At 47.7% G+C, this 57,671-nt stretch carries 49 protein-coding genes (2 of these 49 running past the window's edge); 10 read left to right on the forward strand and 39 right to left on the reverse strand.

What is annotated here, in order from left to right; genetic code table 11:
* The 3 genes from MHH48_RS18365 to MHH48_RS18375 form a co-directional block, all read right to left on the reverse strand.
* Positions 1–8,297 carry the 5' portion of a non-ribosomal peptide synthetase gene (locus MHH48_RS18365; protein ID WP_076321408.1) on the reverse strand. It extends 3,874 nt beyond the left edge of the window, so the window shows 8,297 of its 12,171 coding nt (coding positions 1–8,297); it begins with the start codon at positions 8,295–8,297; its stop codon lies beyond the left edge, outside the window.
* Between the two features lie 28 nt (positions 8,298–8,325).
* Positions 8,326–8,709: an aspartate 1-decarboxylase gene (gene panD, locus MHH48_RS18370; protein ID WP_076321409.1), complete on the reverse strand. Its 384-nt coding sequence runs from the start codon at positions 8,707–8,709 to the stop codon at positions 8,326–8,328.
* Positions 8,710–9,478: 769 nt separating this feature from the next.
* Complete coding sequence (locus MHH48_RS18375; protein WP_076321410.1) at positions 9,479–10,003, reverse strand: CueP family metal-binding protein; 525 nt, start codon at positions 10,001–10,003, stop codon at positions 9,479–9,481.
* A gap of 261 nt (positions 10,004–10,264) precedes the next feature.
* Between MHH48_RS18375 and MHH48_RS18380 the strand changes: the two genes are divergently transcribed.
* The 3 genes from MHH48_RS18380 to MHH48_RS18390 all read left to right on the forward strand — a co-directional run bounded on the left by MHH48_RS18380 (position 10,265) and on the right by MHH48_RS18390 (position 12,979).
* Entirely contained in the window at positions 10,265–10,753 is a 489-nt protein-coding gene (locus tag MHH48_RS18380; protein WP_076321411.1) for a YfbM family protein, read from the forward strand.
* A 434-nt stretch (positions 10,754–11,187) separates the two neighbouring features.
* Positions 11,188–12,144 (forward strand): ABC transporter ATP-binding protein, encoded by a 957-nt coding sequence (locus MHH48_RS18385; protein ID WP_179090590.1) that lies wholly within the window; start codon positions 11,188–11,190, stop codon positions 12,142–12,144.
* Between the two features lies 1 nt (position 12,145).
* Positions 12,146–12,979, forward strand: a complete 834-nt coding sequence (locus MHH48_RS18390; protein WP_076321413.1) for an ABC transporter permease — start codon at positions 12,146–12,148, stop codon at positions 12,977–12,979.
* Between the two features lie 170 nt (positions 12,980–13,149).
* On the opposite strand, the gene MHH48_RS18395 is transcribed toward MHH48_RS18390, so the two are convergent.
* From MHH48_RS18395 to MHH48_RS18420, 6 genes are all read right to left on the reverse strand, one after another.
* A complete protein-coding gene (locus MHH48_RS18395; protein WP_076321414.1) occupies positions 13,150–14,076 on the reverse strand; it encodes a DUF2268 domain-containing protein in 927 nt (308 codons plus the stop codon).
* A 365-nt stretch (positions 14,077–14,441) separates the two neighbouring features.
* Positions 14,442–14,816: a cupredoxin domain-containing protein gene (locus tag MHH48_RS18400; RefSeq protein ID WP_076321415.1), complete on the reverse strand. Its 375-nt coding sequence runs from the start codon at positions 14,814–14,816 to the stop codon at positions 14,442–14,444.
* Between the two features lie 58 nt (positions 14,817–14,874).
* Entirely contained in the window at positions 14,875–15,069 is a 195-nt protein-coding gene (tatA, locus tag MHH48_RS18405) for a twin-arginine translocase TatA/TatE family subunit (protein ID WP_076321416.1), read from the reverse strand.
* A gap of 74 nt (positions 15,070–15,143) precedes the next feature.
* Positions 15,144–16,823 carry a GMC family oxidoreductase gene (locus tag MHH48_RS18410; RefSeq protein WP_076322140.1) on the reverse strand — a complete coding sequence of 560 codons (1,680 nt, stop codon included), beginning with the start codon at positions 16,821–16,823 and terminating at the stop codon, positions 15,144–15,146.
* 67 nt (positions 16,824–16,890) lie between these two features.
* The gene (locus MHH48_RS18415; RefSeq protein WP_256720428.1) at positions 16,891–17,598 is read right to left on the reverse strand and encodes a gluconate 2-dehydrogenase subunit 3 family protein; all 708 of its coding nucleotides are present in this window, start codon (positions 17,596–17,598) and stop codon (positions 16,891–16,893) included.
* Between the two features lie 161 nt (positions 17,599–17,759).
* Positions 17,760–18,185 (reverse strand): DoxX family protein, encoded by a 426-nt coding sequence (locus MHH48_RS18420; protein WP_076321417.1) that lies wholly within the window; start codon positions 18,183–18,185, stop codon positions 17,760–17,762.
* A gap of 404 nt (positions 18,186–18,589) precedes the next feature.
* Here MHH48_RS18420 and MHH48_RS18425 point away from each other — a divergent pair, with 404 nt between their 5' ends.
* Positions 18,590–19,582, forward strand: a complete 993-nt coding sequence (locus tag MHH48_RS18425) for a lysylphosphatidylglycerol synthase domain-containing protein (protein WP_076321418.1) — start codon at positions 18,590–18,592, stop codon at positions 19,580–19,582.
* Positions 19,583–19,804: 222 nt separating this feature from the next.
* Here MHH48_RS18425 and rsgA read toward each other — a convergent pair whose 3' ends face one another.
* The 8 genes from rsgA to MHH48_RS18465 all read right to left on the reverse strand — a co-directional run bounded on the left by rsgA (position 19,805) and on the right by MHH48_RS18465 (position 29,891).
* Positions 19,805–20,884 carry a ribosome small subunit-dependent GTPase A gene (gene rsgA / locus MHH48_RS18430; RefSeq protein WP_083659575.1) on the reverse strand — a complete coding sequence of 360 codons (1,080 nt, stop codon included), beginning with the start codon at positions 20,882–20,884 and terminating at the stop codon, positions 19,805–19,807.
* A 14-nt stretch (positions 20,885–20,898) separates the two neighbouring features.
* Complete coding sequence (locus tag MHH48_RS18435; RefSeq protein WP_076321419.1) at positions 20,899–21,930, reverse strand: aminoglycoside phosphotransferase family protein; 1,032 nt, start codon at positions 21,928–21,930, stop codon at positions 20,899–20,901.
* Between the two features lie 443 nt (positions 21,931–22,373).
* Positions 22,374–23,450, reverse strand: a complete 1,077-nt coding sequence (locus tag MHH48_RS18440) for a Gfo/Idh/MocA family oxidoreductase (RefSeq protein WP_076321420.1) — start codon at positions 23,448–23,450, stop codon at positions 22,374–22,376.
* Positions 23,451–23,468: 18 nt separating this feature from the next.
* Positions 23,469–24,452 (reverse strand): Gfo/Idh/MocA family oxidoreductase, encoded by a 984-nt coding sequence (locus MHH48_RS18445; protein WP_076321421.1) that lies wholly within the window; start codon positions 24,450–24,452, stop codon positions 23,469–23,471.
* A gap of 81 nt (positions 24,453–24,533) precedes the next feature.
* Entirely contained in the window at positions 24,534–26,192 is a 1,659-nt protein-coding gene (locus tag MHH48_RS18450; RefSeq protein WP_076321422.1) for an extracellular solute-binding protein, read from the reverse strand.
* A gap of 90 nt (positions 26,193–26,282) precedes the next feature.
* The gene (locus tag MHH48_RS18455) at positions 26,283–27,197 is read right to left on the reverse strand and encodes a carbohydrate ABC transporter permease (RefSeq protein WP_076321423.1); all 915 of its coding nucleotides are present in this window, start codon (positions 27,195–27,197) and stop codon (positions 26,283–26,285) included.
* A 32-nt stretch (positions 27,198–27,229) separates the two neighbouring features.
* Positions 27,230–28,180: an ABC transporter permease subunit gene (locus tag MHH48_RS18460; protein WP_076321424.1), complete on the reverse strand. Its 951-nt coding sequence runs from the start codon at positions 28,178–28,180 to the stop codon at positions 27,230–27,232.
* 550 nt (positions 28,181–28,730) lie between these two features.
* Entirely contained in the window at positions 28,731–29,891 is a 1,161-nt protein-coding gene (locus tag MHH48_RS18465; protein ID WP_076321425.1) for a GntR family transcriptional regulator, read from the reverse strand.
* Between the two features lie 381 nt (positions 29,892–30,272).
* On the opposite strand from MHH48_RS18465, the gene MHH48_RS18470 reads away from it, so the two are divergent.
* Positions 30,273–30,770, forward strand: a complete 498-nt coding sequence (locus MHH48_RS18470; RefSeq protein ID WP_076321426.1) for a DUF1579 family protein — start codon at positions 30,273–30,275, stop codon at positions 30,768–30,770.
* Between the two features lie 237 nt (positions 30,771–31,007).
* Here MHH48_RS18470 and MHH48_RS18475 read toward each other — a convergent pair whose 3' ends face one another.
* Positions 31,008–31,379, reverse strand: coding sequence for a helix-turn-helix domain-containing protein (locus MHH48_RS18475; RefSeq protein WP_076321427.1), 372 nt, complete (start codon positions 31,377–31,379; stop codon positions 31,008–31,010).
* A gap of 245 nt (positions 31,380–31,624) precedes the next feature.
* Here MHH48_RS18475 and MHH48_RS18480 point away from each other — a divergent pair, with 245 nt between their 5' ends.
* The gene (locus tag MHH48_RS18480; RefSeq protein ID WP_076322143.1) at positions 31,625–32,200 is read left to right on the forward strand and encodes an NAD(P)H oxidoreductase; all 576 of its coding nucleotides are present in this window, start codon (positions 31,625–31,627) and stop codon (positions 32,198–32,200) included.
* Between the two features lie 1,059 nt (positions 32,201–33,259).
* Here MHH48_RS18480 and MHH48_RS18485 read toward each other — a convergent pair.
* From MHH48_RS18485 to sufC, 13 genes are all read right to left on the reverse strand, one after another.
* A complete protein-coding gene (locus MHH48_RS18485) occupies positions 33,260–33,811 on the reverse strand; it encodes an OsmC family protein (RefSeq protein ID WP_076321429.1) in 552 nt (183 codons plus the stop codon).
* A gap of 115 nt (positions 33,812–33,926) precedes the next feature.
* The gene (locus MHH48_RS18490; protein WP_256720430.1) at positions 33,927–34,331 is read right to left on the reverse strand and encodes a winged helix-turn-helix domain-containing protein; all 405 of its coding nucleotides are present in this window, start codon (positions 34,329–34,331) and stop codon (positions 33,927–33,929) included.
* Positions 34,332–34,475: 144 nt separating this feature from the next.
* Positions 34,476–35,441: an oligopeptide/dipeptide ABC transporter ATP-binding protein gene (locus MHH48_RS18495; RefSeq protein WP_076321430.1), complete on the reverse strand. Its 966-nt coding sequence runs from the start codon at positions 35,439–35,441 to the stop codon at positions 34,476–34,478.
* The gene (locus MHH48_RS18500; RefSeq protein WP_076321431.1) at positions 35,434–36,417 is read right to left on the reverse strand and encodes an ABC transporter ATP-binding protein; all 984 of its coding nucleotides are present in this window, start codon (positions 36,415–36,417) and stop codon (positions 35,434–35,436) included. Before MHH48_RS18500 ends, MHH48_RS18495 begins: the two co-directional genes overlap by 8 nt.
* Positions 36,418–36,424: 7 nt before the next feature.
* Positions 36,425–37,309 carry an oligopeptide ABC transporter permease gene (gene opp4C / locus MHH48_RS18505; RefSeq protein WP_256720489.1) on the reverse strand — a complete coding sequence of 295 codons (885 nt, stop codon included), beginning with the start codon at positions 37,307–37,309 and terminating at the stop codon, positions 36,425–36,427.
* Between the two features lie 66 nt (positions 37,310–37,375).
* The gene (locus MHH48_RS18510) at positions 37,376–38,329 is read right to left on the reverse strand and encodes an ABC transporter permease (RefSeq protein ID WP_076321433.1); all 954 of its coding nucleotides are present in this window, start codon (positions 38,327–38,329) and stop codon (positions 37,376–37,378) included.
* Positions 38,330–38,428: 99 nt separating this feature from the next.
* On the reverse strand, positions 38,429–40,177 hold the full coding sequence (locus MHH48_RS18515; protein WP_076321434.1) for an ABC transporter substrate-binding protein: 1,749 nt from the start codon (positions 40,175–40,177) through the stop codon (positions 38,429–38,431).
* Positions 40,178–40,945: 768 nt separating this feature from the next.
* Complete coding sequence (locus MHH48_RS18520) at positions 40,946–41,440, reverse strand: MarR family transcriptional regulator (RefSeq protein ID WP_306023980.1); 495 nt, start codon at positions 41,438–41,440, stop codon at positions 40,946–40,948.
* Between the two features lie 292 nt (positions 41,441–41,732).
* Positions 41,733–42,908 carry a DHA2 family efflux MFS transporter permease subunit gene (locus MHH48_RS18525; RefSeq protein ID WP_179090591.1) on the reverse strand — a complete coding sequence of 392 codons (1,176 nt, stop codon included), beginning with the start codon at positions 42,906–42,908 and terminating at the stop codon, positions 41,733–41,735.
* 197 nt (positions 42,909–43,105) lie between these two features.
* Positions 43,106–43,855 (reverse strand): 2,3-diphosphoglycerate-dependent phosphoglycerate mutase, encoded by a 750-nt coding sequence (gene gpmA / locus MHH48_RS18530; RefSeq protein WP_076321435.1) that lies wholly within the window; start codon positions 43,853–43,855, stop codon positions 43,106–43,108.
* A gap of 63 nt (positions 43,856–43,918) precedes the next feature.
* Entirely contained in the window at positions 43,919–45,316 is a 1,398-nt protein-coding gene (gene sufB / locus MHH48_RS18535; protein ID WP_076321436.1) for a Fe-S cluster assembly protein SufB, read from the reverse strand.
* A 15-nt stretch (positions 45,317–45,331) separates the two neighbouring features.
* Positions 45,332–46,648: a Fe-S cluster assembly protein SufD gene (gene sufD / locus MHH48_RS18540; RefSeq protein WP_076321437.1), complete on the reverse strand. Its 1,317-nt coding sequence runs from the start codon at positions 46,646–46,648 to the stop codon at positions 45,332–45,334.
* A gap of 17 nt (positions 46,649–46,665) precedes the next feature.
* A complete protein-coding gene (sufC, locus tag MHH48_RS18545) occupies positions 46,666–47,493 on the reverse strand; it encodes a Fe-S cluster assembly ATPase SufC (protein ID WP_076321438.1) in 828 nt (275 codons plus the stop codon).
* Positions 47,494–47,725: 232 nt separating this feature from the next.
* Here sufC and MHH48_RS18550 point away from each other — a divergent pair, with 232 nt between their 5' ends.
* Entirely contained in the window at positions 47,726–48,118 is a 393-nt protein-coding gene (locus MHH48_RS18550) for a metalloregulator ArsR/SmtB family transcription factor (protein ID WP_076321439.1), read from the forward strand.
* A gap of 50 nt (positions 48,119–48,168) precedes the next feature.
* On the opposite strand, the gene MHH48_RS18555 is transcribed toward MHH48_RS18550, so the two are convergent.
* Complete coding sequence (locus tag MHH48_RS18555) at positions 48,169–50,067, reverse strand: heavy metal translocating P-type ATPase (protein WP_076321440.1); 1,899 nt, start codon at positions 50,065–50,067, stop codon at positions 48,169–48,171.
* Positions 50,068–50,201: 134 nt separating this feature from the next.
* On the reverse strand, positions 50,202–50,420 hold the full coding sequence (locus MHH48_RS18560) for a cation transporter (RefSeq protein WP_076321441.1): 219 nt from the start codon (positions 50,418–50,420) through the stop codon (positions 50,202–50,204).
* Positions 50,421–50,723: 303 nt separating this feature from the next.
* On the opposite strand from MHH48_RS18560, the gene MHH48_RS18565 reads away from it, so the two are divergent.
* On the forward strand, positions 50,724–51,677 hold the full coding sequence (locus tag MHH48_RS18565; protein WP_076321442.1) for an AraC family transcriptional regulator: 954 nt from the start codon (positions 50,724–50,726) through the stop codon (positions 51,675–51,677).
* Here the strand turns inward: MHH48_RS18565 and MHH48_RS18570 are convergent.
* The 4 genes from MHH48_RS18570 to MHH48_RS18585 form a co-directional block, all read right to left on the reverse strand.
* Positions 51,674–51,823, reverse strand: a complete 150-nt coding sequence (locus MHH48_RS18570; protein ID WP_179090592.1) for a hypothetical protein — start codon at positions 51,821–51,823, stop codon at positions 51,674–51,676. The two genes, MHH48_RS18565 and MHH48_RS18570, sit on opposite strands and share 4 nt — an antisense overlap.
* Before the next feature lie 20 nt (positions 51,824–51,843).
* On the reverse strand, positions 51,844–52,794 hold the full coding sequence (locus MHH48_RS18575; RefSeq protein ID WP_076321443.1) for a LacI family DNA-binding transcriptional regulator: 951 nt from the start codon (positions 52,792–52,794) through the stop codon (positions 51,844–51,846).
* Between the two features lie 380 nt (positions 52,795–53,174).
* Complete coding sequence (locus MHH48_RS18580; RefSeq protein ID WP_256720431.1) at positions 53,175–53,300, reverse strand: hypothetical protein; 126 nt, start codon at positions 53,298–53,300, stop codon at positions 53,175–53,177.
* A complete protein-coding gene (locus tag MHH48_RS18585) occupies positions 53,297–53,728 on the reverse strand; it encodes a DUF5946 family protein (RefSeq protein WP_076321444.1) in 432 nt (143 codons plus the stop codon). The genes MHH48_RS18580 and MHH48_RS18585 overlap by 4 nt, the downstream gene beginning before the upstream one ends.
* Positions 53,729–54,091: 363 nt before the next feature.
* Between MHH48_RS18585 and MHH48_RS18590 the strand changes: the two genes are divergently transcribed.
* On the forward strand, positions 54,092–55,003 hold the full coding sequence (locus MHH48_RS18590) for a DMT family transporter (RefSeq protein ID WP_076321445.1): 912 nt from the start codon (positions 54,092–54,094) through the stop codon (positions 55,001–55,003).
* A 176-nt stretch (positions 55,004–55,179) separates the two neighbouring features.
* Here MHH48_RS18590 and MHH48_RS18595 read toward each other — a convergent pair whose 3' ends face one another.
* Positions 55,180–56,010, reverse strand: coding sequence for an acyltransferase domain-containing protein (locus MHH48_RS18595; RefSeq protein ID WP_076321446.1), 831 nt, complete (start codon positions 56,008–56,010; stop codon positions 55,180–55,182).
* A gap of 255 nt (positions 56,011–56,265) precedes the next feature.
* Between MHH48_RS18595 and MHH48_RS18600 the strand changes: the two genes are divergently transcribed.
* Positions 56,266–57,180, forward strand: coding sequence for a dihydrodipicolinate synthase family protein (locus MHH48_RS18600; protein ID WP_076321447.1), 915 nt, complete (start codon positions 56,266–56,268; stop codon positions 57,178–57,180).
* 254 nt (positions 57,181–57,434) lie between these two features.
* Here MHH48_RS18600 and MHH48_RS18605 read toward each other — a convergent pair whose 3' ends face one another.
* Positions 57,435–57,671 carry the 3' end of an SGNH/GDSL hydrolase family protein gene (locus tag MHH48_RS18605; protein WP_076322145.1) on the reverse strand. Its footprint extends 789 nt past the window's final position, so only the last 237 of its 1,026 coding nucleotides appear in the window; its start codon lies beyond the right edge, outside the window — the gene reads right to left on this strand; its stop codon occupies positions 57,435–57,437.

Genomic DNA, 57,671 nt, shown 5'->3' on the forward strand with positions numbered 1-57,671 from the left:
TCCTTCATCGCAAACGCCGCTCCATAACGCTGTTCGATCAAGCCCGCAAGCTGCGCGGCGCGCAAGGAATGGCCACCCAATTGAAAGAAATGGGCTTCTCTCCCGATCGCCACCGGGTTGTCCGGTTCGCTTGCGGCCAGACCGAGCACCTCCCGCCAAAGCTCGGCTAGCCGCTGCTCCGTCTGTGTACCTGGTGCCTCGCCGCAAGCCGCCGATTCAGCGAACCGGGGCTGCGGCAGGCGACTGCGGTCGGTTTTGCCGCTCGGACTCAGCGGAAACGCTTCCATTGCAATAAAATACGAAGGAATCATATACTCCGGCAGCAGTTCCTTAAGTGCCGCCCGAAGGCTCGCTTCCTCCGGCGCCTTCCCCTCCGCTGTCACTAGATATGCGCAAAGAGCTGGCTCTCCCGCATGGTCCGTCACTGCCGTCACCACGGCATCGCGAATTTCCGCCTGTAAGAGCAGTGCGTGCTCGATCTCGCCGCATTCGATGCGGAGACCGCGCAGCTTGACCTGATGGTCAAAGCGTCCCAAATATTCAATATTACCGTCCGGTAGCCACCTTGCGCGATCGCCAGTACGGTACAGCTTATCTCCTGCGGTAAACGGATTCGTAACAAAGCTTTGCTCCGTCAAATCCGGCCTGTTGTGATATCCGCGCGCAAGACCGGCACCCGCGATGCACAGCTCGCCGGACACGCCGATCGGCTGCGGTCTCATCCGCTCGTCCACAATGTAGAGCCGGATGTTATGGATTGGCTTGCCGATCGGAATCGTACCCGCCCCAGCGTCCGGGCAATCGTAATAGCTGACATCGACCGTCGCTTCCGTCGGGCCGTACAGATTAATGAGCCGGCATTGGCCGCCGCCGCGCTCCATCTGGCTGTAAAAACCTATGACATGCGCGGGCTTGAGCGCTTCGCCGCTCGTAAATACGTATCGCAGGGAACAAAGCTCGCCGCCTCTGCCACTGTCCGCCGAATAGGGCAAAAAGACGCCCAGCATAGACGGCACAAAATGCATAACCGTAATCGCCTGCTCCTTTATCGTATGCAGCATGACCGACGGCTCCTTCTCCCCACCGGGCTCCAGCAAATAAAGCGAAGCGCCAGCAAAGCTCCACCAGAACAGCTCCCATACGGAAACGTCGAACGTAATCGGCGTCTTTTGTAAAATAACGTCGCGCTCATTTAGCGGATAAGCCGTCTGCATCCAGTTCAGTCGGTTGATCGCCGCGCGGTGCTCCACCATAACGCCTTTGGGTTTGCCGGTGGAGCCTGACGTATAAATGACATACGCCAAATGCTCGGGGCCCGCTTGAGGCGACAGGTCCGTTTCTTCCTCGCCCTTCTGCAGCTCCGATGCGGCAGCAGCCGCAAGCGTGTCCAGATCGAGCGTTTCTCCCTGGAAGGCCGGGAGCGTATGAATCCACTTGGCCCCCGCCAGAAGCAGCCTCGCCCCGCTATCCTCCAGAATGCCGCGGATCCGCTCGTGTGGATGCTCTGGGTCGATCGGCAAATAGGCCCCTCCCGCCTTGAGCACCGCCATGATCGCAATCATCATGGACAACGAGCGCTGAGCCGCAATCGGCACAATCGTTTCGACCACAACCCCCTTGCCTCTTAGCACGGCAGCCATGCGTTCGGCGCGGTCGTTCAGCTCCCCGTACGTCAGCGATCCTTCGGCAGACTGCACCGCCGTTCGACCCGGCCAACGCTGAGCGGACTCGGCGAACCATCCGTGAATCGTCTTCTCCACCGGGTACGGATGTCCCGTATCATTCCATGCCGCAAAGGCGGCTTCTTCGGCAGGTGTCGCCATTGCGACGTCGCCACAGATCAGGTCGGGGCTGGCGGCCGTTTGCTCCAAAATGTATAGCAGTCGATCCGCCAACCGCTCCATCGTTCCCTTATGGAACAATCCCGTATTATACTCCAGCTCCGCCCGCAGACCGCCTTCGTCATCGCTGTACAGATCGAGCTTGAAGTCCAGCTTGGATGTTCCGTGGCTGACGGGCAAAGGCTCCATGCTCCAGCCGTCGCCGCGCGCCGCCAGCTTCTCGTCTTCAAACTGGTTGTGAACGATCAGCATCGTATCGAACAGCGGGTTACGCGACGGGTCATGGGGATACTGGGCCACTTCCATCATGTGCTCGAAGCTGACATCGCCATGCTCGTATGCGGCAAGCAAACGCCCATGGGTCTCGCCGACAAACGCCAAGATTGGCAGCTCGTCCGCCACCCGCATCCGAATCGGCAAAAACTGGTTGAACATGCCGATCATCCGGGCCGTGTCCGGATGCGTCCGGCCTGCCGCTAAAGAACCAATTGCAAATTCCGACTGATGCGTCGTTCCCTTGAGCAACAGCGCGTAAGCCGCAAAAAGAAGGCTGTTCATGCTCGCTCCGGCGCTTGCGGCCGTCTCTTTCAGTCGTGCGGCGAGCACCGCCGAAATATGAAAGGTATACGTATCGCCCACAAATGTCTGACGGTCGCCGCGCGGCCGATCCAGCGGCATATCGAGCGGCGCCGGCGGCTTTGCAAGCTGCTCCGTCCAAAACGCTCGGCTTGCCCTGGCCCGCTCCGAGCCCGACTGTCGCTCCTGCCAAACGGCATAATCCTTGTAATGTAGAGATGGCGACGCAAGTTCAGCGCCGTCGATCAAAGCGGTCAACTCCTCCAGCAGCAGTTTGACGGATATGCCGTCCGCCGCGATGTGGTGGATGTTGAGCAGCAGATAGGCCTCCGCTCCTTCCGATTTAGGCCGGCAATAACATGCGGCGAGCAGCGGTGCTGCGGCAAGCTCGAGCGGCCGGAAAAACTCGCTCAAGCATTCCGGCAGCGGCGTACCCGTGAGCTCCGCCATTTGAAGAACAAAATCGGCCGAATCGTGCACAATCTGGGCCGGAACGCCGTCAATCCAATGATAGGAGGTCCGCAGCGGCTCATGCCGTTCGATCAACTTCCGAAGCGCTGACGCGATTATGGTCTCATCCACCACACCCGACAGTTTAAGAGCAAGTGGAATATGATAGGTTAGTCCGATATCAGCCATGCTTTCCGCCAAAAACATGCGCCGCTGCGAGGGACTGAGCGGATAGGATACGGCTTTTGGCGCGTCCGCAACAGGTTCGTATGCTTCCTTGGCAGCCCTGTCAATCCAGGCAGCCTGCTCCCTGACCGTAGGCAGCATGAAAATTTCCTGAAGCGGCATGCGCACCTGGCAATGCTTGTAGATTGCCGAAGTCAATGCGGTCGCCTTCAGGGAATGGCCGCCATGCTCAAAGAAGTGGTCAAGCGCGCCAACCTGCCCCGCATGAAGCACTTCTTGCCACAATCCTGCGACAAGGATTTCCGTATCTGTGGCGGGCGCTTCATATGGGACTGTGCGCTCCGGCGCAGGCAGACGTTTTTTGTCCACCTTGCCGCTCCCGTTCAGCGGCAGCCTCTCCAACTGCACAAACGCGGCGGGAATCATAAATGCCGGCAGCTTGCCTGTCAGTTGGCTCAGAACGCTTGCCTGCCCTTCGGTTTGCTCTGCCACGATATAAGCGCATAAATACGGCGCACCGTCATTCTCAATCAGCGCCACATACGCTTCCTTAACGCCCGCGCAATCCAGCAGCCTGCATTCGATTTCACCCAATTCAATCCGGTAACCCCGCAGCTTGACCTGACTGTCGATCCGGTCCAGAAACTCCAAATTTCCGTCAGGCAGGCGGCGCACCAGGTCGCCGGTTCCGTACACGGTTTCGCCTTCCCGGAATGGATGCGGCCGGAACTTTGAAGCGGTCTGCTCCGGCAAATTCACATAGCCGGATGCGACACCGTCGCCCGCAATCCACAGCTCGCCTGGCACAAAGTCCGGCTGCAATCGACCCTGCTTACTCAGCACTAGCGTTTCCGAACGTGCAATCGGCGTGCCGATCGGCACGGTGGCCGTTCCTCGTCCGTCCCATGTCTCTGTGATCGGATAACAAGTGGCGAACACCGTCGTTTCCGTAGGACCGTAAACATGCAGCAGCACGCCCGGTCCAAGCGCGCGGAGCGCTTTGCGGATATGCGGTACGGAAGCCCGCTCTCCGCCAAATAAAATATGGCGCACGCCGCGCAGCGACTCCAGCCCATGATCGACCAGCGTATTGAACAGCGCCGTCGTCACAAAGAATACGGTAATGCCTCTGCCCTCAATCAGCTCGGTCAGTCGCACAACGTCAGCAACCTCTTCCTCTCCGACCAGCGTCAGCTTCGCGCCGTTCAACAGCGCTCCGTACAAATCGAACGTTGAACCGTCAAAGGCATAGTTGGAAAGCTGCAACAGCGCATCGTTTTCCGAAATGCTTACATAATCGGTATGGACAGCAATCCGGGACACATTGCGATGTGCGGTCATAATCCCTTTCGGCTTGCCCGTCGATCCGGACGTGTACATGATATAAGCGAGATCGTCTGCCGAGCCATCGAAGTCCAGATTATGGCCGGACTCGCCGTCCCATCTGGTATCGAGTCCATCCATCTCGACGACATCTATGCTGTCTCCGGCAAGCCGTGCGACCATCTCCATCATCGCAGCCGCAGTCACGATCACCCGCGCTTCTGTATCCTGCAGCATAAACAAAATCCGTTCTTCGGGATATTGCGGGTCAATCGGCACATAGACGGCTCCCGCTTTCAGCATAGCCAATATCGCCGTAATCATATCGGGCGAACGCAAGAGCAGCAGAGCCACCTTTGCCCCCGGCGCAACGCCGCGCCGCACAAGCGCGCGCGCGAACCGATTGGCACGTTCGTTCAGCTCGCTGTAGGTATACTCCTGCTCGCCCATTTCAACGGCAATCTGCTGCGGTGTCTCCACCGCTTGCCGTTCAAACAGCCTGTGCAGCGACAGCTCTTGCGGCTGGGTGCCGAATGAACGGCCAAGCTGGAGCAGCTGTTCCCGCTCCCCTGCATCAATGGGATCAAGCTCACCAAGCGCCGCATGCGGCTGCGCGGTGACTGCCCGGGCCAGTGCTACATAATGCCGGACCAATTGCGCGGCGGCCCGCTCATCGTACAAATCCAGCGCATACTCCAGCGTAAATGCGATACTAACGCCGTTATCCACGCACTCCCAAGTCAGGTCAAACTTGGCCGAGCCACTGTCCATCGCTTGGGGCGTATAAACGACATCCTTGCTCCGCCATTCGGGCAGCTCCATATTTTGCAGCGTAAACACCGAATCGAACAGCGGATTCCGCCCATATTCCCGTTTCACATTCGCCAACTCGGCTATTTCTTCATAAGGCACATCCCCGTTGCCGATAGCCGCCAGCGCCTCCCCATTGACCTGCTTCAGCCATTGATCAAAGCGCAAACCGCTTTGCCCTCTCAGGCGGATCGGAACCATGTTGACGAACATCCCGACTACGCTTTGCAGTTCCGGCCTCATCCGTCTTGCGGCTGCCGTGCCGACAATGATGTCGGATTCGCCCGTATATTTCGCCAGCAGCACATAATAAATCGAAAGCAGGACGGTGTATAATGTTACGCCCTCGCGTCTAGCTAACGCCCGCAGCGATAAGGCAAGCTCTGGCTCCAGCTCGAAGCGCTCAATTGCCCCGCGGTAGCTTGGCTTCTGCGGCCTTGGACGAGAGGACGGAAGCGCCGGAGACAGCACACAATCCCGAAAGATTTCATGCCAATAAAGCTTCTGACGCTCTAGCCAGCCGCCGCTTCGGCCCGTTTCCTCCCACAGCGCTATATCCCCGCCATGAATGGACAACGGCTCCGGCGCGTTCCCCTCATAAAACCTCGTAAGATCGGACATCAAAATGCCCATCGACGTTCCGTCCGTAATGATATGATGCATATCCAGCAGCAACACGCTTGACTCGCGCTCCAGACGCACAAGCTCCATCCGCAGCAGCGGCGCTTGCTCCAGATCAAACGGCTGCAGGAAGCTGCGCTGCCGCATCGTCAGCACAGACGCCGGCCAGCTGCTTCCGTCAACGACGGCAAGCGGAGGCTCAACCGCCTGCTCAATGCGCTGCATCACATTGCCATCTTCCATATAAAAGGACGTCCGCAGCGCCGGATGCCGCTCTATCAGCGCCTGCCACGCCGCGCGGAATCGTTCAATATCGAGCGGGCCCTTCACCTGGACCGCAAACGGCAGATTGTAGCCCAGCAGCCCCGGATTCAGCTCTTCCAAAATGAACAGTCGCTTTTGCGCCGAGGTCGCCGGATAAACCGTCCGCTCCTCCGCTTTGGACACCAGCGGAGGGACGGCGGCGGCTGTTCCTTCGCCCTCCTGCGCCTTTTGCTCCAGCAAAGCGGCCAGCGAACCCACCGTATCATGCAAAAACAGCTCGGTAAGGGTAAGCTCGACGCCAAACGTCTCTTGCAGCCTGGCGGCGGCATAAGCCGCCTTGAGCGAATTGCCTCCTTGCTCGAGAAAGCCGTCCTTCCGGCCTATGGAATCCTTTTTCAACACCTCGCGCCAGATGGACATGATCCGCTCTTCCGTCTCCATGGCTGGCTCCAAGCCGACATCCCCCCGCAAGGCATCGCCGCCTTCCGCATCACACCGCTTAAGCGTGGCCGCCGCTTCCAGCTCAGCCAACTCGGCAAGCGTTTCGACAAACTCGCCTTCGCGCAGCGCTTCCGCCAATACGTAGCGCCTGATTTTGCCGGAGGTCGTTTTCGGAATTCGCCGAATGGGGACAACAAAAGCAACGTCCAGACCGGCCGATCTGTTCAGCAGTTTTTTCACCTCAGCCATCAGCGGTACAAATCCGCCGGTCTTGCCGCGATGCTGAATAAAAACGGCGATCGCATCCCGTTTGGTCGTCAGATCCTGAACGGCGGCAATTGCCGTTTTCCCGATTTCGGCCCCTTTCAGGCTACTGATCAACGTCTCCAGGTCATGCGGATACACATTTTGCCCGTTGACGAAAATGACGTCCTTCATGCGGCCCGTCACATATAAACGCCCTTCCAGCAAGAAACCCAAATCTCCCGTATTCAGCCAACCGTCCGGGAAAATCGTTTGCTTGTTTACATCGGGCCGCTTATAGTAGCCGCTTGTAACGTTGCGGCCTCTAATATGAATCAAGCCTACGCTGCCTGCTGCCGAAGGGTTTCCCGTTTCGTCGCAAATGCGCACCTCGCACTCTTGTACGGGGAAACCCAGCTCGACAATCTCGATCGCGGCATGATCCCCGTGCGCGGCCATTCGTACAGGCTGTCCGACAGCAAGCGATTGGCGCTCAAGCAGGGCGGTATTCAGGTGATCTTCCGTCCCCGGGAACGTCACGGCCAGACTTGCTTCCGCAAGCCCATATACCGGGAAAATGCAATTCCCCTTTAACCCGTACGGCTTCATCGCCTCCAGAAAATCGCGGCAATGGGCGGCCGATATCGGTTCGGCCCCGTTAAAAATCAACCTGACGCAAGATAAATCCCATGCCGTCGCCCCTTCCGGCTTCCAATGCTGCAGAAAATGTACATAGCCGAAATTCGGCGAAGAGAGGCATGTCACCCGATGCTTATGCGTAAGTTCCAGCCACTTCATCGGATGAAGCACAAACGTCGAGGTTGGCAAGTGCAACTGATTCATGCCGCAAAACAGGGGCGAAAGATGAAAACCGATGAGTCCCATATCATGCGTCAGCGGCAGCCAGCTTAGCGAAGAGTCCCGCTCCGTCGACTGCGCCCCACGGATAATGGCGCGCATGTTCGACAGAATATTGCCGTGCGTTAATACGACCCCCTTCGGATCTCCGGTAGAACCTGATGTAAACTGGATGAATGCGGTGTCCGTCTCGGCAGCGTCATATGACTCAGCCTCGGGCCGAACTGCATCCGCAGCCGCTGCAAATATCTCAGCAACCGGCACGCTGCCGGACTCGAGCTGGGCCAGCGCCTCCGCCTCCCCGTGCTTCAAAGCGTAGCCTTGAATTCCCGGCCAAAGCTCTTCATCACAGAGCAATCTCGGAGCTTCCAACTGCTTGCATACCTGGATCAGCTTTTTGTGTCCTTCGTCCGTACGCGCCGCCGTCACAGGTACAGGGACAATGCCGCCGAGCACGCAAGCCCAGAATAGAAGGATAAACCGTTCGTTATCTTCCGTCTGGATAACGGCAAAGTCGCCTGGCTCAAGGCCCTGCTCGCGCAGCAGATGGAGCGCCCTTCCGGCCAATACAAGTAATTGGCCATACGACAAGTAACGCTCCTGACAGCTTTCGCAAAATAAAATTCCCGCATCGTTTTCCTTGCGCGCCAGCAATACGCCGGACAAATTACGGATGGTTCTCATAGTCGGCAGCCCTCCGTTCTGTCTTTTATTACACCGTTGTGGAATGCAGTTCTTGATAATCCTCCGTTACGATGCGATTATGCTCGTCCAAAATGACGACATGTGGACGATACGTCCGGGCTATCGATTCCTCCATCATTGCATAAGAAATAATAATGACGCGGTCGCCCGGCTGCACCAGTCTGGCAGCGGCGCCGTTCAAGCAAACCATACCCGAGCCTCTTGGACCTGTTATGACATACGTCTCCAGCCTGGCTCCGTTATTTATATTGACAACTTGCACTTTTTCGTTCTCCAGGATGTCCGAAGCATCCAAAATATCCTGATCGATGGTTATGCTTCCCACGTAATTCAAATTGGCCTCCGTCACGACAGCACGGTGAATTTTGGACTTATGCATCTCTCTAAACATGAATACACTCTCCTTGTGGAGTAGTCTTTGGAAAAATAAAACTTACTAACTTCTTTATAACGAACGTTATTTGCCAACTATTCTTTTTTAATGAACATTCAGAGTGCAAACAAACCTACATTGTTTCTCTGTCTTAACGAAAAAGAACAATCTGGAGCAATCAAGCCGTTCAAAAAAGAAATTCTGCGGCGAATTTGTGCCAATGTGGCTGTTTCGTACGGAATAAGCAAGTTCATGCTTATGTGTGGGATCATGCTGGGTGGGTTATTTCATGCCATTGTTTGGGGATCATGTTGACTGGCAGCTCATGCTTTTTGTGTGGAATATTGCTGATTGGGCATGCTCATGCTACTGGAGAGAGAGTCATGATAATTAGGCAGGTTAATACTTTGTGCGGGTTCCAGTTGATTGAATATCTTGACAGCAGAAACAAAAAAACGTGGCTTGTACTTACATCGCAGCAACTCATCATACAGGCAGTTCAGTACTGCGCAGGGGAGGAAATCATGCCGTGTAACCGGGTGTAGCGGTAATGGACTAAAGTGTTGCTGCGCAATAACTTTTCTCGAATCTCTTACAACCTACCCTTATAGTAGTGCTAAACCTTCACTTGTGATAGGGAGATAATCTTTCAACAGAGGGGTAAATTCTTTTACTTTTTTGAGCATTCCTACCATAAATTAAGAGCCCTTTGAAAAAGTTCCTGATTCCACCTATACCCATAAAATAAAAAAGCCCGAACGATCAGGCTTTAATGCTTTATTGAGTGTTATTTTAGTTGCATCGTTGTGATACAAGTATTGTCATCTTTAAAAGTAGCGATTTCAGATTCTACTGTTTTGCCATCATACTCAATTTTCACTTGATATGTCCGATCTCGCGGTAACCATAGATCAATAAAACCATTCTTTAAAGAAGTAATGTTTTCATCCATCACCACATTACCTTCTTCATCCCGAATAAGCACATCGAAGTTTTTTTCTACTAATTCGCCTTGGCACCCCGTTAAATTGTGGATAGCACATTCATGTGTGTATTCAACAAACGGTGCAATCGAAACAAAAAATTCGTTCTCTGGAAGGTCAAAAGAAGTCTTTTTACCATTATCAGTCACAATTAGTTCATGTGATGTAATAGATGCAGTTACATCCTCAAAGGTACCAACACTATACGCATGGACTTTTTCTTTAATTTCCTGTATCCCCACTTCATTCGATACACTATTATCGTTGTTACAAGCTACTGACACAAGACTTAGTAATAAAACCGAAGCTATGAGCAAACCCTTTTTCATTATTCCACTCCCTTTTTCTTGTCATATTGAAAGGCCAAACTTTTTTGATTGTATCACATTTCCACTTAAGTAATCGGTGCTCAATTTCACACCATTTCCTCCACCTTATCCTAATTATAGATAGAGGCAGCACCCTCAAACTTTACTTTAAACACTTAAATTTGACGATTATATCCAATATTCCTTGAAATACACAATTTCCGGGTGTTACATTTAGATAGTTCAGTAGAGTCACTACTAAAAATGGAGAAGGGTGACAACATGGGGATGTACGGATATTACTTTGCTATTGATGACAAACTGGTGCAGCAAATCGCTACCGGCGAAATTGCATTGGAGAATTTGAAAATAGAGGATTATCCCGGACTGGATATTGATAGATCCTGGGAGGCGATTCACTACTTGCTTTGTGGAGATATAGTCGAAGGTGAGCCCCCTCTTAGCTATGTTGTTCCAATGACGACAGAGCGAGGCATCGACTTTGGATCGTTCGGTGCGTTTTTCTTGCGTGCAGAGCAAGTTGCACAAGCGCTTCAGATTATTTCTGAGCTGAACGAAGCGCAGCTCCACTTGCGATATGATTTTCCGACCATGATCAAGGACGAGGTATATCCTCTTGAGCCTGGCATGGTTTCAGTCGAGGATGAGGATGAGTTCTTTGCCTACATACTGCAGCATTTTAACGAAATCCGGCGTTTCTACAGTCAAACTGTAGCCGATGGCAAGGGTTTAATCTTCTACATTTTCTGAATCCAATCATATCGTAAGCGTAACAAAAACCATTACAGGCTCATGGGTTTCCTCCCCTAACTTCATATGCTCACAATCAATTCGTGATTTTGTCCAGCTTTTCGTTTTCTTCCGCTCTAAGCACGAACTCCGCGTACGTTCACTATCAGCACCCGCTTTTTCGCGGAATGGCGTTACATATATCTTGTGATTGTAATATTGGAATCGGGAGCTCAGCATGCCGTCTCCGTCTTGAGACAGAGACGAAAACCATTCTGTCGCCCGTCACTCCTTGGCAGAGCAATACGGTATCTTAATATTAACGCCTGCTCATTTACCGTTAAGTATACTTAGGCACCAGCTCAACCACAGCATTGATCAGTCAAAGAATACATACTCTCTCGGGGTTCAGACACGTAGCAGCAAAACCATAGTGCGAGCAGAAAGGGGCAAGAATGATGAGGCTGATCTATCAATTAGAGCATGTGAATAAAACGTACAAAAAAGGAAAGGTTATCGCCAATCAAAACATAAGCTTCGACGTTCAACAAGGGGAGATTCTCGGTTTGCTCGGTCCGAATGGAGCAGGAAAATCCACGCTAATCAAGCAGATGGTAGGCCACCTTGCTCCCACCACAGGTACGGTACGTTATAAAGGAACCAGCGTACAGACCCAAACCAAGCGAGTTGCTCAGGAGGTGGCCTACTACTCGCAAGAGCCTCACGCCCTGACCAGTTTAAAAACCTGGGAAGCTTTGTATTTTACGGGAAGATTGCGGGGTTTGACGAAGGAGTCCGCCGTAAACCAAACAGAGGAATTGTTGGAACGTTTTGGAATGCAGGACCTCCGTCATAAGCTGTTGAAAAACGTTTCTGGCGGACAGAAGCGTTTAATCGGGATTGGTACTTGCTTGATCGGCTTTTCCCCCGTCATGATCCTGGATGAACCGACCAATGAACTGGACCCTAAAAAGAGAAGGCTCGTATGGGATCTGATTCAGGAACGCAATCGCCAAGGAGTAACCGTAATCTTGGTGACACACAACGTGCTGGAGGCCGAACAGGTCGTAGACAGAGTAGCTGTTGTAAATCACGGCAAGCTATTGGCCATCGATCATGTCAGTGTCTTAAAACAAAGGGTCGATCAGCGGATGAAGCTGGAAATTACGACTTCCTTAGGCAAGAGCGATTATGTTTGCCGAAGCTTAAGCGCGCTGGGACAGTGGACCAAAACAGGAGAAAACCGAATCCGGACACTGATTGAGAAGCAAGATGCCAGCCACGCAATTGACGTCTTGACTGAGCAGCAGTTACCGATCGAAGAGTATTCATTGGTCCCGCCGAATCTTGAGGATGTCTATTTCCATATCGATGACGAACAGGATCAGCCTGCCAAAACGGAGGTGGTCTAACATGGAACAGATGAAACCATCCATGCAAAGTCATGACTTGCAACTGCAAGAAGTGGTCTTTCTCCAAGGGCACCAGCATCAGAGCATAATCCAACGCAGAATGACGGAATGGCTGATCCTGGCCCGCATTCAATTCACGATTATTCGCGAGGCATGGGTTTGGATTTTCATCATGGCATGCATGTTTCCTTTAACGACGCTGTTGTTTCTCAAATTCTTTACGGTCGACCCAACGCCGGCTGTCATGACCCGTATTATTACAGGAAATATGCTCTTCGGCTTAATCGTCATGGGCCTCAATTCCATGGCTCAGGAGATATCTTGGCAGAAGCATCAAGGCCACTTCACGTACTATTCGTCCCTGCCGATTGCCAAGGTAAACTTCATCTTCGCCAATCTGCTGCGCGGCTTGATCATGTGCGTACCGTCTTTTATTATCCTGGCGATGATTGGTCAACTTGCTTACGGCATTCAATTCCACTACAGCTGGGGACTTGTCCCTGTATTGCTGCTCACCGTCTTTAGCGTGGTTGGCGCGGGTGTACTGATCGGCTTCTGGTCGCCTAGCCATCAATTGACGAATATGCTGGTCCAGGCGTTGATGATGTTCATCTCGTTTTTGACGCCTGTCATGGTGGATATGGATCAATTGCCTGTGATCTTGCAATGGTTCTCTTATATCTTCCCAACCACTTACGCAGCTGAGGCCATGCGGGAGGTGCTGATATCGGGATGGTCCGGGTCTGTCGCCTGGAACACGCTTGTACTCTTGTTTTTCTCGCTGATCTCCATCGTATTGATCTTGAAAAAGGTAGATTGGCGTGTTGAGAAGTAGAGAAAAGTTCTGTCCCTATGCCTCGATTATTCAATGGAAGGTTACCCTTCCCCTCCTTATCCGCTTTAGTGCGCAGTTCATTTTTCCCGAAAAAACGAGAAGGCAGCTGATCACATTGATCGGCTGCCTTCTTATTTTGATTAAGCTATCGTTCCCCGTAAGCTTAATCATTAATAACTAATAATGGTTTCTTCATTCCAAAATTCTTTTACCTCGTCTAGTATTTGAGCAGCAGGTGTTATTGTGGCCTCGAAAATCGTTCTTCCTGTTTTTCTTAAATAATATTGGATTAAATGATATCCGCAAGCGTATCCGGCACTATAAGGCATGTTAACCGGTGTAAAGTTTTGAAGTTTTGCAATCTCGTCACCGTAAAGATACGGAGCAAATTGATCAAACCCAGTTAATTGCAATTGCTCTCTAAGCACAGGCTTTATGCGCCTGTTCAGTGTTTCTGCATTTGTTTTCGTTACCCAAGGGCCGAGCAATTCTTCTCCAAACATGAACGTAGCATAGTTTTCAGCTAATCCTTCACTTACAATCAGCTCGCCCAGATTAACCGTGTGATCCCATTGAATAAATTGATATCGCACATTATGGTTGCATTCGTGCGCCAGCGCAGCCTTCATTCGAGGAATCGTGTACTCATTTGGCAAGAGTGTACCCCAGATAAACCCAGGAATGCCCCCAAAGCCGCTATATCCTTCGTTTATTGCTAAGGCACCGTTTTCCGGATCCCCTAGTTGAATGGTAAACAAATAATCGGACACGGGGAGGTTAATTTCATGCTCTACAAATAGATGCAGGCTTTTCTTCACAGCATGCTCACACTCTAACCAAAATGATTCGGACGAAATCAGCTCGATCTCTGTCGAAATCTGAGGGGTAATCTGATCAGGGGATCGATGCATCATACTATTAAACGTAATAACGTCAAAACCATTCGCCTCTTCAGCTTTAAAAGGAATCTGTTGAATTTGCCATTGTTTCATAAAGGGAGCCATCATTTCGTTTCTGAATAATTCAAGCTTTTCCTCGGGTGAAGCTTGGGCAACTTTTTGATAAATATGATCTGAACGCAGTGATTTTATATTCATTTCTCTCACTCCTAGTTATGTATTCATAGAGAACTATGCACTATGACCTAACGTCATAGTCAAGAACTTATTATCTTCTAACATGAAGCAGTCCTGAGCGTGGACGATTTATTGAATAATACACAAACATTATATTTGAAAAGAAGACAACGATGATATGTCGACTATAGATATATTCATTTATTATCTCTTCCTAAAAACTATCATGTCATCGATTCAGACAATTCTCATAGATTGCTGAATTCACAATATGCAAAAAAAGCGCCGCCAGCGCGAACCTTTACGGTCCGGCTGGTCAACGCTTTCTTGATCTGCCTCCCGCAGTCATCCAGGCGGCAATCCGGCGGTCTCAACCGCATACATATTTATTCAACAATCAAGGTCCCCTTCATATCGCTGTGACCGGCTCCGCACATGACGGAGCAGTGGAATTCATGCTCACCAACTTGATCGGCGGTAAATTCGGTCGAGCCAGGCTGCTGCAGGTCAACGTTGAAATCGGGAATGGCCAGGCCGTGATTTCCATCTTTGTTCTCCAGCGTAATTTTGACCTTTTCGCCCTTTTTGACTTTAATCTCGGTAGGCTCGAACTTAAAGTTTGACGCCGTCACCTTAATTTCTTTTACACCATCCGATCCGCCTGAAGACGAGGACTCGTCCGACGAGCTGCCGCCGCCTCCGCATGCGCTCAGCACCACAACCAGCAGCAATGTAAGTCCAATCAGCATCCATTTTTTCATGTCAAATCCCTCCAGATAAAATAATTAAGTTGCCATCTTCGAACCAAACAAACCATTCCTAATGATCTTCCTGGCGGCGCCCCGCGTCCTGCTTCTCTTCGTCCTCTTCCGTCAGATGACGAGCGGAGCTGCGGAATTCGTGAAGTGTCGTTCCCACCGCCCTGCCAAGCTGAGGCAGCTTGGACGGTCCGAACAGCAGCAGGGCGAGCAGCAGCAACAGCAGCAGCCCCGGTATTCCAATCGTCGAAAGCATAGCCGATCCCTCCCTTTCCATGAAGTCTCACGAAGTAGCATGTTAATCGCATGAGCATGGAAGGACTTGCCCGTTCAGACAAGCATGCCTCCCTGTTTCAAATATTTCTGGATCCCTTCCGCCGCCCTGTAGGAGAGCGCGCCGACGGTATCGGTCGGATTGTATCCACTATTATGCGGGAATGCCGAAGCACCCACCACAAACACATTTTCCGCTTCCCACATCTGCAGGTAACTGTTCACGGCCGACGTTTCCGGGTCCGCTCCCATAATGACGCCTCCGGTATTGTGGGTGGACTGGTAAGGAACGATATTATACGGGTCCAGCTTGTCCTTGATCTCCACATGGGAAGGCCCCATTTCCTTCATAACCTCGCCCGCCTTGGCTGCCAGAAACTTCGTCAGCTCTCGGTCCTGATCTTCGAAATCAAACGTAATCCGCAGCAGCGGTTTGCCGTAAATGTCCTTATAAGTCGGATCCAGATCCAGGTAATGGTGCTTCCAGGGCAGGCTAGCCCCTTGCGTCGCCACGATCAGCACCCGGTTGGCATACTTTAGTGTGGTCTCCTTCCACTTCTTGCCCCAGGTTGGCGTACCCTGCGGCGCCGGATTGTTCTCGATCGGACGTAGGCCGTTCTGGCTGATCCGGATTCCAGCCCCGTGCAGAAACTTCAAATCGGAATGGTCGAAATTATCCCCGTTGAACTCGTCGAACTCCATCCCGAGCGCCCCGGCGCCCATGAACGTGCTGAACTCTTCGTCATCGTAAAAGCCGACCGCATGTCCGGAGTTGACCTGATACGCATAATTTCGGCCGATGGTCCCCCGTCCGGTCTTCCGGTTGTAAGGCGTCCCGAGCTTGGAGTTCAACAGCAGGCGCGCATTGTTCAGCATGAAGCTGCCGAGAACGACCACGTCCGCCGGCTGGGTCACCTCTTCCCCGGTCACTGTGTTGATGTACACCACGCCGGTCGCTTTTTTGCCGTCATGGAGAATTTCGGTCACGTTCGAGAAGGTGCGCACCTCCAGCTTGCCGGTGGCCATCGCCGTCGGAATGACGGTAACGACAGGATCCGCCTTGGCACCATACTCGCAGCCGAACCGCTCACAAAATCCGCAGTACTGGCAGGCTGCCCGGGATATGCCGTCGGGATTTTTGTAGTTCTCGCTAAGGTTTGCCGAAGGGATCATGTACGGATGGTATCCGAGTTTCTTCGACGCCTCTTCGAACCGCTGCAAAATCGGCGTTTTCTTCATCGGCGGGATCGGAAACGGATGGGACCGTTTGCCAAGCATCGGATTAGCTTCCGATTCCCCCGAAATGCCGGCTACCTGCTCAAACTTGTCGTAGTACGGTTCGATTTCGTCATAAGTGATTCCCCAGTCCTGCAGCTGCATGCCCTCGAGAATTTTGCCTTTTCCATACCGTTCCACCGTCTGGTTGTAGATTTCAAAGTCATACGGCAGGAAACGGTGCGTCTGCCCGTTCCAGTGCGATCCGGCACCGCCGAGCCCGTCTCCCAGCAGAAAGGAGCCATAGCTGCGCATCGGCAGCGCCCTCATTGACTCCGAATTGCGGAAGGTGATCGTTTCCTTGGATAGATCCTGCATCAGTTCAAAACGCCGCGCGTACCGGAGCTCGTCATGATCCATGAAATAATCCTCTGTGCTTCGGCTCTTTCCGCGCTCCAATCCGACTACCTGGATGCCCGCTTTGGTCAGTTCGGCCGCAATAATGCCGCCGACCCAACCCATTCCAACAATAACCACTGGTACTTTAGGTAATTTGCCCACGTCTGATGTCCCCTTATATCTGTGAAATTTATTCGCACATGTGAGCCTGCAGGCTCTTCGGCTTCATCTGAACCAGCCCTTCCTTCGTAATCTGCTGGGCATAACTCATCTGGTTGCCCGGAAAATTCCGCATCTTCCACCCGTTCATATTCCGGTTGCCGCCATAGAGCGGATCCGCGTAGACCCCTTCGATCGTCAAACTTCTCAGCATCTTGAAGAAACTGCTGCTCGTCACCCCGCGCATGGGAAATTTATCCCCCTTTTCCATGGCGGTCAGCACTTCATCCTGCTGCTGAGCCTCAAGTTCCGTAAAAACCTTTTTATATTTTTGCTGGCAGTAACTCTTAAGTCCCTCCAGACCCAACGTGAACATTTCGTTGCGTTTCAGGCGCGACTGCTCTCCCTGCGTTGCCTGGGCTTGGACGAAAGGACCCATCATATAGTCCCGCGCATTATATCCCCAAGGACCTGCAAGCTGATGATCAATAAAAAAGGCTACGCCCAGCGCCTTGGCTCCAGGGCCGTTCTCATCTTCGGGATAAATCCGTTCGACCGCCGCTTCGGTCATTTTAAACTGCTCCTGATTAAAGAACATTAGCGCATCCTGCAACGAAGCTTCCGGCTTGCTGCTGGCCGGTGCGGGGGAGTTGTTTTTCTCAAGATTGTCCGTCAGGACACCCCCGAACACGCTGCCGACGATCAGACCGCCCAGCTCTTTCATAAAGGAACGACGCACGCAGCGCCAGCCCTATTTACGTCTATGATAAGAATAGAGCGCCTTGCTGCCTGTTTTTTGGAAACAAAAAAGAGCCCACCGGTTTTCTACCGGAGGGCTGACATGACCACTGATTCAACCATGTGGTAACATCGCAATATTCAAAATGTTGCAATTGTATTTTAGTGTAAGCGGCTCTTTGCCGGTCGTAGAGCCCACGAAAAGATATTTAGTGCAGCATATGAAAGCGGAAGGATAAGATTAAAACCGTAATCACCATAATCGTTAGCAAATGCATGAGACAATGCCGCGCCCGTCATCAAAAAGAAGATTCCTGCGTGAACCCATTCTTTAAGTCGAGGTAAACCTGGCACGACGAGAGTGATGGCTCCAAGCACTTTCCATATCCCGAGAATAGTCAATATGTATAATGGGTAGCCCAGATTCGTAACTAAATCGAGGTTGCCTCCAAATTGCATCAGTTGTCCGATACCACTTAGCATAATAGCTGCTGCGAGTAGTAATGTGACTGACCAATAAGCAACCATTTTTCCGTGGGGCTGGGTATTTACTTTCATGGTCGTTTCCACACCGATCATCTTACTCATTTGTTTCCCTCCTCATTTCTATTAATTACAAAAACGAGTCCCGTTCCAATTCCTAAAACGATAAAGCTGTCTTTTTCCTCTAGCGTATAATTTGCCATATTCAATCCCTTCCTTTTCTTAGAGTTTTCAATGATTTGTCATTTCGCTTGATGGGTAAATAATAACTTTAAATTATGTCAAAAAATGATACTGTTTTAGGGGAATCGTATCAGCAAATTTAAACCAGAAAAACGCTGCTTGAAAGCGGCTATTCATATAGCGTGATGACCTTAGTTAAGTTTCGGTGTACCCCATTTGCTTTAAAAGAAAAGTATGAATTGATAATTGATACCTAGCTTCGGATTTTAAATGAGAGTCCTTATGGGCATACTAGATATACGATAAACGTAAGGGGAAGAATGCAAATGGCAAAGGTGAAAAAGCAGTTTGCACGATTGGGGAAATTAAAACTCATCTCAACATTATATCGCATGAAAATTGTGAAGATCTTGATTCCTATGATCATCCTCGGAATGATTGTTTGGGCGGGAAAGTCTGAGCTGGGCCGGATTGACTGGGCTGCCACGCTGGATATCCTTAAGCATCTCGACCCTACACGAATCTTCCTTCTATTGTCTCTATCCCTAGTCGCAGTCGCATCGGTTAGCGTCTATGAGTTTTTGCTTCGGCATCATTTCAAGCTTCCTCTCGGGATTTGGGCGACTTTCCGCTATGCATGGATTGCTAACACGTCAAACAATGTTATAGGATTTGCCGGGATCGTTGGTGCCGCGCTTCGTACCTTCCTATACCGAGGGCGAGGAGTTTCGATACCAACCATAACAGCTTGTATTGCCTTTCTGGCTACTATTACAATTACGGGAGTTTCGCTGCTGGCTTGGGGGGATTTGACCGGGCTGTTTCCGATCGATGCGGTGATTCAATCTCATCGCTGGACCTTGTATGCTGTCTGGGCGATCGCGCTTTATCTGCCGGGGTACCTGCTCTTTCAGCGGACTCCCTTCTATAGCAAATGGCTGAACCGCAATCTGCCCCAGATGAATCTGTCCATAATCGTTGCAGCTGTAGGTGTCTCTGTCGTGGAGTGGCTATTAGCAGGCGTTGCCTTCTGGGCGATTGCGGCGACTCTACTTCCGGAATTTCCTCTTCGAACGGCATTAGGCATTTATACCGTCGCCGTAGCGACTGGTCTTGTCAGTATGACACCTGGCGGCATTGGCGGTTTTGATCTCATTACCCTGCTTGGTCTTCAGGCCCTTGGATACCCTCCTGAAACAAACGCTGCGGTTCTTGTATTATTTCGTTTGATGTACTATTTGATCCCTTGGCTCATTGGACTGGTAATGGGAGGCATTGAGTTTGCACTAGGTCGATACCGTACCCAGTTTGATGTATAAACTTCCGGAAATACTGGTTACCCGCCGTCAAGGATATGACACCGTATCAGCCAAATAATATCTCAATGAAGGTACCGTTCTTACTTCTGCATTGCCCTAATCCAATAATGTTACTTGTGATAGGGGTCTCCGCCTGACTGTAGCTGTAAAATTTTAGGGCCATCCTTTTGTGGGATGGCCCTCTCTATTTTCTCACTTGGTTCGTATTGCTTATCAGTAAAATCAATGTTTATCGTTAGTTCGACGAGTCTCCTTACTCTTCTGCCTTTCCCATACTTTCATAGTTACTTGCTGATGGTCTTTACTGCGTAAATAAGTAGCTTTATCATCAACAAACGCAGCTTCCTTTTTAAGAGTTAGATAACTTTCCCACCGTTCATAGGCAAGGTTTCCGTCCTCAATCGCCATTTTTATCGCACAACCAGGCTCGCTTTGGTGCTTACAATCTGAAAATTTGCATCGTCCTAAAAACTGTTTTACATCAGAAAAGCTCTCTCTCAAACCTTCAGAAACATTCCACATACCAAGCTCACGCATGCCAGGGGTATCAATAACCATCACGCCGCTGTCCAATCTAATCAGCTGACGATGCGTGGTGGTGTGTCTTCCTTTGCTATCATCTTCTCGAATTTCTTTGACAGACATCACCTTCTGGCCTGCCAAAGCATTGACAAGACTGGATTTTCCCGCACCCGACGATCCGAGAAAAACAACGGTCTTTCCTTTTTTAAGATAGTCTGCAAGTCCGTCAATGCCATAGCCCGTTTTTGCACTGATCGCGTGAACATCCACGCCAATCGCAATTTGTTTGACTGAATTAAGTTGTGCAGAGTAGTCTTCTATTAAATCTGATTTCGTCAGCACCACAACAGGCACTGCGCCCGACTGCCATGATAGAGTTAAATAGCGTTCTAATCGCTTTAGATTCAAATCGTGATTAAGGGATTGCATGATGAATACATAGTCGAAATTAGCAGCAACCGTCTGCTCTTTAATAGTTTTGACATATTCAGACCCATGACCGGATAAGTCATTTCTCGCAAATTTGGATTTGCGTTTTAACGTTTTTATAATAAGGCTTTCACCCTCTGTGTTGTATTGAATTTCTACAAAGTCACCAGTAGTGGGGAATTCCTCAGTACAGTTGTTGAAATAAACACTAGATTTTAGTCTTGCGGAGCATTCACCATACTCGGTAACAAGGCTGTAACTCCCTTTATGCACAGCGGTAACTCTTGCATAAGTCCCCTCTGTGTCTATTGAATAATTTTGAGCCGGAAAGCCGTAGTCTTTTAGATTCATGATACCTCCAATTGTCATTGTTCATTCCTTATCTCAAAGATTTTTTGCAGGGTTTGGATGTGCAGCATTCTTTCATCATCTGTATCTTGGAGTTTGTTTCCTGATCCTGCGTCCATATACCACTCTACAAGCCGGTATCCGAACATAAGTAGAATCAACTCATAAACGGAGTTATCCGTTATGTGTGAAATATCTGCATATTCCGAAAAGCCCTTGTAATACGCCGGGATACATCTATGGTAGTATTCAACCATGTTTTCAATATCGGCTTCGTCCGCGATAAGGCTTGCCATATCTTCACCTAAATAGCCCCACCCTGTGGTATCCCAGTCGATGAGTATGGTTTTACCGTCTGAATAGAATATGTTTGTTACCCAAAAATCCCTGTGACACAGCACGATGGGCAGCTTTTCTATACGGTTGAAAATTTCGTCTGCGTTATCATCAATGTCGATGAGCATGTTACATAGGTGTTTCGGGATTTCGCAATCGTCGGAGCGTATGTAATCGTACACTTTATTCCATGACCGGTAGCGAAGATAGAAGTTCTTCATATAATCCACTTTGCTCAGGTTTTTCAAGTTCTGTAAAATGATTGGCTGTTCAGTATATAACTTGCCTTGGAACCGCCCTAATTCTTCGGCTACGCGTTCATACATATAGCCGGTCAAGTCTAAACCCGATATGCCGTCGATATATTCCATCCATATCTGCGTTTCGTTTTCTTCTTCGTTCATTTCGATGTGATAGCACTCAGGCCAACGAAATGATTCAGAAAACAGAGCGCCGAAATTGGATTTATAAAAATCATATTCCCTGCGCCAGGAATCGGGATCGCCGTAACGTTCAAATTTTTTCTGCGTTTTTAAAACGATTTTATAGGGCAACGTCCCGCCGTCAGTGGTTTTGGCATTGCCTGTTACAAGCTGGACATTCCCCACTGTACCACCATGTAATGGTTTGGTTTGGAAATCGGTGGAGATTATTGGTGTACCGAGCATTTTACTTATGATCGGTGTCAAAGTTTCGGCTGTTATTTCGCTCATTATGAAGTCCTCCAATCGTTTTTTTACAAGGTGAATGGTTAAGGTAAACACCCCTGTCGATTTGTCCGTTATACAGTTTCTGATTTGCTTGTCGCCATTTTTATGTTGATCTGATACCTGTGATTAATATAATGCTTGGATTCTCCACTAACATAAAATCACATCTTTAACGCAATACATAATCATCATATTGGAAAAGAAGACAACGATGAAAGGTGGATTATAGATATATTCATTTATTACCTCTTCCTGCCAGTTAGCTTAATGAAATCGCGATTGGAAAATGATTAAATCCATCAAACCGGCAAAACAAAAAAGCCGCTAAATTAGCGACTTTCAATGTCTATATGTTCTTGTCATCGGACACAAGATTAGTTTTTATGATGGTACAATGTAAATCATTACAAATGAAGGGGCTGATTGTATATTTCACGTCCTTATTCCTAATCAAAATAAACGGTTTTGCCTGTATCTGCGGATATATACACGGCTTCTAATATTTGTGAAAGAATCATAGCTTCCCTCGGTTTAACCAAAGGTTCAGTATCGTTTACGATACTGTGAATCCATTGTTTGGCTTCATACTCGAAATCGGTCATTTCTTCTCCCCTGAACAGTTCTCTTGCATTCGGATTCACCTCAATTTTATTTAGGAACAAGCTCCCGTCCCTCTCGCCATTGATCCGCAATTCATTTTTAGCAAAATCTGCTCCTCCCTTCGTTCCGCACAGCAGGTTGCCGCTACCTTCCGCAATGTTAAGGGCCCAGCTGGTTTCAATGATAACCGCAGCTCCATTTTTAAATTTCACATACCCGAACGCCGAATCTTCTACCTCGAATTCGTTGGGATCCCAGGCCCCCCATTCGTTCGCCGCATTTTCCGTGTGCTTCAGTTTATGGAAGACACTGCCGACGACACTTTCCGGTTCATAGTTATCCATCAACCATAGGACCAGATCAAGGGAGTGGGTTCCAATATCGATCATAGGACCGCCCCCCTGTTTCTCTTTATCTAGAAACACGCCCCATGTAGGTACGCCTCGTCTTCGGGTAGCGACAGCTTTTGCAAAATAGATATCTCCAAGTTCCCCATCGGCGATCATCTTTTTTAACAGCTGGCTTTTGGCGTTGGAACGATTCTGGTACCCGACGGTTAGTTTCTTGCCTGTTCGCAAGTGGGCTTCGTACATCGCTTTGGCCTCCGCACCTGTGACTGCCATTGGTTTTTCGCACATGACATGTTTGCCACTCTCGAGCGCATCAATGGAAATCGTCGCGTGGGAGCTGTTCGGTGTTAGCACATGTACGACCTCAATCTCCTCCATGGCAAGCAGATCCTTGTAATTGGTAAACACCTTAGCGCCTTGCGTGCCGTATTTTTCCGCGGCTTCCTCGGCTCTTTCCGGCTTTAAGTCGCAGAAGGCCACCATCTGTACGTTATCTAACTTGGACAAACACGGCATATGTTTGCCGTTCGCAATCATTCCGCAACCGATGATCCCTACTTTTACGGTTCTCATCGCATTCCCTCCCCCGCGTTATTTAAACTCTACCGTCCGGTTTTCCTTATGAGCGATGTATGCCGCTTCCAATAACTCCGTCAAATTCGTTCCGTCCTCCAGTCCGAAGGGCATCGGTTTGTCATGAATCAATGCATCCGCCCATTGGATGATCGGAAGCGGCTGCTCTTTAGGGAGTTGAGTAGGTGAGATCCATCCGGAAAAAGGGGCATCGAGCTTCTTCGAGATGACTCTAACGGTATCATCTGAGATCATCAGGGTGCCCTCCGTACCGTAAATCTCAAGGGCAGAAGGAGTTTTGTACGTAACAAGGCTTGTTTCGACCAGTGCGACCGCGTTGTTTACGAACTCAATGGAGCACTGCGCATTATCTTCCACTGCACGATGGGTGAAATAATGAAACATGGATGTGATTCTTTTGGGCTTACCGAGCAGCATACTTGCGATGTACATCGGATGACAGCCCAAATCCATCATGGCTCCGCCCCCTGTTTGCTTCTCATCATACCAGTAATCCGGGAGCCAATTATTCAATGCACCGTCGTGGCCGTTACGAATGCGCAAAAGCGTGATGTCTCCTAATACATGGTCATCTACTAGCTGCTTAGCGAACAATTGGTGCGGCCTTGTGAGAGCGGGAAATGAAATGCAGAACTTGACGCCTGCTTTGCGTACTGCTGCAGAAATAAGGTCGCATTCTGCTACGGTAAGAGCCATGGCTTTCTCGGTAAAGATGTGTTTGCCGGCCTCAGCAGCTGCTACCATTACGTCTGCATGCATGTTTGTAGGGGCATCCACCACGACGCCATCGATGTCTTCCCGCTTTAGCAGCGTGTCCAAATCCGCTTCAAAATCCGTTCCCAATTGGGCAGCCCATTCGCTTCCGCGTTCAGGCTGTTCGTCCCAGACTGCCGTGAGTTTAACGTTACCGTGAGATTGTAACCTTCTTGCGTAATCATCTGCATGCACATGCCACTTACTTAACATCGCAACGTTCAACATTCGTCTTCCCTCCGTAATCTTTTAATCAAAGTAATTTGGGATGGCAGTGACACCATCCCATCATGGATAAACTTCCTTCACTTAGAACCCTACATCATCTCGTTCTGCAGCTTTTTGAGCCACAAACTCCGCCATTTCTTCCACGCCGGCAGCTCTAAATTTTTCTTGAACACTATGAAGCATATCTAGAGCTTCTTGATCTGACGCCGCAAAATATGCTCTCTTAAATTCCTCATCGAAATTCAAACTGCTGGTTTTGCTTATAAATTCCTGATATTTGGGCCACTCTCTTGCAAGGTAGTTGGCGCTTACTTTGTCTATAATTTTGATCGGCATTTTTGCTGAGAGACTCTCCTCCAACTTTTTCCACTTTGTTTTTTGATCCTCGGGCATAGGCCAAGTAATATCATTGGAGAATGCCCCGATGAATCTTCCTGGAAGATAATTGAGCCCTGCGTCTCTTTTCAGATCCGGGTTATCATCGAATTGTTTTTTCACATCAGGAATCCACCGGGGTAACCCGTTTTCCATGGTGTAGTGCGTTCCTTCGATCCCGAAATAAGCAAGCAATCGGCCTTCTTCGCTGTTGACATAATCAATGTAACGTAATGCCGCATCAGGATCTTTGATGTTCGCGCTTAAGAATAGGGCAGGGAAACCGGAACGGCCGGGTTTTTCCACTTGCGTTCGAATTTCTCCTCTCTTATTCTTCATAGGCCCGAGTAGTTCATATTGCATTTCCGGATTCGTCTTATAAAGCGTTTTTTGTAAATCATCTAACATCGGCTGGGCTCCAAATACGGCAAGTTTACCCGTCGTAAGCTTTTCATTCGCTGTTGTACTCGTATTGTTAAAGGCTTCAAGATCAAATAAACCTTCCGTTAATAACTTCCTCATGTATAACAACTTAGCTTCATGGTCCTTGGATTGCGTCCAGTGAATCAGTTTTCCATCCACTTGATGGAAGTCCGAAATCGTGTAATCCGACCACCCGGCTAGGAACTGGCCGGAATCCCATCCATTCCACATCGTTCCGGCCGGGATGACCGGTTTCCCGCCAATATCCTTAAAACCTCCATCTCTGATCTTGACCAATAGATCATATAGTTCTTCTTGCGTATCAATATCCTCCGCTTTTACATTTAAAGCTTTCAGGATATCCCCCCTGGCAAAAAGACCGTAATTCCAATTATGAATGCTCTCAGGGGTGCCGTCCGGGGTCTCCGTAGGAATGAGATAAGTCTTGCCTTCAAAATCGGGACTATTGAGATCGAACTCGGCAAAATCCTTTGCAATCCCGGTAGTCACAAGTCTTTTAATATTCGGGTATTTATCGAGATATGGGGTTAAATCCAGAAGCTGTCCTTCCATGGCTGCCTTCTTGATGACTTGTCCTTCTCCTCCTGTAGTCGACCAGAATGGTGCGTTAACAATATCCGGAACCGTACCGGAAGCAAATATGGTGTTTAGTTTTTCTGCTTCGCTTGTTGTGATGGATTCCAGTTTTAACGTTACTCCGGTTTTCTCCCTAATTTTTTGGGCTACAGGATTATTCTCCTGGTCCTGCGGGAAACCGGCTCCGCCACCGTTCCAAGCACTGAGAAAAGTCAAGGTTACCGGTTTTATTTCTTCAGTACCTTGCTCCTTCGGACCTGTGTCAACCGTGCCTGCATCTTCCCCTCCGCCTTTTCCCGTGCATGCCGTCATGGTCACTAAAAGCAGTAAAGCGATTAGTGTCATAACAAGAACACTCCTACGCTTGTTCCTCCTCATACTACAATCCCCTTCCACTGGAAGTTTTTATATAAAAGGCTTTACCTTTTATACCAACTACTCCTTAAGAGAGCCTACCAATACGCCTTTCACAAAATATTTCTGTAGAAATGGATACACACAGATAATCGGGGTCGTAATAATGATGACGAAAGTCATCCTCAAGGCTTCCGGCGTTACTCCTCGCAGTTCCATCTGAGTCTGGGTCATGTTTTGAATAGCAGATCCGCTATTTCCCGACGTCATCGACTGGAAAGAAGCTTCGCTGATCATCTTATTAAGGAACGTAGCTGCAGGCTGCAGTTTTTCATTCTGGATGAAAAACTGACCGGTAAACCAGTCATTCCACACGCCCACTCCGACAAACAAGGCAATGGTAGCAAGCACCGGCATCGAAAGAGGCAATATGATTCTTGCAAATACCGCCAACTCACTTGCTCCGTCGATTCGGGCCGATTCCGACAGAGCTTCAGGAATCCCGTCGAAGAAGGTTTTCATGATAATCGCATTGAAAAAACTATATAGGGACGGCAACACCAACACCCAAAACGTATCCAGAATGTGTAATTGCCGGAACAGGATAAAAGTCGGAATAAGTCCTCCGCTGAACAACGTGGTAAAGAAAAAGAAAAACACGATATATTTTCTTCCGGGCAGACCTTTCCGTGAAAGGGCGTAGGCCAGTAAGGCCGTCAAAAATACGGAGCCAACCGTTACCACAATCGTTCGCGTAATGGAAATATAAAACGAATTTAAGATTAAAGAGTTGCTAAAAGCTTTCGCATAGTTCTCTAATGTAAAAACTCTAGGAAAAAAATAGATTCCACCCTTCATCGCATCGTAGCCGTCATTGAAGGAAAGGGCTAGAAAATAGATAAATGGATATAGTGCTGTAGCGCAGAATAACAACAGCACCGAATAGTTAAGCGTCATATACATTTTATCTGCTGTCGTCAGCCTTCTCGCACCCATACACACACCTCCTCATCTTCAGCGCTAGCTGATTACCATAACGATACGTCGCTCACGCGCCTGGATATATTATTGACAGCAACAATGAGCAGCAGCGAGATCGCAGACTTGAATAAACCAATGGCCGTAGAATAGGCTAATTGCCCCTGTTGGAGGCCTGTTTTTAGGACATAAGTGTCCAAGATCTCCGAGACGCTTAATGTTGCTGGGGACTGCATCAGCCAGATTTGGTCAAAACCCGCGTTCAGTATTCCGCTGAGGGAGAATATGAGCAGTATGGCTATCGTTGGAACAAGGCATGGAAGCGTAATCTTAAATAGTTTGCTCCATCGACCTGCCCCGTCGATTTCCGCAGCTTCATACAAGTGCGGATCGATATTCGTTAACGCGGCTAAATAAATGATCGAACCCCAGCCTATACCTTTCCAGATGTCAGAAATGATGACCAGTGGATAGAATAATTCCGGCTTTCCCATAAAAAAAATCGGATCCAAACCCATTTGGTACCGAATGTCATTAATAAGCCCTACGTTCGGAGACAGGATTTTTTGAAGCAAGGTAACGACAACGACCCACGAAACGAAGTGTGGTAGATAGGAAATCGTTTGAAACACTCTTTTGAATTTTTTGTGCATGACGGCATTGAGCATTAAGGCTAGGATCAATGGAGCTGGAAATCCGAAAAAAAGTTTAAGGGCACTAATGGATAACGTATTTCGGAGTACATCGTAAAAACTGGAATCGTTTAAAAACTGTTCGAAATATTTAAAACCTGCCCACGGACTCCCCAATATTCCCAGATTGAATTTGTAATCTTTGAACGCTATTAAAATGCCGTACATCGGATAGTAAGCAAAAACCAGAAACCAGATGATAGCAGGAAGCAAAAATAAATATATATGCCTGAAATACCATATTCTACTCAGTTTCTTGTTCTTCTTTAATTGCTCAAATCCGTGGATAACCACACCCTTTGGTACCATTCCCCGTACACCTCCTACTTCGTCGTATCGGATTTTTACGAATCCATTCCCGATAGCTTAGGAACAGAGCCAATTTTCGATGTTTCGACGGTATATAGCGACTGTCTCCCCCTCCTTCATTGCAAGCGGTTTCATTTCTACAGTTTAATATATTCAATATGGTGTAGGAATCATTCCATAATTTTATTTTGTACATCGTATGCACTGCTCCCTGGGCGTACGATGCGTCGTTTGGGGCATGATCGATGGCTGTCGGCCATATTCAGGTGTTTTTATTCCTTGGCAAAAATACATTATATTCAATATATACTTATGAAATTGTTTGATAAAAATGTTTATTGAAATAAAGCAACCTGTGAATGGTTTGAAGAGCTTCTGCTGGATTTCTTTATGGATTTGGGACTTATTATGGGAGGATTTCATGAGAGGAAGTTGCAGTTGACGTAGTAGAAGAGCCCGGAGAACCGTCGCTTCCATTGTCAGGTTTTGAATAGAAAGCGCGTCGGACTCGTAATTAGGTTACCTATATAGGGGGAAACGGGTGTTGATATCACGAAGTGGAGAAAACGTTTTTTCCCGTCGTCTCGCCAATCACCAATTCCGGCTCCACTAGGGTTTTAAAGTATTTTCCTTGTTGCCCGTCATCATTGTTAATGACCTCAACCAGCGTGTAAGCCGCGCGGTAGCCCATGTCTCGTTCAAACTGTTTAACATGTGTGAAGGTGCTGTATCCTTCGATGATTGAAGTCGGATCGTCAAAACTGATGATAGATATGTCCTCGGGCACCTTCAATCCAACTTGACGCGCAATCTGATAGATTTTCACTCCAAGACTTCCATTTAGCGTAATATAGGCCGTTGCCATTCGATTTTGGATATAGCGGTACAGTGGATGTGTTTCAGCTTGCTCAAGACTTCCGATTTCAAAACCGGTCACGATGTGGGCAGGGTTTATGAGTGATCCCTTTTCCTTGAAGGCATTCATATATCCATCGATCCGCTCTTGAACGGTGACGGTTTGTATGGGCGAATCGGAGCATATGGCGATTTCACGATGCCCCAGTTCCCACAGGTAATTTACAGCCATATTAACGCCAAGCCTACCGTCTGATGCTATATAATGAGTTTCCACCCCAAGAAGGTAACGGTCGATGAGAACGAACGGAAACCCCGCAAATTTCATGCTTAATATTTCCTCGTTGAATAATTCCTCGTCAACCGGGAAAATCAGTAACCCTTCCACTCCGATTTTACTACATGTCTTAATAGCCTCTTTTTCCTTATCAAGATTGCCCTCTGATAAATAAATAACGCAACGGTAACCGTTTTCATTTAGCGCTTGCTGAATACCTTGTATAAGTCTAATCGTAAAATAGTCATAAATGCTGGGCAGAATTAGGCCTATCAACCGCGTCCCCATTTCTCCACTGGTTTTATGGATAGGCTTTACGGCAATTTTAGGAGATGTTTCCGGCATTTCATATTCAGGCTCACTTACAAAAGTCCCTTTTCCGGGCACCCTGGTTATGATTCTTTCGTTAACCAAACCGGCCAAGGCATTAACGACAGTAATCTTGCTTACGCCGAAACGCTCCATGAGTTCCTTTTCCGTTGGTATACGGTCTCCAATCTTCAGTACTTTTGACGTTATCAAGTTGCGTATATACTCTTGAACCCTCTGATACAAAGGTATTCTTTCCGTAGAGCTCATCCGAATCACCACATTTCATTCAATATGTTCAATATATAAATTACGAAAGATGCAACCGTTTTATTCCATGTCCTCTCTTTGTTTGTGGTTGGTGCTGCGCCCAAAGGAGTCATTGGGTTATGTTGCAGAGTAAAACAATCCCCGGCCGTTTAGCCGAGGCTTTTCGCCGATTTGGCATTTGGTGGAGAAGATACGCGGCATACAGGTGGTCACGATTATGCGAAATTCCTACAAAATGGTCGCTTTTGTGCGTTCTGAAGGGCAGTTCCGGTTAATAGGTAATTTGGTTATCCCTGAGTAATTAAATGAGCAATTGATAAGAAATCATAACATTTGTTACATGCTATGATATAAGAAACATAGCATGAAAGGAGAATCAAAATGGCAACAAACAATATCAGTGAACCAGAGAATGATGATGCCCTTACTTCACAAAATTCGTCTAAACCAGATCCTGCAATGGCACGCTTGAATGTCTTCGTAGGGAAATGGAATACAGAGGGTGTGATTAAAGCGAGTCCGTCTGGGCCAGCTGATCAGTTGAAAGCAATAGATACCTATGAATGGTTGCCCGGGGGTCATTTTCTTATTCATCATGTTGATGGTCATATGGGGAAAGAAGAGGTTAAGGCTATTGAGATCATTGGCTATGATGCTTCCAGTCAGAAGTACACCACACACTCATATGACAACCAAGGCAATTTCAGTGCATACCAAGCAAACCTAATCGACCGTGCCTGGACAATTTTGGGCAAATCGGAGCGATTCACAGGAATGTTTAGTGAAGATAGCAACACCTTAACAGGTAGTTGGGAGCTGTCAAACGACGGTAAGAAATGGGTACATTGGATGGACATCAAATTGACTAAAGTCATTTAGCTAATAGGCTGGTACTACCCCTTAATGCACAAAATATTGGTTTTAATAATCTAAACTCCTATCTAACATCCACTGACCGAACAATTTGGTCTGCTCAACGATTAGCTCACTCTTGTTGTAAAAATCAAAACACCTCCAAGGTTGTCCCTATTGAAGCATTCCCTTGAAGGTGTTTTGATTGATCCCACTCTATGGGGTCAGTCCAATGTTATTTTTTCACCACTGCTTTGTACAGCCTTAAAACTCTTCCAAAACCTTGGACTTGTCACCATAAACCCTTTCCAGGTGATCCTCTCCCCAATAGCATAAATAGTCTAGCGCGGGCTTTAATCCCCACCCGTAGGCCGTTAACTCATACTCCACTTTAGGTGGGATCTCTTTATAAACCTTTCTTGCAACAATCTCATCCTTTTCCAGGCCTCTTAGTTGAGTGGTCAGCATTTTTTGAGTAATGTCGGGTATTAACCGTCGAAGCTCAGACGTCCGTTTCCGGCCAGTCATCAAATGATAGATGATTAAAGGCTTCCATTTCCCCCCCATTACTTCTAATGCCGCCTCCACTCCAACTTTATACTTCTTTTGAACGTTATTTTTCCTCTTTTCAGTCATCTCTTATTCCTCCGGTAAAAGGCTGTATTTTTGCTAGGAACATAAGATTCTTTCATTTCAGTCCGTTATTCAGGTAAGTTTCTAGGGCATCTTTCTAGGGCACTTCCATGTTTCTATGGCACCTCTATCATCCTATAGAACTTGAAAGTGCGTACTTCCAGAGTATTTTGTTACTGTTTATAATAGCATCAGCCATTGATCGTGGCTACGAGTTAGCTGTTAAGAAAGGTAGTGAACATACAAGCATGAGAGTATTGAACGTTGTTTCGCACCCAAGAAAGGATTCCCTGACTTTTAAGGTTGCCGATCGTTTTGTAAAAGGTCTTGCCGAGGCTGGCCACGACTATGAGATATTGGATTTACACGGGATTGGCTTTGACCCTGTTTTAAAAGGCGTAGATGAACCTGATTGGTCAGCCGAGGAACAGTCCTTTTCCCCTCAGGTAGAAATGGAAATAAGGCGAATGAAGGAGCATGATGCCTTGGCATTTATTTTTCCGATTTGGTGGTGGCATTTGCCAGCTATGCTAAAAGGTTATATTGACCGGGTATGGAACAATGGGTTTGCGTACGGTTCGAACCAGCTTCATCATCAGCATGTCTTGTGGATTGGTTTGGCGGGCGTTTCGAAAGAACAGATGAAAAAGCGTAACTATGATGAAATGATGACGCATCTTCTCAATGTGGGAATTGCAGATTATTGCGGTGTATCCAATTCCAAGGTAGAATTTTTATACGAGACTTTGGATTCTAATCCCAGGCATTATGAGATGCTGCTTAACCAAGCTCATCACTTAGGGCTAAATTATGCAAAGCAGTAAGCTTTAAGTTAAGTCTGAACTATCATATTTGCGTTATTATGCGTGTACGTTGTTGTTTGCTCTTGCCCACTGCTGGTGCCACCTTCTGCATACGATTACCTACCTCGTCATAACTGTAACAAATCGCCGTTCCATCAGGCAGCGTTTCTGTTACCATTTTCAGGTTTTCATGCTGTTCATTAAAATCACTATTGTGCAAACCTGTTTAGATCATTATCTAATCGGTAATCGGACCATCTTCGTGTCCTTTACGGCACCAACCTGCCCATCAGTTGAACAAAGGCAGCCGATCTCGTAACGGCTGCCTTCTCTTGTCTTCTATTGAACTAACCTCTCCCGCTAGCATAATGATCAGCAATTCTACTTATGATACGTTTCACCGCCGTATAAATATCTTACAATTTATCAACGTATGTCATGTATTCTTTTTTTCGGCAGATAAAAAATAACGCTTAATTAATACCCTGTTCATTATGGGTGTTCCTTCTTGTTTTGAACCTGTTTCAAGTTATCTAACACTTTAGGATAGTGGTCTTGTCCAAAGAGAGTTGTACTGTCATTATGTTCTTGTCGTCGGACACAAGATTCGCTTTTTATGTGATAAAATGTAATTCATAATAAATGAAGGGGCTGATTTTTTGAACTTATCGATCTTAGCTCTTATCCTTGTCGGGATAATCACTATCTATGCCATTGCATTTACCATGATAATAAAGTCACTTGGCCGGAAATTTAAAGACAAATCTAATATGTATTTTCTATATGCATCCATTATCTTGGTTATCCAATCTTATCTTATAATTAAAGATTTTTCAGGAAAACAGCCTTTAAGTTCAGTCAATATTTTATTTTTCTTAATGGCGTTTATGCTGATTTTCCAAGGAATAAGGCGGAAAAATCAAATAACATAAAATAAGAATCTGTTTGCTTTCTGTAAAGTGTTTTTTCTAAGACAGATGGCTCTTGTTATAAACATTCTGTGCCCTGTTATAGCATAAAAGGACACACAATCCAAATTGTGCGTCCTATCGTCAAGACGATTTATCTATCCCTTCATTTCTATAAGGAAGAACCTTCTGGCTGGCTAGCAGGCGAGCGATGCACTACTCCACCGGAGATGGATTGCGGATACTTTAGGAGGTTGTATATCGGGCATGCGCGCTCAACCACTTCATGAAGCTCGGCGATGGTTTCGGCGGATTCTTCGGATACGATGTGAATGTTATATTCGATATTATGCGGATATATGGGAATGTCCTCGTATCCCGGTTTGCCGGCAAGCGGGTGCAACTGACCCGTGACTTCGACTTCAAGGGATTCCAGCGATATGCCCCGTTCCGCAGCTTTAATCAACGTAATATGAGTCAGGCAGCTGCCTAATACACCAAGCTGAATTTCAGGTGATGAGGGACCGAGGCTATATCCGGCATAATTCTCAGGGCTGTCGCTGATAATTTGGAAGTCTCGTATACGTATTTCTCGAACGCCGCTGCGGCCTTTCGCCTGTACCTTGGCCGAATAGGTATTCGGCTTGGGGTCTTGCTCCGCTTGAGAACGCAGGGCCTCTGCCGCCGCTTTTTTTTGTGCTAAATATTCATTTAATGTAGTCATGCTATCTCGCTCCTTTACAATTTTGATATTTTTAACGAAAAAAAGACACAGCTAAGCAGCTCATCCCTGCTTAAAGCTGTGTCTCCGACGATTCGGTCAACACTCGTTTGCTTGATTATTCCATTTCATTGACGGAATTGGATGACAGGCTGGGGGGCATTCCCAAATAATCGAACAGCCCCTGCTCGATTTGTTGAACTCGTTTCACTCGTAAACTATAGGTCGATACCGTCTCTCCGACGACATGAACGTTGAGCAGTCCCGCACTGCGCAAATTGAAAATACGATCATGCGTTATGCCTTTGGATATGCCAAGATGTCGAACCACTTCGATAAAAGTACGCGGTTCGCTGCGCAAAAAGTGCAGAATCCGCAAACGGCTCTTCTCGCTCAGACTGCGAAGAAGCCGGTATAAATGAAGCGACGGCTCGTCGTCTTCCTCAGCATACGGCTCGATCCTGGATGCATAATGGCAGAGGGTCAGGCTTCCGTACGAATAAAAGATATTGCCAGGCTGCACTCCTTCTTTGACCTCTTATGATTGACTGGCTGCCGGTATCCAGCAGCCATTTCGCTCATATTTTACAACATTCCGCATCATCCGAACACGCCCCCGGGCATATCCTCAATGTGTTACATAAGGATCCGAAGATGGCGTGCCGCTTCAAACGAGATGACATGCCACGTAATGATCATCCCCCACGTTGCGGAACTCGGGCACGACTTCCTTACACTGCGCCAAGGCATAAGGGCAGCGTGTATGGAACTTGCAGCCAGAAGGCGGTTGAGCCGGACTCGGAATGTCCCCTTTGAGCACGATCCTCTCCCGCTTCAGCCTCGGTACCGGGACAGGGATCGCCGATAGCAATGCTTGGGTATATGGATGCAGCGGACGGCTGAACATTTCGTCACGCGAAGCCATTTCCATCATGGAACCGAGATACATCACCCCGATGCGATTGCACAAATGCTCCACGACGCTTAAGTCATGCGAAATGAACAAATAGGTTAATCCACGATTATGCTGAAGTTTTTGAAACAAATTGATGATTTGTGCCTGGATGGACACATCAAGCGCGGAAACCGGCTCATCGGCGATTATGAAATCAGGATTCAGCACCAGAGCGCGGGCAATGCCGATCCGCTGCCGCTGGCCGCCTGAAAACTCGTGCGGAAACCGATTGTAGTGATAGGTAGACAGGCCGCAAGCTTCCAGTACATCCAGCACCTGACCACGAACCTCGGCTTTTTCGGCCAAATCGTGTTCAAGCAGCGCTTCGCCGATTGCGTCTCCGATGCGGATACGCGGGTTAAGCGAGCTGTAGGGGTCCTGAAAGATAAGCTGCATTTTAGGCCTGAGCTTTCGCATCTCCGATTTGGGCAGGTCGTGAAACGGGATACCTTTGTACAGGATGTCCCCGCTGGTTTTCTCATGAAGCCGGAGTATCGTGCGCCCAACCGTGCTTTTGCCGCTGCCGGATTCGCCGACCAGGCCGAACGTTTCTCCAGCCCGAATTGTCAAACTGATATCATCGACCGCTTTGACGTGACCTACGTTACGATTAAGCAGCCCGGCGGTAATGGGAAAATATTTTTTCAAATGTCGTACTTCCAGCAATGCTTCACTCATGCCGCGCCTCCCCTTCATACAACCAACAGGCCGTTCTGTGACCGGGTTCCACTTCTCTCAGTGACGGCTGACGGGATCGGCAGATGGCCATGCAGCTTTCACAGCGATCATGAAAATAGCAGGATTCCGTCAGTTCAAGCGGATTGGGTACCTGGCCTGGGATGGAGTACAACAGGTCCGAGCGCTGGCCGAGGATCGGTTTGGATTTCAGCAATCCCTTCGTGTAAGGATGTTTCGGACGGTCGAAGATTTCCTCGACGTCTCCCTCCTCGACGATTTTCCCCGCGTACATGACGATGACATAATCCGCCATCTCGGCCACCACACCAAGATCGTGCGTAATCAGCAGAATCGACATATTGGATTGCTCTTTGCTTTCCCTCAGCGTTTCCAGTACCTGCGCCTGGATGGTAACGTCCAATGCCGTCGTCGGTTCGTCGGCAATCAACAGCTTGGGGCTGCACGAGATCGCAATCGCAATCATGATCCGCTGCAGCATCCCTCCCGACAATTGATGGGGATAGGAAGCCGCGATTTGTTCCCCTCGGGAAATGCCGACCAGCTCGATCAGCTCGAGCGCCCGCGTATAGGCTTGTTTTTTGTTCATTTGGCGATGGAGCATAAGCGGCTCCATGATTTGCTTGCCGATCGTAATGACCGGGTTCAGGGAAGACATCGGTTCCTGGAATATGATCGAGATGTCGTTGCCCCGAATTCGGCGCATCTCTTCTTTGCTGACCTTTAGAAGATCCTTGTCCCCGAATTGGATCCGGCCGTTCACCACTTTCCCGTGCGGCCCTTCGACCAGTCCCATGATCGACATGGCCGTGATGCTCTTGCCGCAGCCGGATTCGCCCACGACGCATACCGTTTCGCCTTCGCGGATGCGAAAGCTGATATCGTCCACCGCTTTGACCGTTCCGGTTCCGGATTCGAAATAAGTGCTTAAATGATTGACCTCGATTAATGAATTCATTATCCGTTCACCTGCTTGTATTCTGTTTAGGATCGAGAACGTCCCGCAATCCGTCACCGAAAATGTTGATGGCAATGACCGTCAAAAAAATCGCCAGACCTGGCGGAATCCACAGCCAGGGCCGTTTCTCAAAATCGATGACGTTGTTGGCCGCATCGATCATATTTCCCCAAGTGGGCGTCGGGGGCATGACCCCGAGCCCGAAGAAGCTGAGCACCGATTCCGACAGTATCGCTCCTCCGATGCTAAGTGTGGCGATGACGATCAGAAGCGGGAAGACATTGGGCAGTAGATGGCGAAACAGCTTGCGCTTATCGCTGAGACCTAGCACGTCGGCAGCTATCATATACTCCCGTTCCCGCAAGGACAGCATTTGGCTGCGGACGAGCCGCGCCACGCCGGGCCAGCCGATGACGCTGAGCATGAGCATGACCAGATACAGCCGATAGTCGGTCGGAACCTTCCAATCCGACATCAACGCCCCCATGATGAAGAGAATCGGAAGCCCCGGGATCGTAAACAACAAATCGGCGGTTCGCATGATCAACTGATCGACTACTCCACGATAATAACCCGAAATGACGCCGAGAACCGTCCCGATTGTCATGGATAACGCCATGGACGCAAGGCCGACCGTGAGCGAAATTCGGCCTGCTTGCAAGAGCCGGGTCAGCACATCGCGGCCAAGCAGGTCCGTTCCCAGCCAGTGCTTGCCGCTTGGGGGCTGGTGCATCATGGCGGGATTGATTTTGCCATCCGCATATGGCGAGAACAAGGGACCGATAAAGCAAGCAACAAACATCAACACGATGAAGGTGAAGCCAGTTACGGCCAGCTTGTTTTTCTTGAGCTTCCGAGTGGATTGCTTCCATAAGGAGTCTGAAACCTCCATTCCTCGGCTGGCTTTTCCGGCTTGACTTGCCGTCGTTGGAATCGACAAAGGTAGTTCCTCCTTTCTTTAAAGCCTGACCCGGGGATCGAAAGTGTGGTAGAGGATATCGGATATGAGCGTCCCGACGACCGTCAAGATAGCCAAAAACATGGTAAAGCCCATGAGGAGCGGATAATCCCGCACCGTGAAAGATTGCATGTACAACTGGCCGATGCCCGGCCAATTGAATATCTTCTCAATGATGATGGAGCCGCCGAAAAGGCCCGGCAATTCGAAGCCAATCAACGTAATCGCGGGCAGCATCGCGTTTTTCAGTGCGTGGCGGAACAGCACCGTTCTTTCCTTCAACCCTTTTGCACGGGCGGTGCGGACATAATCCTGCCGGATCACCTCCAGCATGTTGCTCCGGAAATAACGGGTGAGCGACCCGATGCCAAGCAAAATCATGACGGCTGCCGGAAGCAGCATATGGTGCAGCACCTCGACGACGTAGTCCCAGCCCTCGGCCCGACTCCCTGTCGTGATCATTCCACCCGGCGGGAGAATTTTTAAATCGACGGCGAATACTTTGATCAGGAATAACCCGATGAAGAACGAAGGAATCGACATCGCGGCGAAGATGCCGATCATCACCAGGGTATCCAGCAGCGAGTATTGCTTATAGGCCGTAAGAACGCCCACGACGACCGCAATGAACCAGGTGAAGAACGTCGAAACCACCGCCAGCAGAAAGGAGTTCCATATGTAATCCTGAAACAGGTCCAGGACGGGACGCTGCTGGGCCAAAGAATAACCGAAATCGCCTTTGAAAATGTTGGCCATCCAGTTCACGTATCGTTCGATGACAGGCTTGTTCAACCCGTGAATTTCTCTTAATTCCGCCTTGCGCTCCTCGCTCAAACTCAAGTTGTTGTCTACAAAGTCGCCTGGCGTTAAGGAATACAAGATAAAGATTAACAAGGACGCGCCAATTAATATCAAGAGCATGTACAAGCATCTTCGGAGCAAATAGGTTCTCATGTTCTCTCCTTCATCAGACATCTCCTTGCCTGATGGATTCAGGCATGAGATGTCTTCTTTGATAGAGCTGTCTAATCTTCCCTCCAGCTGCCAGCTCGCTTATTGCAAATTCCAACCCGGTAAGCTGTATGCGATACCCGCGAGCGGGTTCAACTCAAAACCGTCGATGCGTCCGTTGATCGCGATGACTGATTTCGTATAGTTGGTAAACATGATCGGCAATTCGTCATTCAATATTTTGAACATTTCGTGGTAAATCGCTTTACGCTCTTCGACGTCGCCAGTCGCAAGACCCTGGGCGTAAAGCTCTTCGATGCGTGGATTGTCGTAGCCCTTCGTTTCTCCTTTGATGAACCGCTCCACCCCTTGCGAAGGATCACTGATAATCGTCGTCGAGAACGAAGCCATGTCATAATCGCCGTTATTGACCTTGGATACAAGCGTGTTGAAATCCGGGAATTGCTCAGGCACGAAATCAACTCCGATTTCTTGATAGTTCTCTTTGGCGACGGCAATGAAAATATCGGTATTCGGGCTCTTCGATCCCAAATAGTTGATACGGAGCTTGACCCCGTCCTTCTCCCGAATGCCGTCTGCGCCGACCGTCCAGCCCGCTTCGTCCAGCAATTGTTTTGCTTTCTCCGGATCATACGGATACGGGTTGATGCCTTCCTCGGTATAAGACCACAGAATCGGAGATGATGGAATGTTGGCGATCGACGCTGCCCCTTGCCTGGAATCCACGTAAATCAGCTGACGATTCAGACCGTAAGTCAAGGCTTGGCGAACCCGCTTGTCTTTCAATTGATCCCTCTCCAGATTGAATTGATTATAGCCGTAGTTACTGGCCGTGGACGGAATCAGGTTTAAGAAGCCAAGGGATTTCAGTTTCTCGATGTTATCTGTCGTAGCTGAAAAGCTGCCATAGTCGACTTCCCCGGTTTCGATAAACTGCCAAGTGTCTCCCTCCGTGGTCTTGTAGATGAAGTATTCGGTCTTCGGTTTGCCTAACACATAGTGTTCATTGGCGACAAAACGCACTTCTTGGCCTGGAATGAACTTCTCCAGCTTGTAAGGTCCGTTCGTGATCGGATTGGCGTGCAGGTTCTTAATATAATCCAGGTTGCCGAACTGATAATCCTTTCCATAGTACGCTTTGGACAATATCGGTCCACCAAGCACTGTCAACGCCGTTGCGTTGGTCTCTTCCAGCTTCACGGAAATGGTTCGCTCATCGATAATTTGAATGCCTTCAATGGAATCCGCCTTACCGTCCTTGTAGGCTTGACCACCTTTGATCTTCGTCTCCACCACGCTGTTGAGGCCGTCATAAGACGGATCATGAAGCATGGTCCATGTAAATTCCACATCCTCGGTTGTCATGGGGGAACCATCGCTGTACTTCAGTCCTTCGCGAAGATAATACGTATAAGTCAGCTTATCCTCGGAAATGTCCCATTTCTCCGCGAGACCCGGAACCGGCAAACCGCCGGTATCGACGCGGACCAGTGGGGTGTACAGGACAGAGTTTACGTTCCCGTCATAGCCCACTTGGGTGAAGTATGGTGTGAAGGCCCCGCTCGGATTCACCAGTGTCACGATAATCGCATCATTGCGCTGCTTCGCCCTGTCCGGGAGCTTGTTTAGATCGGTTGCGGTCAAGGGTTCTTCGAGTAAATGGCCCTCCGTCCCCTCCTCAGCCGGCTCACTGGAGGCAGTCGCTGGGGGAGTTGACGGCGGCGATGCCTCCGGCTCGTTGTTGGTAGATGCGGATGAGCAAGCAGACAGTATTAGGAATAGCGTCAATAACCCTAACCATAACAAACCGGAATATCGTTGTTTTCTCATAGAAACCACCTTTGTCTTTTTTTAAAACCTAACTTCCAAGTAAAATTATAATTCAAATAGGATAAGTAGGATTTATAGCCAAACTGATGCATCAGTAAGATCATTTTAGCCAGCGTTATTGATTCTGTAAATAGCTAACTTCCGCGTGTTTCTGCCTAAACAGAAACATTCTGACGACTTTTGAACACTACAATGCCGGCCTAGATTGGCCGGCATTTGTTCAAATGTTGAATATCATATCTTCTTCGGTTCTTCAACGCTTACGATGGATTTCGTCAATCCATTCATGTTCTTTCATCCTAGTTTTCGAATGGAACGACATGCTTCGTGATAGGAAGAAATCGAATGTGCACGCTCCGTTCAATCCCTAAGTTCAGAATCCGTTTTTGCACCGATGGTCTCTTGGGCACCCCGACATTCCGCTAATCCGAATTAAGATGCTATTTGTCCAAATGTTGAGTCTTCCATATCAGTCAAATTTAGTATTTCACATACGGTTCGAGCATTTAATTTTTTTTAAAAAAATCTTTTACGTTGCTTTTGCACGTCGTTTTGCATCCTAATTGCACTTAAATACGGATTAAAGTCTGTTGAAGATATGCTTAAATACAAAAAAAGCCACATTTCATGTGACTTTCAAGATACCATGCTCTTGTCGTCCGATAGGAATGTGAACACTTTTGTATCATTAGACATTTACGCTGTCGGAGGACTAGAAACATCTATCAAAAGTTGAATAACCAATTCACGAGGCATCAGGCCGCTCGCCTACTCCTGGTCTTTGTTAGCCCAATGCGAGGATACGCTTTGCAGAAATCGCAGAATAACGTGTAATTCCGCTTCCTTAAACGGCTCAAGCAGCTGCATAAACCTCTCCTCCTCCAGCTTGTGAAGCTGTTGATGAAGCTCAAAAACCCGTCTGCCCTTCTCCGTTAAACTGAAGTAGACTTCCTTCTTATTATCATTCAGTTGCCTTCGATGGATATAGCCTTCCTCCAACAGCTTCGCGCTGATCTTCGTAATGCCGGCCTTGGACAATTTCATCTTCTCTGCAAGCGCCGTATTGTTAATCGGCTCGTTGTTGCCGATGCAGTCGATCACGTGCACGCTAGTCAAATGACGCGGGATCGACTCCAATTGCTGCTCTTGTGCATAACGAAAAATCTTGTCCTGCTCCGATTCGATCCTTTGCTCGCTCAGATGCACAAAATGAACAACCTGATCCTGGACCAGCCATTTGATCGTCTCCAATGAATTCATCATCTCGCACCTTCCGTAACACAAATTATTCTTAACCGAGAAACAATCGTATCATGTTCCGATACCAGGGAGCAACGTTCCTCTACCAAAGATACGAGATGGTTAACGCACGGGATTCCTTTAGGCTCTGTCGATTCCCCGTTCCTTCTGCCGCGCTTTGCGAATTGCAAAAACAAATGGTAGTGCCAGCACGACAATAAGCGTTGATAAAATGTTCAAATCGTTGATGCCCATCGTTGTGGACAGGTGGGCCAAGTTCGGTCCGACTTCCCCATCGGTCAGCCTTGCGGCGTGGTCAGCCGTACGTGAAGATAGTAGCGTGGTGAATAGAGCCACACCGAACGATACGAATACATTCCGCGGAGGCGTGTCCGATATATTCGCGGGAAATCTCCTCCATCCCGGCCGTCGTCGCCGGCATCAGCACCAGGGCGAGACCTAGACTGCGGACCGTCATCCACAAGAGCGTATAAGCAGATGAGCTGTCGATTTTCAGCCACGCTAGCGGCAAATTTCCTGCGGCCATCAACAGTACGCCAACAAGCAGTAACGGCATGGGGCCAACCACTTTGTACAGCCGACCGACAACCAAGGACATAATCGCCATGGCACATGTAGCTGGTAACAGAATCATCCCCGAATCAAGTGGCGAATGTCCCTGAACATTTTGCAAGAAAACGGGAACGAGGAGCATGCCCGAAAAAAAGTTGATCATCACGATACACAGCAATATCACCGTCGACGTGAATCGCCGATTCAGAAATACTTTGAGCTGTAGAAGCGGCGTGTCGATTGACATCTCGCGCCAAAGAAACAGCGCTAGCGCCAATAGCCCGCCTCCCAGACAAAGCAGCGTACTGGCCGAGCCCCATCCCCAACCGGAGCCTTGCGACAACGTGATCAACAGCAGCGAACTTGCGGCGATGACCGTCAGAAGCCCCCATACATCGAAACCCTTCGGTACTTTCAGACGATAGTAAGGAATGAAGAAAACGGCAACAACGATCGCAAGCACGCCAAGCGGTACATTGGTCCAGAAGAGCCACTTCCAGGAGCCGTGCTGGATAAGCCAACCTGCGTAAGTCGGTCCAATGGCTGGCGCCACGATCGAAGCTGCGATCCAGATGCTCATGGCGACAGACTGCTGATGCCTGGGGATGATTTGAAATATCATGGTCATCGACGCCGGCACGATTATACCGCAGAACGCGCCCTGAACAATGCGGAATGCGATCAGCATCGACGCGTTCCAAGACAAGGCGCACAGTACGGAAGCAACCGTCATGCCGAGCAAGGCGAAAATATACAATCGCTTGTAACTGAAGCGTTGGCCGAAATAGCCAGCTGTAGGCGCGAAGGTCCCGAGCGCCAACATGAAGCCGGTCAGTGTCCATTGCACAACACTTAAGTCGGTTGCAAATTCTTTTTGCAAGACCGGCAAAGCTATATTAATCGTATTGCTATTCAACAACGAAAGGAAGTTTCCCATGAAAATCGCTACAATTAATGGTATAAGCTTTAGGGCTTCTGAGTTTGTTGCTCTTGCGTGTTCATTACATTCGTTTTTTTCATAGCAGGTTCTACCGCCCCTCCACTTACATTGTTTACTAGTTAACTAAAATAATAGATCCACACGCATCAGCGACAGTTTCAATCCAATTCTTGCCCTTATTCCATAATCTTATCTGGCTCGGCAACCTGCTTGATCTTACTCTCGAGATGCTCCTCGCTTCCAAGGTAATATCTCTCGACCGGATGTAGTCGGTCATCAAGATTATATACAAGCGGAATACCCGTTGGGATGTTCAAATCAATAATCTCTTTTGAGCTGAGATTTTCCAGAAACATGATTAATGCCCGTAGACTATTGCCATGTGCAGCGATAATGACATTTTTACCCGCTTTAATCTGCGGTGCAATTTCCTTATCCCAATAATCCCTAACCCGAACAACCGTTTCCTTGAGGCTTTCCGTTAACGGGATAAGCTCGTCATCCATGTCGCGATATTTAATATCGTATCTTGGATAACGGGCATCGTCCTTTGTCAAAGCAGGAGGCAGCACATCATAGCTTCTGCGCCATAATTGAACCTGCGCTTCCCCATATTTCTCAGCGGTTGTTGTTTTGCTTAAACCTTGAAGCGCACCATAATGGCGCTCATTAAGCTGCCATGTTTTATATACAGGGATCCACAGCAAATCCATTTCTTCCAGCACATAATCTAGTGTTTTAATCGCTCGCTTTAAATATGAGGTATAGGCTACATCAAATACGAACTGTTCTTCCTTAAGTAATTTGCCGGCATGTAAAGCCTCCTGAATGCCTTTATCCGACAAGTTTACATCCATCCAGCCTGTAAATAAATTTGCTTTGTTCCACAGACTTTCTCCATGTCTAATCAAAACCAATTTATGCATCTCTCTCCCATCCTTTCTGATGAACTCAGTTGCAACCTCATAATTCTGGACAGATGATAGAGCTTACCCTATGCTGCCTTCCATCTCCAGCTTGATGAGCCTGTTCATTTCAACCGCATATTCCATTGGCAGTTCTTTCGTAAACGGCTCGATGAAGCCCATCACAATCATCTGGGTCGCTTCGTCTTCAGACAGGCCTCGACTCATCAAGTAAAAGAGCTGGTCCTCGGATACCTTGGAAACGGTCGCCTCGTGCTCAAGCGTGACATTGTCGTTCTTGATCTCGTTATAAGGGATCGTATCCGACGTGGACTCATTATCAAGAATGAGCGTGTCGCATTTGATGTTCGATTTGGCTCCTGAAGCTTTGCGTCCAAAGGAAGCCAGACCGCGATACGTGACTTTACCACCATGCTTGCTGATCGATTTTGATATGATGGTCGAGGTCGTGTCCGGCGCCAGGTGAATCATTTTGGCCCCGGCATCTTGATGCTGTCCTTTGCCAGCGACTGCAATCGAGAGTACCGAACCCCTGGCTCCGCGGCCTTTTAACAATACGGAAGGGTATTTCATGGTCAGTTTCGAACCAATATTGCCGTCCACCCATTCCATTGTTGCATTTTCTTCGGCTACCGCCCGCTTTGTCACCATGTTGTAAATATTGGGCGCCCAATTCTGAATGGTTGTATATCGCGCACGGGAATTTCGCTTACAGATGATTTCCACAACGGCACTATGTAGCGAATTCGTGCTGTAAATCGGTGCCGTGCAGCCTTCTACATAATGCACAAAGCTGTCCTCTTCCGTAATGATGAGCGTCCTTTCGAATTGTCCCATGTTCTCCGAATTGATGCGGAAGTAAGCTTGCAATGGGACTTCGCATTTTATCCCTTTTGGAACATAAACAAAGCTTCCTCCGGACCATACCGCGCTGTTAAGTGCGGCAAATTTGTTATCGCTCGGCGGAATAATGGTGCCAAAATACTGGCGCAGCAGATCCGGGTGCTCGCGCAGCGCCGTATCCGTGTCTGTGAAGATGACCCCTTGCTCCTCTAACTCTTTCTGGATGCTGTGATACACGACTTCGGATTCATATTGGGCGGACACGCCGGCAAGAAACTTCTGTTCCGCTTCCGGTATGCCAAGCTTGTCAAAGGTTTGCTTAATCTCAATCGGCACTTCCTCCCAGGTCTTCCCCTGCTTCTCGGAAGGCTTGACATAATATTGAATATCATTGAAGTCCAGTGCTCGCAGATCGCCGCCCCATGCAGGCATCGGCATACTTTGGAACAATTCCAGCGATTTCAGACGAAAGTCGAGCATCCAGCCCGGTTCTCCCTTCATCTCCGATATGGTGGCAACAATCTCACGCGTCAGTCCCTTCCCGGATTGAAACACCGCTTGATGCGCATCTTTGAAGCCATACTGATATTCTCCCAGCTCCATCAATTCCTTGGCCATTTATTGTCATCCTCCTTATTCAGATATGCTTGCTTGATCTAGTTCCTTGATTTGCCCCAGCTTATGTTCCACGAGCGCTCGCATCTGAGTGGCTACACCTTCCAGCGGTACTTCGGCCACGACGGGAGCGAGGAAACCATACACGATTAGCCGCTCGGCCTCTACGCGGCTAATGCCTCTGGACATCATATAATACAGCTGTTCCGGATTGACTTGTCCGACGCTGGCGGCGTGTCCGGCTTTCACATCGTCTTCATCAATCAACAGGATCGGATTGGCGTCGCCGCGCGCTTCGGGATGCAGCATCAATATTTTTTCCGTCTGCTGTCCGTTCGCCCCGCTTGCTCCCTTCTCAATTTTGGTGATCCCGTTCAATATTGCGGTTGACTGCTCTCTCATCACTGCTCTGATTACCATATCGCTTGGCGAATTCTTGCCAAAATGGACCGTCCGGGCTGTGATATTCATAGTCTGATTGCCGGATCCTACCAAGATTGATTTTATATCCGAACGTGCCCCTTCGCCTTTGAGTATGGATGCCGTATCGCTCATCGACTTGCCCCAATTCATTTCGCCATTCAACCAATTCACACTTCCGTCTTGTTCAACGATTGCGCGCCGATAAGTCAGGTCGATCACGTCTCTTTCCAGTTGGTGCAATGACACGACATTGACTGCTGCACCTTCGCCAACGAATACTTCCATAATGGCTTGATTCACTGCCACACTCTTATCTAATGAGGACATGGTATTCTCCACCAGCGTTACGGAACTACGCTTCTCGGCTACCACCAAAACATGCGGCATAAAGAGCGTATCGGATTCGTCTACAAAAAATAGCGTCTGCAGCGGGGTCTCTACATGAACCCCCTCAGGAATGTAAATAAAAGCTCCGCCGCTCCAGTGCGCGGCATGCTGCGCAGTAAGCAGATTCTCTTCAGTCTGCACGGCTTGCATGAAATGAGGCTTTACAAGTTCCGGATACTGCCTTGCTGCTGTTTCCAGATCGGTCAAAATAATTCCCTGCTTCTGAAGTTCTTTTGACAAGCACTTAATGAATGGGCCCGAATTCCGCTGTACCAACACATTGTCCGAGTACACCCATTTCCTGATGGATTCCGGCAATTCATCGAAAGACCTCATCTGCTCTGGCTTACGGCAAATCCCTTGCTGCTGTAATGGCCACCGCTGCAGATTCGTCTTTTCCAGCTTGGGTAGCTGCAGGGTGCTGACGGCATCCAAGCCTCTTTTCCTCAACTTGTCCAGCCAATCCGGTTCTGCTTCAAATTGAAGCTGTCCTGATAACTGGTTTTCTGCACTGTTCATTGTCATGTTACGGCTCTCCCCTTTCAGATACGCGGTGACTTGGTTTGCATCGGAATTCGAAACGGCTCTTCTTCATCCGGCGTCGCCGCTTCTTCTGTAATACCCAGCTCTTCTTTGATCCACTCATATCCGTCTGCTTCTAACCGCTCCGCTAATTCCGGCCCTCCAGACTTTACGATGGTTCCTTGCATCATCACATGTACAAAGTCCGGCTTAATATAATTAAGGAGTCGCTGATAGTGCGTAATAATTAAGAATCCTCGGTCTGCACTGCGCAAAGCATTGACCCCTTCAGCGACGATGCGCAGGGCATCGATGTCCAGACCGGAGTCGATTTCATCCAGAATGACCAATGACGGCTCGAGCATTATCATTTGCAAAATTTCATTTCGCTTTTTCTCCCCCCCGGAAAAGCCCTCGTTCAAGTAACGATGCATAAATTCAGGGTTCATCTCCAACGTCTGCATGCTTGCTTCCATCATGCGCACTAATTTGATCAACGAGATTTCCTGGCCTTCTTCACGTTTTGCATTGATCGCACTACGCATGAAATCGGAATTCGTGACTCCCGTGATCTCACTCGGATATTGCATGGCCAGAAACAATCCCGCCCGTGCCCTTTCATCCACTTCCATCTCCAGCAGATCTTCTCCGTTCAATGTAACCATCCCATCCGTCACTTCGTACTTGGGATGCCCCATCAAAGCGGAGGCCAATGTACTCTTCCCTGTTCCATTCGGTCCCATCACGACATGAATTTCTCCGCCGTTTACCGTAAGGCTCAGACCTTTCAAGATTTCCTTACCCTCAACTGCCGCCTTCAATTGTTCTATTCGCAGACTCACTGTCATTTCATCGCCACTCCTTTTCATATGTGTTGATCATATTTTGTTTACTAGTTAACATAATAGTTGATAATGATTCTCATTGTCAACTATCTTTTTGAGAATAACCGTGAATATACCGGTGATGGAAAGCATAAGTCCCGGGATTCCTTGACTAGATATCAGGTAATGCATAGGCTAAAATAGAATGAGCATACTGATCGTTTCATCAAATGAATACTTATTTGAAGGAGTGTCCATGAAAAAAGACAAGGAAATACTTCACGACCACGGACAGGATCTAAGCCATGCTTTAAAGCAAATGCCTGATGTGGAATATTTTCTGGACGGAGCCACCGTCTTTCAACAGCTTTGCGACGGCACACGTTTGCGAATCCTTTGGTTGCTCTGTCATTGCGAGGAGTGCGGGAACAATATTTCAGCCGCTCTTGGCATAAGTGCCGCTTCCGTTTCTCATCACTTGAAATTGCTGAAGCTTCACGGACTGATCAAAAGCAGACGTGCGGGGAAAGAAGTTTATTATTCACTCGCCGACAATGAAAGAGCACGTCTGGTTCATCAAATGATCGATGATTTTTTTCAAATGACTTGTCCGAAGAAAGGACTTGCAGATCACAACCTCAATCGATAAAAAAGGAGGCGTGTTACTCACAGAATCTATCCGGTAACACCCCCTCAACATTAAGCCAGCGCTCTCTCCCCTTGCTCTCGGGCTACTGTTTTTTGCGTATTGAGTTTTTTCACGTTGAGTGCCCGGATTGCGTTGATAATTGCAATGACGGATACTCCAACATCAGCAAATACTGCTCCCCACATGGTTGTGATGCCAAGCGCTCCCAGAACCAGTACAATTCCCTTGACACCCAGAGCAAAAATGATGTTTTGTTTGACGATACGGAGCGTCTTTTTGCTTATCTTCATCACGGTGGCGATTTTGGATGGCTCATCGGTCATGATCACAACATCCGCAGCTTCAATCGCCGCATCGGAACCCAAGCCGCCCATGGCTATGCCGATATCGGCGCGAGCAAGAACAGGTGCGTCATTGATGCCGTCACCGACAAAAGCCAGTTTTCCGTTGGCGCTTTTCTCCTTCATTAATTCTTCCATTCGTTCAACTTTATCCGCTGGCAACAACTCGGTATAGGCTTTGTCTAGTTTGAGCGTTGCGGCAACCTTTTTCCCCACGGCATCGGCATCGCCGGTCAGCATAACGGTCTGCTTGATTCCTGCCGATCTCAAAGCTGCGATAGCGCGCGCAGCGTCCTCCTTAATTTCATCCTCAATGAGGATATATCCTATATACTCCTTGTTTACAGCCAGATGAACTACGGTACCTACAAGATTCTTTTCTTTGTAGGAGATGCGTTCACGTTTCATGAGCTTGGCATTGCCTGCCAACGCGACCTTGCCATCGATCACAGATTTCACACCATGACCGGCGATTTCTTCGATATCTTTGATCCGGGTGGAATCAATGGTTCTACCAAATGCCTTCTTGATACTCTGTGCGATAGGATGGTTGGAGTAATCCTCCGCATAGGCTGCCAATTCCAATAGCTCCTGACCTGTCATTTTGTCGGAATGCATCTCACTGACCGCGAAGCTGCCTTTTGTCAGTGTACCGGTTTTATCAAACACGACCATCTCTGTTCTGGCCATCGCCTCAAGATAGTTGCTTCCCTTCACTAAAACGCCGGATTTGGATGCCCCGCCGATTCCACCAAAAAAGCTGAGCGGTACCGAAATAACCAAAGCACAGGGACAGGAAATGACAAGGAAGGTCAGCGCTCGTTCAATCCACATACCAAATGACTGATCCGTGATAAGCGGTGGAATGATGGCCAAAATAACCGCCGCGAAAACAACGATCGGGGTATAATATCGAGCGAATTTTGTGATAAAGTTTTCACTCTTGCTCTTTTTGTCGGAAGAATTCTCAACTAACTCCAGTATTTTCGCTACCGTGGACTGGCCATATTCTTTGTTCACTTGAATGGTCAATTTACCGGTTTGGTTGATGCAGCCGCTAATCACATTTTCACCGGCGTGTACTTCCCGTGGAACAGACTCTCCCGTAAGAGCTGATGTATCAATTGCGGAGAAACCGTCTGTAACAACACCGTCCAGAGGGATACGCTCTCCAGGCTTCACCACAACGATTTCATTAACCTGTACTTCTTCCGGGTCGACCTGTATCAATTCCCCATTTCTTAGCACATTGGCATAGTCGGGGCGAATATCCATCAGTTCGGATATGGATCTGCGGGATTTGGAAACGGCATAGGATTGAAACAGTTCGCCGACCTGATAAAACAGCATAACAGCGATCCCTTCCGAATACTCGCCAAGACAGAATGCCCCGATCGTGGCCACTGACATCAAGAAGTTCTCGTCGAAGACCTGTCCTCGAGAAATATTTCTTATCGCTTTCCAGATGATGTCTCCTCCAACGATGAGATATGTGGCGAGATATAGCAGAAATTCAGCGATGCCCTCTAACTTTAGGAGTAGTGCCGCTACGAAACCAACAGATGCAATAAGGATACGCACCAACTGTTTTACTTCCTTTTTTGACATGTCTCTATCCTCCTCCTATTTGAAAAAGCAGCGGCTGTATCATCACAACCACTGCTGAATCAAATAGCGCAATTTGAATGTGGCAAACGTTGTTCATTCGTTATGGACCATATCGAGAAACTTGCATCTATCGCTTAAGCCTCAATGGATACATCCGGTTCAAGTTTTTTTATAACCTTCTTGGATTCCTCAAGAACGGCATTAAATTTATCATCCGGAGCCTCCAGAATCATCCTCTGCCCCATAAAGTTAACTTTAACCTCAGTCACATCAGACAGCTTGCGAATACCATTTTCGATCTTCGCCGCGCAATTCGCACAATCCAGATTGCTCAGTTTATAAGTTTTTTTCATAAAAAAACTACTCCCTTCAAATATCGAATTTTTTATAACAATCAAACTATATATCAATCAAATGATCGTTTGATTGTTTAAAAGTATACTCTCTCCAATGTTTTTTTCAATAAAATTTGGAAAGTGAATCTATTTGGGCTAAAAGTTCGACGTTTTGGAATAATTTTTAGCGATACTGGGTTGAACGAACTCCTACTGCCTATGGATTCCCAATGGAAACCCAAGGCTCTAGGAAATTGTCTATTTGAATTCGTATATATTAAGATGGGGTATAGAAATAAAAATTAGAGGAGAAGCCAACCTATGGGAGCATCTGCTTTTTCACATTTTAGTACAGGCATGATTGTTGCACGGAACCATGACCACATTGTTTATCAGCTGGATCCTGAGGATGGGCAAGGTACTGCCTCGGTGTATGCTGTAATGCCTGGTGTTGAAGTGATTAGCTTAAGCTTTCAGGCGAGCCGTTTTATACCAACACTTCACTCCAAACGTAACATTCTGGAACTAAATCACTGTCAAGAAGGACGAGCCGAGTGTAAAATGAAGGACGGGTGCCTGCAATATATAGGCGAAGGTGATTTGTTCATGAACACAATGAGCAACCACAGTGATTGCATTGAGCTTCCATTGGGCTGCTATAAAGGGATAAACATTACGATTGATTTGGAAAAGTTGGCAGAACAGCTATCGGATTATTTGCCCGATCTTCCCATTGATCTTCAAGGAATGGCTAATCGTTTTTTTGTAAACGATGAGTGCTTTTTTATACAGGCCAAGGAAGAGATTCAGCATATCTTCTGTGGTATGTACACGGTTCCTATCGAGGCCAAATCCACTTATTTCCGGCTTAAAGTACTAGAAATGTTAATATATCTTTATTACTTTGATATAGCCAGTGAGACACAAAAGACGATTTATGCCCGACAGCAAGTTGATATTATCAAACAGATTCAAAAGAGAATGACAGAAGATTTCGAACGAAGATTTACGATTGAGGAACTAGCTCAGCAATACTGTATCAGTCCTACTGTACTAAAGACTACTTTCAAAGGAGTATACGGCGTTTCCATTGCGGCATATATGAAAGAATATCGGATCAGGCAGGCTGCTTCCATGTTACATAAGACTTCAAAGAGCATCGGGGATATTGCCTTGGCGGTGGGGTACAAAAGTCAGAGTAAATTCGGGGCTGCTTTTAAAGAGATTTATGAAATGAGTCCTCTCGAATATCGAAATCAAATCAAATCAGATTAAATTAACTTCCGTTGAATATTGGCAACTGCATCGATAAAACTTAAAAAGCCGCTAAAATAGCGGCTTTCAATGGAACCATGTTTTGCCCATCGACAAAGCTTTAAAACTCTTCTAAAACCTTGGATTTGTCGCCATTCCATCAGCATTATTAAAGATGAGCTCCTAACTATATCGATTGACGTATAATGATGTGGTAAGGAATCTCTACCTTATCCTTTGATTTCTCAATTGTAAGATCAAAGGCTTGTTCACCGACTTTCACCAATTGATGATCAACCGTAGACAGGTGCAGCCCAATTCCAACGGGCTGATTCTCTTGGCCAATGATCGCCAGATCCTCTGGCACCCCCAGTTGTATGCTCCTTGCATACTGATAAATGCCTGTCGCAACCTCATCGCCGTTCGCATAAACAGCGGTTGGTCTAAGATCCATATTAAGTAGTTGTTGTGCTGCTCTTACCCCGTCATCAATGCTGTAGCAATCCGTGATATGGTATGCTGGCGACAGATCACCAAATATATACTGATACGCTTTTATTGTCAGCTGTGTACTATTACTCTCTTCTCCTCTTGCTGTCGTAAAAGCGACTCGTGAATGCCCTCTATCCTTTAACAGTTGAAACGTGTCTACATAAGATGCATATCGATCCATGTAAGCACAGCCAATCTCAGGATGATCCGTAAACTCGCATGCGACGATCGTCCCATACTTGGTATATGGCATAATGGCATCCCAAGTGTTCGAACGGGAGGTAATGATAATTCCATCCAGTTGTTTATTTTTCAGCATATTTAAGCAGCTAAGCTCTTTTTCAGGATCGTACTTTGTAGGGAGAACCATCACGGAATAATCACGTTCAACCGATCGATTAAGTACACCATGAAGCAGTTGATCAAAGGCTTGATTGTTGTTGTACGGCATGATCACACCGATACTTCTTGTTTCCTTTCGGATTAAATCGACAGCTAAGCGATTTGGCGTATAGTCCATTTCATCAATCACACGCTGCACAGCTGCCCGCTTCGATTCAGATACATAAGGATGTTGATTCAGCACCCTTGATACGGTTGATACGGATACTCCTGCACGCTTTGCGATATCATTAATATTTGCCATTGTCACCTTCTCCTATATCTCACACTTCATACACTAGTCTTACACCAAATCAGCATGTAAAACAACAATCAGCTTCCCACAAGTGTAATCACACTAATGGGGACCTTAACCTAGATTGTCGCTTATATCCAATATTCCTTGAAATACACAATTCCCCGGATGTTACATTTAGTTTGTGCAATATAACTCTACTAAAAAAATCAAGAAATAAGCGCAAAAAAGACCCCACCAGTGCCGGAAGAGTCTTTGGTCGTAAAATGCATGTTGGATGTAGTAGACGCGCATTAATACTGAAGTTCGTATCCCTGATCAGAGGCATACTTGCCGGATTGAACGCAGCACTTCGCGATCGAGAGTATTTCCCCTAAAAGGCGTCAGAGTCAGTACGCCGCAATCCGCAATTTGCGCATTCTTCCAAGAATAGATGCTGGCAGCGCTGACCAATCGGTTTTGCTCAAAAGAGCCGCACGCCGTTTGACTTGGTTCTGATTCGCATCATTCATCATAAAACAAGCGCTCCCATCTCTTTAAGCGTCGTACGCCCCCACTGCTCAATGAGCTTACAATAGCTTTCGGCGTCATGCATCTGTACAGCTACGTCGGCAATCGTCATGGTCCAAGCCACCTTGGGGAGAGGCGGCGCATTCACTGGCCTTCGAATCCCCTTGGTGCTCCCTGGTCCTCTGGCCATATCTTGGCGAATCAACCCGGTTGCGTAGCCTTCTTCCAGATGCTTCCGTAACGCGGTTTGGACCCAGACATACATTTCATCGCTATAGCCTTCATGTTGAACCATGTAAGATGCAACAGTGAGAAAGTGAACCTGTCCATAGCTAGGATCGGTGAATTCAAGTGCCATAAATTCGTTAAAAATCGATTGACATGTATTCCCCATAGGTAGATGGGCACTGCATTTTTCGCAAGTATTCGACACGAATTCCCCTCCTAACAGCTCATAATCCCCTCTTTCCTTTAGAATCATAATCCTTAACCTTGCGAGAAAGTCAATACCTAAATGAATGGATTCGCATGGAGCGATTCATTGATCTAAACCTCATATTCATCGGTATATCTTGGCAATTGGTTTTTTTGCGCTGCCTTATTATTTTTGTATATAGTAATTGACATTGTTCAAAGTATGCTTTTATACTGTTAAATGAAACTTAATATCTTACCTAAAACCAATTTGGGATGATGTGGACTTTTCTGGAGAGCAATCTCTCTATTTTCGCCACGCAAAGGCCGTACGGTCGTTTGTGTGGCTTTTTTGCGTTCAACTAAGGAGGATAATGACTTGATGAAATTATGGCACTATGCATTGATCGTTTTTTTAGGAGGCTGCAGTTATGGGGTTTTGTCCACTTTTGTTAAATTGGCATATGCAGCAGGTTTCACCGTGTCCGCAGTAACCGGAGGACAGTATCTCTTCGGAGTTGTGCTTACTTGGCTTGCAGTGTTATTTACTAAAAAGAAAAAACTGACTCGAATACAAACTTCAAGGCTTATCTTATCTGGAGTTCCATTCGGGTTAACGGGCATATTTTATTATCAAGCCTTACAAACTTTAAACGCATCTCTAGCTATCGTTTTTTTGTTCCAATTTGTTTGGATCGGAGCTTTGTTGGAGTGGGGATTCCATAAGAAAAAACCGACCAAGACGAAACTTATTTCCATCGCATTGCTTCTGGTTGGTTCCGTGTTGGCAGCGAATATATTTCAGGAACCCTTGGCGTTGTCATGGCAGGGAAGCCTTTGGGGAATGCTTGCGGCATTATCCTTTTCCACATTCGTTTTTTTGAGTGGCTCGGTTGAAAAAGAGACCCCTCCTATTTTAAAAAGCGCACTTCTTTCCACGGGAGGCGCATTGACCGTATTTATCGTATTTCCGCCAACGTTTTTGTTTGACTTGGATGTACTTATGGGAATCATTCCTTATGGATTAGCTCTGGGCATATTTGGCGGCGTCCTTCCACCACTTCTGTATTCGATTGGAATGCCGCATGTTGGTTCGGGATTGGGAACCATTCTTACGTCTTCCGAATTGCCGGTTGTCATTACCATGTCCTCTTTAGTGCTGGGAGAAGCCATAAACTGGCCTCAGTGGATAGGGGTGATTATTATTCTATACGGGATTGTTAACAGTAACATTCGATTTGATATTTGGAACAAGAAATCTATAAATAGAGCTGACAACCATTATGTAAGCTAAATGTTTGTGTCCAAAAAGCCCGCTGACCAAATGTGATATGCTCCTTTTCATGTAGACAGCGTAAAAAAATATGAATCCCTCAGTTCAATTGAATAGAATTGAGGGATTCTTGCTCTTTTTGCTTATCATTGACGACTTAATGTGGTTCATTAATATCGCAACCCATACGTGCATAGTTAAGTGATGGCCGCATCAATTGTTTCCGGCACATATATACCACAGCCCCGGCCAAGCTTTCCACCATTTTGTAAAAACGCTTTCGCTGCACGCTGCAAACTCGTTCCCTCTCCATATTCGGAAGGATCTGCTGTGACTCGATTGAAGATTCGCTGCTCGGCTTCCCTCGATGCTTCATCGACCTCATAAATATGGAACAGTCGCTGAAAGCGTAGAATGTTCGATTCGGCTTTCAGGATATTATCTAGACCGGGATACAGCAGCCAAGAGCGGCAAGTGTAGATTGGCGGAATGCCTCTAAAGAATGCCCGGGCTAACGAAAAGGAGTGTTCCACCTCTTGCGGGGTTAGCGGCTCCCCTTCCGGGATGTGCACATTCAGCACGAGCTGATGCTTCTCCACTGTCAGGTTCCCTTCCTTTAAGTCGCTTTCAAAAGCAATAGGCTGAAACTGCAGCCTGCCAAGGCGGAATAGCCGGAGCCGGACATGCTCTTGAAGCCAGTTGTACTCCTCAATGCCGTACTCGCCGTAATCCCGGTAACAAACATCGCACCATATCCGAATGTCCGAAAACGTATCGAAATAGATTTTGTCGGCGATTCCCCGAACTCGGTACTCCGCATAAGCATCAAAGGAAAATCTCGCGAAAAGGTAAAGCAGTTTTTGCCTGTACCCGGCTGCTCCTGTAACATGCTGGAAGAATGAATGGCGATCCGTCTGAAAACGTTGCTTTAACTCCGCGTATTCACTCTCCTCCATGCCGTAGTCTACAATGATCCGGACAGCTTCTTCCCCCAGTTGGATTCCTTTGCAAAACTCAAGTAAATGCATGAAATCATCACTCCCCTGAACGCACAGCAACGTCTGCCCTTTAACGAATAAGCGAGGGGCAACCAGTGTTATGGCATCTTGTTTGATTTTAAATCATCTTCCATTTTTTACATATTAATAGCCTTGCCGTTCCCGTAATATTTTCGCAGAAAAATTGGCACTGCTAATTGATTGGAAATTGGCACTGTAAAGTAGTCCAATTCATTTCTTATAATCCAATTATAATTCTTCGCGATTGTAAAGGAGTGTCATTTCATGTTCCACGGATTATCTGCTTTTCCATTAACACCACTTAATGAGACGGGTATTGACGAACAGTCTATTGTGACTTTGATACAACGTTTAGTTAACGTCGGCGTCGACTCCATTGGTGCGCTCGGCTCAACTGGAAATTATGCATACCTGGATCGGGATGAGCGGTCCCGTGTACTTCAACTTGTTATCCATTCAGCAGAAGGAATTCCCGTTATGACGAGTATAAGTGCGATCCGCACCCTTGATGTACTTCGATATGCTGAAGATGCACAAAAATTAGGGGCAAGCGCCGTCTTACTCGCTCCTTTCTCCTATCAAACACTAACGGATGAAGAGGTATTCAAACTATACGAACAAGTGACCCGCTCACTTTCCGTACCATTATGTATATATGATAATCCGAGTACCACCCATTTTCAATTTAGTGATGAGTTACATGGTCGGATCGCTGAACTACCTAACGTCAGTTCGATAAAGATCCCCGGAGTCCCTTCTGATTTAGCGGAAGCTAGATCGCGAGTTAACAATCTACGATCCGCTATTCCTCCCCATGTAACCATAGGGATCAGTGGAGATCCGTTTGGAGTCATTGGCTTGAGTGCAGGCTGTGAAGCGTGGTATTCAGCTCTCGCAGGAACATTTCCAAAAACTTGCCTCCAATTAACTCGTTTAGTCCAGGCAGGGTATCTTGACGAAGCAAAACGATTATCGGACCTTCTAGACCCTCTATGGAAGCTATTCTTTAAATACGGTAGTCTTCGTGTTGTATCTACGGCAGCAGAAATCAGCAAGCTTGTTTCAAGCCCAAGCCTTCCTCTGCCCTTACAGTCTTTGAGCCCATCGGCCAGTAAAGATTTGGAGACCATATTGGTAGATTTGCAGACATTAGAATCCTCCGATACTCCTCTTTTGTAGCTTTTTTTAAATAGCTCGTCACCTGTCATGCAGCAAATTCAATAAGACAGTCTTATAAAAACGACCGTCCCCATATTCAATCAGGGAACGGTCGTATTTATTTCGTTCTTCTCGTTTCTTTTCCTCCGAAAGCTGAATTTTGATCGAGCTGAATGAATCCATTATTTCGAGAAAAGACCCACGCTCCAGGTTATACCATGATGCTGCTCATGTATTCGCCGCCCTGATTTAGCGACTCTGTTAAATCAATGAATTCAGAACACGCATTCCGTTGCGATCAACGGACGCTTAAGCAGTTCCCATCCGGTCTTGGCGGATATAAAAGAGGCAAGCTCCAAGCCCATTCGGTAATGCGTCTGATAGCCGGGATGATATCGGCCGCCCCATCCTTCCACCTCCGGATGAATCAATCCTAAATCAACTACGAATACCTTCCCGTTTCCGCTTTGATTGAAATAGGACACGACCTTATTCACGCTGGCAAGATAGTT

The sequence above is a fragment of the Paenibacillus sp. FSL F4-0100 genome (assembly GCF_037993005.1).
GTDB lineage: Bacteria > Bacillota > Bacilli > Paenibacillales > Paenibacillaceae > Paenibacillus_AQ.

Bases quoted from the DNA above. Each gene is read 5' to 3' on its own strand.
- panD (WP_076321409.1), bottom strand. From the start codon at position 8,709: ATGTTTAGAGAGATGCATAAGTCCAAAATTCACCGTGCTGTCGTGACG.
- MHH48_RS18375 (WP_076321410.1), bottom strand. From the start codon at position 10,003: ATGAAAAAGGGTTTGCTCATAGCTTCGGTTTTATTACTAAGTCTTGTG.
- MHH48_RS18380 (WP_076321411.1), top strand. From the start codon at position 10,265: ATGGGGATGTACGGATATTACTTTGCTATTGATGACAAACTGGTGCAG.
- MHH48_RS18385 (WP_179090590.1), top strand. From the start codon at position 11,188: ATGATGAGGCTGATCTATCAATTAGAGCATGTGAATAAAACGTACAAA.
- MHH48_RS18390 (WP_076321413.1), top strand. From the start codon at position 12,146: ATGGAACAGATGAAACCATCCATGCAAAGTCATGACTTGCAACTGCAA.
- MHH48_RS18395 (WP_076321414.1), bottom strand. From the start codon at position 14,076: ATGAATATAAAATCACTGCGTTCAGATCATATTTATCAAAAAGTTGCC.
- MHH48_RS18400 (WP_076321415.1), bottom strand. From the start codon at position 14,816: ATGAAAAAATGGATGCTGATTGGACTTACATTGCTGCTGGTTGTGGTG.
- tatA (WP_076321416.1), bottom strand. From the start codon at position 15,069: ATGCTTTCGACGATTGGAATACCGGGGCTGCTGCTGTTGCTGCTGCTC.
- MHH48_RS18410 (WP_076322140.1), bottom strand. From the start codon at position 16,823: ATGGGTTGGGTCGGCGGCATTATTGCGGCCGAACTGACCAAAGCGGGC.
- MHH48_RS18420 (WP_076321417.1), bottom strand. From the start codon at position 18,185: ATGAGTAAGATGATCGGTGTGGAAACGACCATGAAAGTAAATACCCAG.
- MHH48_RS18425 (WP_076321418.1), top strand. From the start codon at position 18,590: ATGGCAAAGGTGAAAAAGCAGTTTGCACGATTGGGGAAATTAAAACTC.
- rsgA (WP_083659575.1), bottom strand. From the start codon at position 20,884: ATGAATCTAAAAGACTACGGCTTTCCGGCTCAAAATTATTCAATAGAC.
- MHH48_RS18435 (WP_076321419.1), bottom strand. From the start codon at position 21,930: ATGAGCGAAATAACAGCCGAAACTTTGACACCGATCATAAGTAAAATG.
- MHH48_RS18440 (WP_076321420.1), bottom strand. From the start codon at position 23,450: ATGAGAACCGTAAAAGTAGGGATCATCGGTTGCGGAATGATTGCGAAC.
- MHH48_RS18445 (WP_076321421.1), bottom strand. From the start codon at position 24,452: ATGTTGAACGTTGCGATGTTAAGTAAGTGGCATGTGCATGCAGATGAT.
- MHH48_RS18450 (WP_076321422.1), bottom strand. From the start codon at position 26,192: ATGACACTAATCGCTTTACTGCTTTTAGTGACCATGACGGCATGCACG.
- MHH48_RS18455 (WP_076321423.1), bottom strand. From the start codon at position 27,197: ATGGGTGCGAGAAGGCTGACGACAGCAGATAAAATGTATATGACGCTT.
- MHH48_RS18460 (WP_076321424.1), bottom strand. From the start codon at position 28,180: ATGGTACCAAAGGGTGTGGTTATCCACGGATTTGAGCAATTAAAGAAG.
- MHH48_RS18465 (WP_076321425.1), bottom strand. From the start codon at position 29,891: ATGAGCTCTACGGAAAGAATACCTTTGTATCAGAGGGTTCAAGAGTAT.
- MHH48_RS18470 (WP_076321426.1), top strand. From the start codon at position 30,273: ATGGCAACAAACAATATCAGTGAACCAGAGAATGATGATGCCCTTACT.
- MHH48_RS18475 (WP_076321427.1), bottom strand. From the start codon at position 31,379: ATGACTGAAAAGAGGAAAAATAACGTTCAAAAGAAGTATAAAGTTGGA.
- MHH48_RS18480 (WP_076322143.1), top strand. From the start codon at position 31,625: ATGAGAGTATTGAACGTTGTTTCGCACCCAAGAAAGGATTCCCTGACT.
- MHH48_RS18485 (WP_076321429.1), bottom strand. From the start codon at position 33,811: ATGACTACATTAAATGAATATTTAGCACAAAAAAAAGCGGCGGCAGAG.
- MHH48_RS18495 (WP_076321430.1), bottom strand. From the start codon at position 35,441: ATGAGTGAAGCATTGCTGGAAGTACGACATTTGAAAAAATATTTTCCC.
- MHH48_RS18500 (WP_076321431.1), bottom strand. From the start codon at position 36,417: ATGAATTCATTAATCGAGGTCAATCATTTAAGCACTTATTTCGAATCC.
- opp4C (WP_256720489.1), bottom strand. From the start codon at position 37,309: ATGGAGGTTTCAGACTCCTTATGGAAGCAATCCACTCGGAAGCTCAAG.
- MHH48_RS18510 (WP_076321433.1), bottom strand. From the start codon at position 38,329: ATGAGAACCTATTTGCTCCGAAGATGCTTGTACATGCTCTTGATATTA.
- MHH48_RS18515 (WP_076321434.1), bottom strand. From the start codon at position 40,177: ATGAGAAAACAACGATATTCCGGTTTGTTATGGTTAGGGTTATTGACG.
- MHH48_RS18520 (WP_306023980.1), bottom strand. From the start codon at position 41,440: ATGATGAATTCATTGGAGACGATCAAATGGCTGGTCCAGGATCAGGTT.
- gpmA (WP_076321435.1), bottom strand. From the start codon at position 43,855: ATGCATAAATTGGTTTTGATTAGACATGGAGAAAGTCTGTGGAACAAA.
- sufB (WP_076321436.1), bottom strand. From the start codon at position 45,316: ATGGCCAAGGAATTGATGGAGCTGGGAGAATATCAGTATGGCTTCAAA.
- sufD (WP_076321437.1), bottom strand. From the start codon at position 46,648: ATGACAATGAACAGTGCAGAAAACCAGTTATCAGGACAGCTTCAATTT.
- sufC (WP_076321438.1), bottom strand. From the start codon at position 47,493: ATGACAGTGAGTCTGCGAATAGAACAATTGAAGGCGGCAGTTGAGGGT.
- MHH48_RS18550 (WP_076321439.1), top strand. From the start codon at position 47,726: ATGAAAAAAGACAAGGAAATACTTCACGACCACGGACAGGATCTAAGC.
- MHH48_RS18555 (WP_076321440.1), bottom strand. From the start codon at position 50,067: ATGTCAAAAAAGGAAGTAAAACAGTTGGTGCGTATCCTTATTGCATCT.
- MHH48_RS18560 (WP_076321441.1), bottom strand. From the start codon at position 50,420: ATGAAAAAAACTTATAAACTGAGCAATCTGGATTGTGCGAATTGCGCG.
- MHH48_RS18565 (WP_076321442.1), top strand. From the start codon at position 50,724: ATGGGAGCATCTGCTTTTTCACATTTTAGTACAGGCATGATTGTTGCA.
- MHH48_RS18570 (WP_179090592.1), bottom strand. From the start codon at position 51,823: ATGCTGATGGAATGGCGACAAATCCAAGGTTTTAGAAGAGTTTTAAAG.
- MHH48_RS18575 (WP_076321443.1), bottom strand. From the start codon at position 52,794: ATGGCAAATATTAATGATATCGCAAAGCGTGCAGGAGTATCCGTATCA.
- MHH48_RS18580 (WP_256720431.1), bottom strand. From the start codon at position 53,300: ATGATGAATGATGCGAATCAGAACCAAGTCAAACGGCGTGCGGCTCTT.
- MHH48_RS18590 (WP_076321445.1), top strand. From the start codon at position 54,092: ATGAAATTATGGCACTATGCATTGATCGTTTTTTTAGGAGGCTGCAGT.
- MHH48_RS18595 (WP_076321446.1), bottom strand. From the start codon at position 56,010: ATGCATTTACTTGAGTTTTGCAAAGGAATCCAACTGGGGGAAGAAGCT.
- MHH48_RS18600 (WP_076321447.1), top strand. From the start codon at position 56,266: ATGTTCCACGGATTATCTGCTTTTCCATTAACACCACTTAATGAGACG.